General features: G+C 36.2%; 52 protein-coding genes and 1 pseudogene. 34 read left to right on the top strand and 19 right to left on the bottom strand.

Annotated features, from left to right (window positions below; all coding sequences use genetic code 11):
* The first annotated feature begins 250 nt into the window (after nt 1-250).
* The 3 genes and pseudogenes from ACKTSC_RS10955 (at nt 251) to ACKTSC_RS10945 (ending at nt 3332) form a co-directional block, all read left to right on the top strand.
* A complete protein-coding gene (locus ACKTSC_RS10955) occupies nt 251-499 on the top strand; it encodes a GlsB/YeaQ/YmgE family stress response membrane protein (protein WP_407857608.1) in 249 nt (82 codons plus the stop codon).
* Between the two features lie 13 nt (nt 500-512).
* A complete protein-coding gene (locus tag ACKTSC_RS10950; protein WP_281246546.1) occupies nt 513-641 on the top strand; it encodes a hypothetical protein in 129 nt (42 codons plus the stop codon).
* Between the two features lie 137 nt (nt 642-778).
* A pseudogene (locus ACKTSC_RS10945) lies at nt 779-3332 on the top strand (HAD-IC family P-type ATPase).
* Nucleotides 3333-3340: 8 nt separating this feature from the next.
* Here the strand turns inward: ACKTSC_RS10945 and mafR are convergent.
* The gene (gene mafR / locus ACKTSC_RS10940; RefSeq protein WP_407857607.1) at nt 3341-4789 is read right to left on the bottom strand and encodes a global transcriptional activator MafR; all 1449 of its coding nucleotides are present in this window, start codon (nt 4787-4789) and stop codon (nt 3341-3343) included.
* A gap of 160 nt (nt 4790-4949) precedes the next feature.
* Between mafR and ACKTSC_RS10935 the strand changes: the two genes are divergently transcribed.
* The 5 genes from ACKTSC_RS10935 (at nt 4950) to ACKTSC_RS10915 (ending at nt 11710) form a co-directional block, all read left to right on the top strand.
* On the top strand, nt 4950-5876 hold the full coding sequence (locus ACKTSC_RS10935; protein WP_407855034.1) for an aldo/keto reductase: 927 nt from the start codon (nt 4950-4952) through the stop codon (nt 5874-5876).
* A gap of 579 nt (nt 5877-6455) precedes the next feature.
* Nucleotides 6456-7649 carry a glycine C-acetyltransferase gene (locus tag ACKTSC_RS10930; RefSeq protein ID WP_332580996.1) on the top strand — a complete coding sequence of 398 codons (1194 nt, stop codon included), beginning with the start codon at nt 6456-6458 and terminating at the stop codon, nt 7647-7649.
* A gap of 40 nt (nt 7650-7689) precedes the next feature.
* The gene (locus tag ACKTSC_RS10925) at nt 7690-8691 is read left to right on the top strand and encodes an NAD-dependent epimerase/dehydratase family protein (RefSeq protein ID WP_407857606.1); all 1002 of its coding nucleotides are present in this window, start codon (nt 7690-7692) and stop codon (nt 8689-8691) included.
* A 246-nt stretch (nt 8692-8937) separates the two neighbouring features.
* Nucleotides 8938-10287, top strand: a complete 1350-nt coding sequence (locus ACKTSC_RS10920) for an APC family permease (protein ID WP_332580994.1) — start codon at nt 8938-8940, stop codon at nt 10285-10287.
* A gap of 214 nt (nt 10288-10501) precedes the next feature.
* Nucleotides 10502-11710, top strand: a complete 1209-nt coding sequence (locus ACKTSC_RS10915) for a GTP-binding protein (RefSeq protein ID WP_407857605.1) — start codon at nt 10502-10504, stop codon at nt 11708-11710.
* Nucleotides 11711-11852: 142 nt separating this feature from the next.
* On the opposite strand, the gene ACKTSC_RS10910 is transcribed toward ACKTSC_RS10915, so the two are convergent.
* Both ACKTSC_RS10910 and ACKTSC_RS10905 read right to left on the bottom strand, forming a co-directional pair.
* A complete protein-coding gene (locus ACKTSC_RS10910; RefSeq protein ID WP_332653626.1) occupies nt 11853-12287 on the bottom strand; it encodes an acyl-CoA thioesterase in 435 nt (144 codons plus the stop codon).
* Between the two features lie 2 nt (nt 12288-12289).
* Entirely contained in the window at nt 12290-13126 is an 837-nt protein-coding gene (locus ACKTSC_RS10905) for an NAD(P)H-hydrate dehydratase (protein ID WP_407857604.1), read from the bottom strand.
* A 182-nt stretch (nt 13127-13308) separates the two neighbouring features.
* On the opposite strand from ACKTSC_RS10905, the gene pepV reads away from it, so the two are divergent.
* Nucleotides 13309-14721, top strand: coding sequence for a dipeptidase PepV (gene pepV / locus ACKTSC_RS10900; RefSeq protein ID WP_332653625.1), 1413 nt, complete (start codon nt 13309-13311; stop codon nt 14719-14721).
* A 172-nt stretch (nt 14722-14893) separates the two neighbouring features.
* On the opposite strand, the gene ACKTSC_RS10895 is transcribed toward pepV, so the two are convergent.
* Nucleotides 14894-15229: a hypothetical protein gene (locus tag ACKTSC_RS10895; protein ID WP_332580989.1), complete on the bottom strand. Its 336-nt coding sequence runs from the start codon at nt 15227-15229 to the stop codon at nt 14894-14896.
* A gap of 143 nt (nt 15230-15372) precedes the next feature.
* Between ACKTSC_RS10895 and ACKTSC_RS10890 the strand changes: the two genes are divergently transcribed.
* From ACKTSC_RS10890 to ytpR, 3 genes are all read left to right on the top strand, one after another.
* On the top strand, nt 15373-15690 hold the full coding sequence (locus ACKTSC_RS10890) for a thioredoxin family protein (RefSeq protein ID WP_407855027.1): 318 nt from the start codon (nt 15373-15375) through the stop codon (nt 15688-15690).
* Nucleotides 15691-15699: 9 nt separating this feature from the next.
* The gene (locus ACKTSC_RS10885; protein ID WP_407857603.1) at nt 15700-16155 is read left to right on the top strand and encodes a universal stress protein; all 456 of its coding nucleotides are present in this window, start codon (nt 15700-15702) and stop codon (nt 16153-16155) included.
* A gap of 162 nt (nt 16156-16317) precedes the next feature.
* Nucleotides 16318-16929, top strand: coding sequence for a YtpR family tRNA-binding protein (ytpR, locus tag ACKTSC_RS10880; RefSeq protein ID WP_407855026.1), 612 nt, complete (start codon nt 16318-16320; stop codon nt 16927-16929).
* A gap of 44 nt (nt 16930-16973) precedes the next feature.
* On the opposite strand, the gene ACKTSC_RS10875 is transcribed toward ytpR, so the two are convergent.
* Entirely contained in the window at nt 16974-18290 is a 1317-nt protein-coding gene (locus ACKTSC_RS10875; protein WP_407857602.1) for a S1C family serine protease, read from the bottom strand.
* Nucleotides 18291-18712: 422 nt separating this feature from the next.
* On the opposite strand from ACKTSC_RS10875, the gene rlmH reads away from it, so the two are divergent.
* Nucleotides 18713-19192, top strand: coding sequence for a 23S rRNA (pseudouridine(1915)-N(3))-methyltransferase RlmH (gene rlmH / locus ACKTSC_RS10870; RefSeq protein ID WP_332580984.1), 480 nt, complete (start codon nt 18713-18715; stop codon nt 19190-19192).
* Nucleotides 19193-19324: 132 nt separating this feature from the next.
* Nucleotides 19325-20008: a TVP38/TMEM64 family protein gene (locus ACKTSC_RS10865; protein WP_407857601.1), complete on the top strand. Its 684-nt coding sequence runs from the start codon at nt 19325-19327 to the stop codon at nt 20006-20008.
* A gap of 25 nt (nt 20009-20033) precedes the next feature.
* Here the strand turns inward: ACKTSC_RS10865 and ACKTSC_RS10860 are convergent, their stop codons facing one another.
* Both ACKTSC_RS10860 and ACKTSC_RS10855 read right to left on the bottom strand, forming a co-directional pair.
* The gene (locus tag ACKTSC_RS10860) at nt 20034-20183 is read right to left on the bottom strand and encodes a hypothetical protein (RefSeq protein ID WP_332580982.1); all 150 of its coding nucleotides are present in this window, start codon (nt 20181-20183) and stop codon (nt 20034-20036) included.
* A 220-nt stretch (nt 20184-20403) separates the two neighbouring features.
* Nucleotides 20404-20943: a hypothetical protein gene (locus ACKTSC_RS10855; RefSeq protein ID WP_407855016.1), complete on the bottom strand. Its 540-nt coding sequence runs from the start codon at nt 20941-20943 to the stop codon at nt 20404-20406.
* 195 nt (nt 20944-21138) lie between these two features.
* On the opposite strand from ACKTSC_RS10855, the gene ACKTSC_RS10850 reads away from it, so the two are divergent.
* Nucleotides 21139-21930 carry a hypothetical protein gene (locus ACKTSC_RS10850; protein WP_407857600.1) on the top strand — a complete coding sequence of 264 codons (792 nt, stop codon included), beginning with the start codon at nt 21139-21141 and terminating at the stop codon, nt 21928-21930.
* Between the two features lie 45 nt (nt 21931-21975).
* Here the strand turns inward: ACKTSC_RS10850 and ACKTSC_RS10845 are convergent, their stop codons facing one another.
* Both ACKTSC_RS10845 and ACKTSC_RS10840 read right to left on the bottom strand, forming a co-directional pair.
* Entirely contained in the window at nt 21976-22860 is an 885-nt protein-coding gene (locus ACKTSC_RS10845; protein ID WP_407857599.1) for a phytoene/squalene synthase family protein, read from the bottom strand.
* The gene (locus ACKTSC_RS10840; RefSeq protein ID WP_407857598.1) at nt 22850-24334 is read right to left on the bottom strand and encodes a phytoene desaturase family protein; all 1485 of its coding nucleotides are present in this window, start codon (nt 24332-24334) and stop codon (nt 22850-22852) included. The genes ACKTSC_RS10845 and ACKTSC_RS10840 overlap by 11 nt, the downstream gene beginning before the upstream one ends.
* Nucleotides 24335-24575: 241 nt before the next feature.
* Between ACKTSC_RS10840 and ACKTSC_RS10835 the strand changes: the two genes are divergently transcribed.
* Together ACKTSC_RS10835 and ACKTSC_RS10830 are read left to right on the top strand one after the other, a co-directional pair.
* On the top strand, nt 24576-25085 hold the full coding sequence (locus tag ACKTSC_RS10835) for a YehS family protein (protein WP_407857597.1): 510 nt from the start codon (nt 24576-24578) through the stop codon (nt 25083-25085).
* A gap of 37 nt (nt 25086-25122) precedes the next feature.
* Nucleotides 25123-25845 carry a potassium channel family protein gene (locus ACKTSC_RS10830; protein ID WP_407857596.1) on the top strand — a complete coding sequence of 241 codons (723 nt, stop codon included), beginning with the start codon at nt 25123-25125 and terminating at the stop codon, nt 25843-25845.
* Nucleotides 25846-25885: 40 nt separating this feature from the next.
* On the opposite strand, the gene ACKTSC_RS10825 is transcribed toward ACKTSC_RS10830, so the two are convergent.
* Nucleotides 25886-26404: an HdeD family acid-resistance protein gene (locus ACKTSC_RS10825; protein ID WP_332580975.1), complete on the bottom strand. Its 519-nt coding sequence runs from the start codon at nt 26402-26404 to the stop codon at nt 25886-25888.
* 387 nt (nt 26405-26791) lie between these two features.
* On the opposite strand from ACKTSC_RS10825, the gene ACKTSC_RS10820 reads away from it, so the two are divergent.
* A complete protein-coding gene (locus ACKTSC_RS10820) occupies nt 26792-27940 on the top strand; it encodes a serine hydrolase (protein ID WP_407857595.1) in 1149 nt (382 codons plus the stop codon).
* Between the two features lie 123 nt (nt 27941-28063).
* Here ACKTSC_RS10820 and ndk read toward each other — a convergent pair whose 3' ends face one another.
* From ndk to ACKTSC_RS10800, 4 genes are all read right to left on the bottom strand, one after another.
* Nucleotides 28064-28468, bottom strand: a complete 405-nt coding sequence (gene ndk / locus ACKTSC_RS10815) for a nucleoside-diphosphate kinase (RefSeq protein WP_407857594.1) — start codon at nt 28466-28468, stop codon at nt 28064-28066.
* An 80-nt stretch (nt 28469-28548) separates the two neighbouring features.
* Nucleotides 28549-30915, bottom strand: coding sequence for a phosphoketolase family protein (locus ACKTSC_RS10810; RefSeq protein ID WP_407857593.1), 2367 nt, complete (start codon nt 30913-30915; stop codon nt 28549-28551).
* Nucleotides 30916-31167: 252 nt separating this feature from the next.
* Nucleotides 31168-31623, bottom strand: coding sequence for a DUF2188 domain-containing protein (locus tag ACKTSC_RS10805; RefSeq protein ID WP_407856325.1), 456 nt, complete (start codon nt 31621-31623; stop codon nt 31168-31170).
* 129 nt (nt 31624-31752) lie between these two features.
* Entirely contained in the window at nt 31753-31920 is a 168-nt protein-coding gene (locus ACKTSC_RS10800; protein ID WP_169818192.1) for a hypothetical protein, read from the bottom strand.
* 183 nt (nt 31921-32103) lie between these two features.
* Here ACKTSC_RS10800 and ACKTSC_RS10795 point away from each other — a divergent pair, with 183 nt between their 5' ends.
* The 3 genes from ACKTSC_RS10795 to ACKTSC_RS10785 all read left to right on the top strand — a co-directional run bounded on the left by ACKTSC_RS10795 (nt 32104) and on the right by ACKTSC_RS10785 (nt 35618).
* Nucleotides 32104-33396: a GntP family permease gene (locus ACKTSC_RS10795; protein WP_332580967.1), complete on the top strand. Its 1293-nt coding sequence runs from the start codon at nt 32104-32106 to the stop codon at nt 33394-33396.
* A gap of 12 nt (nt 33397-33408) precedes the next feature.
* Nucleotides 33409-34545 carry a glycerate kinase family protein gene (locus tag ACKTSC_RS10790; protein WP_332580966.1) on the top strand — a complete coding sequence of 379 codons (1137 nt, stop codon included), beginning with the start codon at nt 33409-33411 and terminating at the stop codon, nt 34543-34545.
* A gap of 65 nt (nt 34546-34610) precedes the next feature.
* The gene (locus ACKTSC_RS10785) at nt 34611-35618 is read left to right on the top strand and encodes a CdaR family transcriptional regulator (protein WP_332580965.1); all 1008 of its coding nucleotides are present in this window, start codon (nt 34611-34613) and stop codon (nt 35616-35618) included.
* A gap of 209 nt (nt 35619-35827) precedes the next feature.
* Here the strand turns inward: ACKTSC_RS10785 and ypfJ are convergent, their stop codons facing one another.
* Nucleotides 35828-36724, bottom strand: coding sequence for a KPN_02809 family neutral zinc metallopeptidase (gene ypfJ / locus ACKTSC_RS10780; protein ID WP_407857592.1), 897 nt, complete (start codon nt 36722-36724; stop codon nt 35828-35830).
* 325 nt (nt 36725-37049) lie between these two features.
* On the opposite strand from ypfJ, the gene ACKTSC_RS10775 reads away from it, so the two are divergent.
* The 6 genes from ACKTSC_RS10775 to truA all read left to right on the top strand — a co-directional run bounded on the left by ACKTSC_RS10775 (nt 37050) and on the right by truA (nt 43053).
* Complete coding sequence (locus ACKTSC_RS10775; RefSeq protein WP_407857591.1) at nt 37050-38432, top strand: CHAP domain-containing protein; 1383 nt, start codon at nt 37050-37052, stop codon at nt 38430-38432.
* Nucleotides 38433-38576: 144 nt separating this feature from the next.
* The gene (locus ACKTSC_RS10770) at nt 38577-40730 is read left to right on the top strand and encodes an ATP-dependent helicase (protein ID WP_407857590.1); all 2154 of its coding nucleotides are present in this window, start codon (nt 38577-38579) and stop codon (nt 40728-40730) included.
* A 5-nt stretch (nt 40731-40735) separates the two neighbouring features.
* Nucleotides 40736-41164 carry a GNAT family N-acetyltransferase gene (locus ACKTSC_RS10765; RefSeq protein WP_332581548.1) on the top strand — a complete coding sequence of 143 codons (429 nt, stop codon included), beginning with the start codon at nt 40736-40738 and terminating at the stop codon, nt 41162-41164.
* A 16-nt stretch (nt 41165-41180) separates the two neighbouring features.
* A complete protein-coding gene (locus tag ACKTSC_RS10760; RefSeq protein ID WP_407857609.1) occupies nt 41181-41585 on the top strand; it encodes a C-GCAxxG-C-C family protein in 405 nt (134 codons plus the stop codon).
* A 90-nt stretch (nt 41586-41675) separates the two neighbouring features.
* Complete coding sequence (locus tag ACKTSC_RS10755) at nt 41676-42185, top strand: DinB family protein (RefSeq protein ID WP_407857589.1); 510 nt, start codon at nt 41676-41678, stop codon at nt 42183-42185.
* A 130-nt stretch (nt 42186-42315) separates the two neighbouring features.
* Nucleotides 42316-43053 carry a tRNA pseudouridine(38-40) synthase TruA gene (truA, locus tag ACKTSC_RS10750; protein ID WP_407857588.1) on the top strand — a complete coding sequence of 246 codons (738 nt, stop codon included), beginning with the start codon at nt 42316-42318 and terminating at the stop codon, nt 43051-43053.
* A gap of 46 nt (nt 43054-43099) precedes the next feature.
* Here truA and ACKTSC_RS10745 read toward each other — a convergent pair whose 3' ends face one another.
* Nucleotides 43100-43870: an ABC transporter permease gene (locus ACKTSC_RS10745; protein WP_071857762.1), complete on the bottom strand. Its 771-nt coding sequence runs from the start codon at nt 43868-43870 to the stop codon at nt 43100-43102.
* Nucleotides 43863-44780 (bottom strand): ABC transporter ATP-binding protein, encoded by a 918-nt coding sequence (locus tag ACKTSC_RS10740; protein WP_332581543.1) that lies wholly within the window; start codon nt 44778-44780, stop codon nt 43863-43865. Before ACKTSC_RS10740 ends, ACKTSC_RS10745 begins: the two co-directional genes overlap by 8 nt.
* A gap of 194 nt (nt 44781-44974) precedes the next feature.
* On the opposite strand from ACKTSC_RS10740, the gene ACKTSC_RS10735 reads away from it, so the two are divergent.
* From ACKTSC_RS10735 to ACKTSC_RS10710, 6 genes are all read left to right on the top strand, one after another.
* Nucleotides 44975-45676: a DUF975 family protein gene (locus tag ACKTSC_RS10735; protein ID WP_407857587.1), complete on the top strand. Its 702-nt coding sequence runs from the start codon at nt 44975-44977 to the stop codon at nt 45674-45676.
* A gap of 96 nt (nt 45677-45772) precedes the next feature.
* Entirely contained in the window at nt 45773-46279 is a 507-nt protein-coding gene (locus tag ACKTSC_RS10730; RefSeq protein WP_332653613.1) for a DNA-3-methyladenine glycosylase I, read from the top strand.
* Nucleotides 46280-46306: 27 nt separating this feature from the next.
* Nucleotides 46307-46951: an endonuclease III domain-containing protein gene (locus tag ACKTSC_RS10725; RefSeq protein WP_332581540.1), complete on the top strand. Its 645-nt coding sequence runs from the start codon at nt 46307-46309 to the stop codon at nt 46949-46951.
* An 87-nt stretch (nt 46952-47038) separates the two neighbouring features.
* Nucleotides 47039-47791 (top strand): type I methionyl aminopeptidase, encoded by a 753-nt coding sequence (gene map / locus ACKTSC_RS10720; RefSeq protein WP_332581539.1) that lies wholly within the window; start codon nt 47039-47041, stop codon nt 47789-47791.
* A 197-nt stretch (nt 47792-47988) separates the two neighbouring features.
* Complete coding sequence (msrA, locus tag ACKTSC_RS10715) at nt 47989-48816, top strand: peptide-methionine (S)-S-oxide reductase MsrA (RefSeq protein ID WP_407857586.1); 828 nt, start codon at nt 47989-47991, stop codon at nt 48814-48816.
* A gap of 100 nt (nt 48817-48916) precedes the next feature.
* Complete coding sequence (locus tag ACKTSC_RS10710) at nt 48917-49102, top strand: hypothetical protein (RefSeq protein ID WP_332653607.1); 186 nt, start codon at nt 48917-48919, stop codon at nt 49100-49102.
* Between the two features lie 46 nt (nt 49103-49148).
* On the opposite strand, the gene ACKTSC_RS10705 is transcribed toward ACKTSC_RS10710, so the two are convergent.
* The gene (locus ACKTSC_RS10705; RefSeq protein WP_407857585.1) at nt 49149-49844 is read right to left on the bottom strand and encodes an SDR family NAD(P)-dependent oxidoreductase; all 696 of its coding nucleotides are present in this window, start codon (nt 49842-49844) and stop codon (nt 49149-49151) included.
* Nucleotides 49845-49961: 117 nt separating this feature from the next.
* On the opposite strand from ACKTSC_RS10705, the gene ACKTSC_RS10700 reads away from it, so the two are divergent.
* Complete coding sequence (locus tag ACKTSC_RS10700; RefSeq protein WP_407857584.1) at nt 49962-50396, top strand: MerR family transcriptional regulator; 435 nt, start codon at nt 49962-49964, stop codon at nt 50394-50396.
* Between the two features lie 57 nt (nt 50397-50453).
* Here ACKTSC_RS10700 and ACKTSC_RS10695 read toward each other — a convergent pair whose 3' ends face one another.
* Nucleotides 50454-51326, bottom strand: coding sequence for a hypothetical protein (locus tag ACKTSC_RS10695; RefSeq protein ID WP_407857583.1), 873 nt, complete (start codon nt 51324-51326; stop codon nt 50454-50456).
* Between the last annotated feature and the right edge of the window lie 139 nt (nt 51327-51465).

Raw genomic sequence — 51465 nt, 5'->3', positions numbered from 1 at the left:
CACGATTGAATTATTCGAGTCCCCCGGACATGGACGCCTGTTGGGAGAGGTTACGACGAAGCAGAAGGAATTATATGAGGCGTTAGGGGTTGCCCCTCCCTCGTTATAAATTCCGGGAATTCAGGTTGTAAAAAAGTAAAAGAAGAAAGTGTAGCTATACTTCTCAACTAACAAGCATATTAAAGGCTACATCCAAGCTTTTGTGCTAGGATAAATACATAAGCAAAGTAAAGAAGAAGGAGGGAAAACGATGCATTTATTATGGTCGATCATCATTGGCGCTGTGATTGGAGCAATTGCCGGAGCTATCATGAATAAAGGTGATTCAATGGGTTGGATCAGCAATATCATCGCTGGTTTAGTCGGTTCTTTTATTGGTCAAGCGTTACTTGGTTCTTGGGGACCTAGTTTGGCTGGGATGGCGTTGATCCCTTCGATTATTGGTGCAATTATCTTAGTAGCAGTTGTTTCTTATTTTATGAGTCGCAAAAAATCATAGGAGGTCTTTTAGTATGAAAACACTTTTTAAATTTATGGTTGCTAGTACTTTAGTGGTAGGTGGCGTTTTAGTAGCAGGAACAATTTTTACAACAAAAAAAATTGATAAATATGGTGATGATCTGCAAGATTTTCTTCATTAATAAAAAGGATGTATCTGAAAAGATACATCCTTTTTTGTTTTACTAGGCAATAATTTCAGATGCCGCTGAAATTATCGACCTCCTCTTTAAAGTTATCGCTGTTATTCTTAATACAACAAAAGAAATGGGGAATACATATGAAGTGGTATACTTTTTCGATAAATGATATCAAGCAAAAATTAAAAACAGACGAATCAGGTTTGGCAAAAGCAGAACGTCAAAACCGTTTGAAACAAAATGGTCCAAATGAAATGACTCAAAAAGAGCAAGCAAAATTATGGCAAAAAATCGCGAAACATTTTACTGATTTATTAATGCTTGTCTTGATCGGTGCAGCACTGTTAAAATTTGCGACCGGTGAAGTAGTCGAAGGAAGTATTATTCTCTTAGTCGTAATCGTAAATGGTTTAGTCGGATATTGGCAGGAAAGAAAAGCGGAAGAATCTTTGGATGGGTTGAAACAAATGATGGGTCAAGAGGCGACGGCCTTGATCGAGAGCCAGCCTGTAAATGTTGCCTCAGAAGAATTGGTCCAAGGGGATATCGTCTTATTAAAAGCAGGTGATGTTGTACCAGCTGATTTGCGTCTGATTGAGGTTCATGACCTAACTATTGAAGAGGCCATTTTGACAGGTGAATCGGAACCCGTTGAAAAAACAAATGCGAAGATTGAAGGAGATGCTTTAGCTGGAGATCAATTAAATATGGCCTTTTCTGGAACATTGGTTCAAACGGGAACAGCTAGGGGACTAGTTGTAGAAACCGGGGATGCAACAGAGATCGGTCAAATTAATCAAGCCTTGCAATCCGTTCAAGCGCAAACCACACCGTTAGTAAAAAAAATGCATCAATTAAATAAGCAAATTTTTCGCGGTATTCTTGCACTGATCGTATTTTTATTGTTCTTTACTAGTTTTAGATACGGAATGGATTGGAGTTTATTTATTCTCTGCAAGTATCGCCTTGATCGTTTCGATGATTCCAGAAGGCTTGCCAGCAGTCATGACAATGATCCTTTCAATGGGTGTAAAAGAAATGGCCGAAGAAAATGCTATCATCAAGGGGATGCCTACCGTTGAAACGTTGGGGTCAATGACGGTGATTTGTTCGGATAAGACGGGAACACTGACAAAAAATGAGATGACCGTTACAGATGTTATAACAGAAGATTCAGTCATGATAAAAGAAATTATGAATAATTGCCAAGAGTTGAAGACTAAAAATGAGCAATCGATTGAAGAAATTCAAGGGAATCCAACTGAGCGGGCTTTGTTAACCTATATTTCTGAAGAAAAGATGGAATTAAAACCTATTTTAGCAAAAATTCCATTCAGTTCTTCCTATAAATATATGGCCACACTTCATGAAACAGCGAAGCGCCACATTATTTTTGTTAAAGGTGCACCAGAAGTTTTATTAGCTAAAGCTCAGCTGACTAAAGAAGACAATCAAGCGTGGCAAGAACAAGGATTATCTCTTGCGCGAAAAGGCCAACGTGTTTTAGGTTTTGCGTATAAAGAAGTTTCATCAGCTGAATTGACCCATGAAGACTTAAATGACCTAACGTTTGTTGGAATGGCAGGGATTATTGATCCACCGAAAGAAAGTGCCATTAAAGCGGTTGCCCAAGCTCAACAAGCAGGAATATCAGTTAAAATGATTACTGGTGATCATAAGGCAACTGCTCAAGCGATAAGTGAACAAATCGGATTGAAGCATACTTCGAAAGTGTTAGAAGGAATCGATATTGATCTATTATCTGATGAAGAATTGTCTACTGTAGTCGATAAGGTCGATGTTTTTGCTAGAACTACACCAGAGCATAAATTAAGAATCGTCACAGCCTTGCAGAAAAAAGAAGAAATCGTGGGGATGACAGGCGACGGTGTAAATGATGCACCGGCTTTAAAACAAGCAGACGTCGGTATCGCGATGGGAATCAAAGGAAGTGAAGTAAGTAAACAAGCAGCGGACATGGTATTGGCAGATGATAATTTTTATACGATCGTCAACGCTGTCAAAGAAGGTCGTCGTATTTTTGATAATCTTCAAAAAACGATTAATTTCTTCTTGCCGACTGCATTAGCCCAAGGACTGATCGTTATCGTAGCTTTATTGATGAATCGTCCTTTGCCGTTAACACCGATTCAGATTCTTTGGGTCAATATGGTAACGACCATTACCTTATCCTACGCACTAGGTTTTGAAAAAGTTAGTGAAGATGTCATGAATCGACCACCAAGAGATACTAAAGCGGGAATTTTATCTGGATATAATTTCTTCCGGATCATTTATGTTTCTTTATTGATCATGGTACCAGCTTACTTGCTGGCAATGCGTTTTGACGGAAGTGCTTTACAGCAGACGATTCTTTTACAAAGTATTGTTTTAGGGCAAGCTGTTTATATGATCAATTGCCGTGAGTTAGTCGATCCCGCAATCAATCGCAGATTCTTTGAAAATAAATTATTGTTTATTTCTTTAGGAATCTTGTTAGTCTTACAACTAACAGTGATTTTTCTTCCGCTAGCACAACAATTGATCGGGACAACAGCTCTGACAGTCGGTCAGCAACTATTGATCATGGGCAATGCTACACTATTGTTCTTAGTTGTTGAAATCGAAAAGAGAATCAGTAAAACAATTATTCAAAGAAAAGCAAAATCAGCTTGTCAATGCATGAATGACTAACTGACAGATTACAAATAGCTGTTAGAAGTGAGTTCAGTCAATTGACTGAGCTCATTTTTTGTCGGCAATGTGGATAAATAAACTACAGGAAGTGGCGGAGTATCTAAAGGAATATTAGAAATAATAAATGCTCCTGACTCAGGAATTAACTTTTTTAATTGCGATAGTTCGATCGAAAGCAACTGGATACGATTTCCTAATAAGTCAGTAAGTTCCTGTTGTAAAAAATTTTTCCAAGCAGGTTCGCTTTGAAAAATAAAATAGCCTGTTTTCGTGTACGCACGAACAGAAATAATTGTTTGTTGAGTCAGTAGCGAGAATAAATTAATGAAATACGTCGTATCTTCACTACTGGAAAATTGAGGTAATTGTTCAAAAAGTTCTAATCCCTTTTGGTATAAAAAGCGATGCTCTTCTTTATGTTGATTGATCAATTCATGGTATTCCAGTTGGAATTGTTTGGAGAGAGCAGGTGACTCGGCATACTTTAATAATAATAACAATAGGTTTTCAGTTAATGAAGTAGCTGTTAATTGTGGCAAATGAAGTTCATCAGCGATATCTTGAACGGTTTGTTTTGCTTGGTTTAAGAGCTGAGAATAATTAGTAGCTAAGACATCAACGACTTGTTCACCAAATTGATTGTTGTAATTCCAACTTTCTAAAAAGCAGAAAAAGGCAAAGAATAGTTCTTCCGTCTGTAAATAAATCCCTTCTTTTTCATATAACTTTTTTAGGGACGATCGATACATCAAAAATAAAGCATCATTTTTCTCAAAAGAGAAGTGATCGATTCGACAGCCCGCTTTACTTCGGATGGTATTAATAAAAAACCAGCAAATACCAAAAATCTGTTCCGATTGAATACGCTGTTCATTCGATAATTCTTTTTCTAAAAAATGCAAATAATGTTCTTCATGAATCGAATAATCTTCAAAAAAATAATTGTTATGAGTGAAAGGTAATAAGAGTCGATGATAAAAAATCCGAATAGCACTTTCATCACCAATCAATCGAGCCCGTTTAGTAGTCAGCGAAATTTTTATATTGTAAGAACGCAATTGCTGATTGATCTTTGTTCGCTGGCGTTTGAGTGTCTCGTAAGAAATCCCGGTCTCTGTTAAAAAATGCGTAACATTCAGCTCTTTTGTAAAAAAAAGCTGTTTGATCAATTGCAGACTAACTGAATGAGGCAAAAAAGTTTCCCAAATATCATTCGTCAATGCTTTTTTATGCGGGGTCAATCGGATGCCATTACTATCGGTTTCTAATTCCCATTGTTCGGGCAGATAACTACGGATTAGTTGAAGGTCAGAAAAGATCGTTCGTTCAGTCGTAGCAATTTTCTGAGCCAGCTCTTTAGCTGTCAGTTGTGGATGGTTCAATAGTTGTTCTAAAAGGATGATTTGTCGATAAATATCTTTTTCAGTGATGACTTTTTTAAGTAATGAATACATAAAGAACCTCCTTTAAATTAAGCATACGGAGAAAATATCAGCAGGTCAAGAAACAGTTATTTAGAACGTTTCATTTTTTTAGTGATAATGATTCTTTTTACCAGCAAAATAGTCTATACTTCTATAAGTAGTAAGCGTTTTATCAGAAAGGATGAATGAAATGTTACAACGAAAAATTGGCGGTAGCTATTGGGAAACTTCAGCAGTTGCTTTAGGTATCATGAGAATGGCAGCCTTAACACCAACAAAAGCGGCAGAAGTATTAGAAACAGCAATCGAAAGTAAAATAAATTTTATTGATTCAGCAGATATGTATGGTGGCGGAAAATCAGAAGAAATTTTCGGTGCCGCGCTGAAAGAAGCAAATATCACACGTGATCAACTTTATATCCAATCAAAAGGTGGAATCGTCACTGGCGATGAAAAACGTTATGATTTTTCTAAGCAACATTTATTGGACTCTGTTGATGGAATTTTAGAAAGAATGGGAATCGATTATTTAGATAGCTATTTATTACATCGACCAGATCCATTGATGGAACCAGAAGAAATTGCTGAGGCATTTGATCTTTTACAAGCAAGTGGAAAGGTACGTCACTTTGGTGTATCAAACTTCAATCCAGAGCAATTCCAGCTTTTACAATCTCATGTAGATCAAAAATTATTGATTAACCAATTACAGTTTTCGATCATGCACACAGGAATGATCGATTATGGGATGCATACAAATATGACTGACACACGATCTTTTGATCACGATGGAGGGATATTAGAGTTTTCTCGTCGGAAAAAAGTAACGATTCAAGCTTGGTCTCCATTCCAATACGGTTTCTTTGAAGGGGTGTTTGTTGATAATGACAAATTCCCAGAGCTAAATGAGCTGCTAGCTAAGTTAGCTAAAAAATATAATACGAATAAGAATGCCATCGCAACGGCTTGGATTTTACGTCATCCTGCTAATATGCAAGTCATTTTAGGGACGATGAATCCGACACGCATCAAAGAAAGCGCCGCTGGAGCTGATGTTTCGCTAACAAAACAAGAATGGTACGATGTTTATTTTGCAGCTGGAAATGATTTACCATAATAAAAAGCCGCGAGCAACGCTAAGTTAGGATAAACTAACTTGGCGTTTTTTTTTATAATCAATAGGAGTAGATGACTTTAGTCAAACTAAATAAACGAATTTAGCAAAATACATGAAATCTCACTCTCAAAAAATTAATTTTTAATTAGAAAAGATATTTTTTAAGAAATGAATACTACGAATAAAATGAAGGGGATAAAAAATTGTTTGTGATAGAAATAGTTAAACATAAAGAATAAACCCACTTGTTTTGAAAGCGTTTTTCATTTTTTGAAAAAAATAATTACCTTTACTTAAAAAAAATTGTGAAAGTTAGAACTTTTGAAAAATTCATAAACTAAGAGGACTTTTTTTGTTAAACACGTTAAAATCACTATTAAAAAGTACTATTGAATAAAATTGATTAGAAAACATCTGAATTTTATTATAATTCAAAGAATTGTTTTCAAAGTAAGTTGTAACCGCTAACAAAAGTTTATACACTGAGTATGTAAAGTACGAAAGCGCAAACAAAGATGCTTATATAAGTTGAAAATAAGATGAATATCTGCGCAAAAATGACTACGGAGGAGAATAACTATGAGTTCAAAAGTTCTTGATCAATTTTTAGAAACGAATTTAGCGGATCTAAAAGAAAAAGGTTTATTCAACACCATCGATGTTTTAGAAGGAAGTAATGGTCCAATCATTACTGTGAATGATCAAAAAATGATCAACTTAGCTTCTAATAACTATTTAGGATTTGCGACACGCCCAGAATTGATCGAAGCCGATGTTGAAGCAACCCAGCATTACGGTGCTGGAGCAGGAGCAGTACGAACAATCAATGGAACGTTAGATATTCATGAAAAATTAGAAGCTAAAATTGCTGAATTTAAAGGAACAGAAGCGGCGATAGCTTTCCAATCTGGTTTTAACTGTAATATGGGTGCCATTTCAGCAGTAATGAAAAAAGGCGATGCGATTCTATCTGATGAATTAAACCATGCATCGATTATTGATGGCTGTCGTTTATCAGGGGCTAAAATCATTCGTGTCAACCATCAAGACATGGAAGATTTAGAAGCAAAAGCCAAAGCTGCAACTGAGAGTGGCGAATACAATAAAGTAATGTATATCACAGATGGTGTTTTCTCAATGGACGGCGATGTAGCGAAGATTCCTGAAATCGTTGAGATTTGTGAAAAATACAATGTCATTACTTATGTAGATGATGCTCATGGTACTGGTGTTATGGGACATGGTCACGGAACGGTTAAACATTTTGAAATGCAAGACCATATCGATTTTCAAATGGGGACTTTATCGAAGGGAATCGGAGTTGTCGGCGGTTACGTTGCGGGAACGAAACAATTAATTACTTGGTTAAAATCACAAGCGCGTCCATTCCTATTCTCGACTTCTTTAACACCGGGAGCCGCAGGAGCATGTATCAAAGCCATTGACCTAATCGAAGAACATCCAGAGTATGTTGAAACACTTTGGGAAAATGCTGATTACTTTAAATCAGAATTAAAACGGATTGGTTATGATATCGGTCATTCAGAAACACCGATCACACCGGTAATCGTCGGTGACGAAAAATTAGCGCAAGAATTCTCTAAGAAATTATTGGAAAATGGCGTGTATGCAAAACCAATCGTGTATCCAACAGTACCATTAGGAACTGGCCGTGTTCGTAATATGCCGAATGCTGGTCATACAAAAGAAATGTTGGATGACGCGATTAAAGTCTATGAACAAGTAGGAAAAGAATTAGGAATCATCAAATAAAGCATTAAACGAAAGTTAAAATAGAGAGGAAGATAGACAAATGAAAAAAGTATTGATTACAGGTGCTCTAGGACAAATCGGTTCAGAATTAACTGAAAGACTGCGTAAAGATTTAGGTGTCAACAACGTTATTTCAACAGATATTCGGACAGTTGAAGGCAGTCCAGTGGTTGAAGGCGGGCAATTTGAAGAATTAGATGTTACAAATTACGATAGCTTTTTAGACATGGCTAAACGCTATGAAGTAGACACAATCATTCATTTAGCAGCACTACTTTCAGCAACGGCTGAAAAACGTCCAGCTTTTGCATGGAACTTAAATATGACAGGGTTAATGAATGCATTAGAAGTGGCACGTGAGATTGGACCAGAAACTAAATTCTTTGCGCCATCTTCAATTGCTGCGTATGGACCAGATGCTGAACCAGACAATACACCGCAAGATACAGTGATGCATCCAACCACAATGTATGGTGTGACTAAAGTTGCAGGTGAATTATTAGAAAATTACTATCATACAAAATACGGTGTCGATACTCGTTCGGTTCGTTTCCCAGGCTTGATCTCATATAAAGTAGAGCCTGGCGGTGGAACCACTGATTATGCCGTTGATATTTATTATGAAGCATTAAAAAATAAAACATATACATCATTTATCGATAAAGGAACATACATGGATATGATGTATATGGATGATGCCATCGAAGGAATCGTAAAATTAATGAATGCAGATGCAGATCGCTTAGAACATCGTAACTCATTCAATATTACGGCCATGGCGTTTGAACCAGAACAAATCGCAGCATCGATTCGCCGTCGGATTCCTGATTTTGAAATGAATTATGACGTAGATCCAGTCCGTCAAGGAATTGCTAATTCTTGGCCAAACTCAATCGATGACAGTGATGCGCGTAAAGAATGGGATTTCAATCCTAACTTTGACTTAGATAAAATGACCGACGAAATGTTAGAAAAATTATCTGCTAAATTCAAAGCAGAAGGTGTTGAAACAAAAATCTCTTTTAATAAAGTTAATTCATAAAAATACAGCGGTTTCTTAATATAACATGAGGGTAAAATAAGAAAAAGGGGAATGTAAAAAAAATAACGTTCCCCTTTTTATAACCTCATGGTAAAATAATTTTCGAACAAACAATGTAAGTTATTAAATACTTAGTTCACAGCAATTTATCGTTTTATTTTTTAATAATGTAACTTATATTTTTTGTTTTCGAATTCAAGTTAAGAAGTGAACAAACATTCACTTCGCCATAGAGGAGGAAAAAAAATGGCAAGTAACGAACCAAATGTTGTGAGTTCTCACGAAGGTGAATTAAAACGCACAATGACATTCTTCCCGGCCCTTTCAACTGTAATGGGTACAGTAATCGGTGCGGGTGTATTCTTTAAAGCTGCAAGTGTGGCAGCGGTAACAGGCTCAACAAGTCTACATATGCTTTCTTGGTTCTTAGGTGGTTTAATCAGTGTATGTGCTGGTTTAACAGGTGCAGAATTAGCAGCAGCAATTCCAGAAACAGGTGGGATGTTACGTTACATCGAACGTGCCTACGGAGAATTTTGGAGTTTCTTGCTAGGTTGGGCACAAGTAGTTATTTACTTCCCAGCAAATGTTGCCGCTTTATCAATTATTTTTGGAACACAGTTCAAGAACTTATTCGGTTTGAGTAATGCGGCGATTATTCCGATCGCGATTATTGCGGCAGCATCGATCATGTTGATCAACTTCCTAGGCTCAAAAGCTAGTGGGATGTTCCAATCGATCACTTTAGTCTGTAAATTAGTGCCATTAGCATTAATCGTTATCTTTGGTTTATTACGTCAAGGGGATGTGTCAGTAAGTTTATTCCCAGTTCAAGCAGGCGCGCATGTCGGCGGCTTTGCCCCAGCATTAGGTGCTGGTCTTTTAGCAACAATGTTTGCTTATGATGGTTGGATCCACGTCGGAAATATCGCTGGTGAATTAAAAAATCCAGCCCGCGATTTACCTCGTGCCATCGCTGGTGGTATCTTAGGTATCATGGTTGTTTACTTATTAGTTCAATTCGCGTTCCTACGCACACTAGATATCTCTCAATTAGCCGGTAATGAAAATGCAGCAATGGATGTTGCTGGAAAAATCTTTGGCGGTATGGGCGGTAAATTAGTAACGATCGGTATCTTGATTTCAGTATACGGAACAATCAATGGTTATACGATGACTGGTATGCGTCTGCCGTATACAATGGGACTTGAAAAACAATTACCATTCTCTGATAAATTAGCTAAATTGAACAAAAATAAAGTTCCTTATATCGCTGGTATCTTAGAGTTAGTTATTGCTGTAGCTATGATGATGATCGGAGGATTCGATATGTTAACAGATATGTTGGTTTTCGTTATCTGGATCTTCTACACATTAGTATTTATCGCAGTTATTAAATTAAGAAAATCTGAACCAGATTTGGTTCGTCCTTACAAAGTGCCACTTTATCCAATCATTCCAATTATTGCGATCGTTGGTGGATTATTCATCTTAGTCATGACATTAATTAACCAATTCCAATTAGCAATGATCGGTATTTTGATCACAGCGATCGGTATTCCATTCTATCTATACTTGAAGAAAAAATATAAATAATTTTAAGCGTTAAATAAGCTACACAGAAACTCCCACGGAAGTTACTAGAAAAATTTTCTAGTCCTTCTCGTGGGAGTTTTTATTTTCAATAATGAAAGATAAAAAGAATTCTTGTGATTTGACTAGTTGCATGCTATTATACGAAACGTAATAATTACGTTTTATTAATGATAGAAGTCTATTTAAATAGGAAATCAAATTAAAGGAGAAACACATGGAATCAAAAATACCGGTAACTGTATTGACGGGCTATTTGGGTTCGGGAAAGACGACTTTATTAAATAATATTTTGCATGGAAATCATGGAAAGAAAATTGCTGTCATCGTGAACGATATGGGAGAAGTAAACGTTGATGAAGCATTGATTAATCAGAGTGGATTTAAACGGACAGACAAAAAACTAGTCTCTATGTCAAATGGCTGTATTTGCTGTACATTGAGAGAAGATCTTATCGTGGAATTAAATAAGATTGTATCTGATCATGAGATTGAACAAATCGTAATTGAGGCTTCAGGAATCAGTGAACCTATCCCAATCGCTCAATCGATTGCTTTAGAAGATAATCCTTTAGGAATTGATTTATCAGCTAAATTAGAGTTAGATGCTATTGTTTCAATTGTAGATGTCAACCGTTTCTGGGACAATTTCCAGTCTGGTCAAGCAATTGAAAAGCGAAAATCACAAGAAGTCGTGGAAGAAGAAGACCGTGACATCCGCGATTTATTGATTGATCAAATCGAATTTTGCAATGTGCTTTTATTAAATAAATGTGATCTTTTATCTGAAGAGAAAGTCACAAAAATTGAAAAATTAATTCGCAAACTTCAGCCCACTGCTAAAATCATTAAGACTGTTCAATCGAAAGTTGAATTATCAGAGATTTTAGATACGAAGTTATTTGATATGGAAGAGATATCCGCTTCGGCTGGTTGGATAAAAGAATTGGAATTAGGTTACCAAGATCATATTCCAGAAACAGAAGAATATGGTATTTCTAGTTTTGTCTATCGGAGACAGTTACCTTTTGATGCAAATAAATTTAATGTTTATGCGGATCAATATTTACCTGACTCTGTGACGCGCGCAAAAGGTTTTCTTTGGTTAGCTCAACATAATGATTTTTCAGTAATTTTTGAAACAGCTGGTAACCATAAAAGTATTGGGGTATTGACCTATTGGGTAGCGACGATGCCGGAAGAAGAGCAACAACAAACCATAGACTCGGATCCAGAATTAGAATCCTTGTGGCACCCAGTGTATGGCGATCGTTTAACAGAGATTGTTTTTATTGGCATGGGCATGGATCAAGCGGCGATCGAACAACAATTGGATGCATGTTTAGTCGATGAGACGAGCTTTGTAAACAATTCATTTAATCAATTATCGCCTTACCCATGGGAAAAGACGACTGACGAAAACTGATTCGAAAATGATTCATTTAGTGTCACAATAGAAACAGAGTAAAAAGATAATGTACTTTCTTTTTGAGCGAAATAAATAAAGAGACCTGCAAATTGAGTTCACAAAATTTGCAGGTCTCTTTGTATATTTCATATGAATCGGTTTATGCTTCTTCTTTAGTCGATTCGTAATAATCCAAAAATAGTTTATGCAGATGGGGGTGGGTCTTTTTCAACTGAATCAAGCGATTACTTTCATAAGACATGAAGCAATGCTGGCTAGTCCCCATTGTGACTAATTTTTCAGCTTTGTAGACGCGATATTCAAAATCTAAACGTGTACCAGTATATTTGGTTACAGAGGGTTTGATTATGACTTCGTCCCCAAAACGAACCATTTCTTTGTAATCGCAGCTCACACCTAATACAGGGATCATGATGCCTTCAGCTTCAATTTTTTCAAACGGGCAATCCATAAAAGTTAATGCATCGACACGGGCTTCTTCAAACCAGCGAATATAGTTTGAGTGATGAATAATGCCCATTTTATCTGTTTCATAATAGAATGGTTTGCGTATGTAACCAGGGTATTTTTCCATAATTAATTCCTTTCGGTATATCGTTTCATATAGGAAGGCAAAGCAGCACTGATCGAAGTAGGTAAGACAAGATAATTTTCTTGATATAATTCATCACCAATCAAGCTATGCAAATAAACAGCAGCTCCAATCGTATCGATTGTTTGCTCAAACTGAGCTAACAATCCAGTGATTATTCCAGCTAAAGTATCTCCAGTGCCGCCGGTCGCCATTCCAGGATTTCCTAGTGGATTGTGATAGTAAGCAATTGATTTATCATAAAGAGTAGTCCTATGACTTTTCAATACAATTTTTGCGCCTAATAGAGTTTGCTTTTTGCAATTATTCTCCTCAGTTTGGTCAGTCAATGCTAAGCCGCTTAAACGAGACCACTCCGCTTCATGCGGTGTGAAAACAGTTTGTTCGGGATAAGGAAGAAGCAATGCATGTTTACTGAATAGGGAAATCGCAGAGCCGTCGATGACGAGCCATTGTTTTGCGCTTTGTACAGCTAGAATATGTTTTAACAACGACAAAGCAGGTTCTTCTAAACCTAAGCCCGGACCAATCAAAATAACGTCAGCAGATTCCAATACTTTTTTGATGGCATCTATTTCAGAAAAATCCAATACCATCGCCTCTGGTAATCGAGTATGAAGGGCAGTATGATTTTTCTCTGCGGTAATGACCGTCGTAAGGCCAGCGCCACTCTTGATACAAGCTTCCGCACTCATGATGATTGCACCGCCATATTGGCGGTTTCCTCCAATCAAAACGGCTCGGCCAAAGGTACCTTTATGAGAAATTTCAGGACGCTGTGTAATCACTTTGGATAAAATTTCTATGTTCATTTGAACCATTTGGATACCTACTTTCATTAAGTCTGATTATTAGATAAATAATCGGCTAAATCCGGTTATTTGTTTTTATTATAAGATAAAAAGGAGAGCCTGTCGTCAGCTTTCTTAAAGAGTTTTCATTTTTATTCTGGTCCGGAGAATGCTATCATTATAGTGGGTTAAATTAAAGGAGGAATCTTTCAATGACAATCGATTTTAAAAAAGAAGTCGAAGCGCGCAAAGAGGATCTGTTAGCAGATCTATTCACTTTATTACGTATCAAGAGTGAACGTGAAGACGACAAAGCAACAAAAGAAGCACCATTCGGACCAGGACCGGTCGAAGCATTAGAAAAAATGTTAGAGATCGCTGAACGCGATGGCTTCACAACTAAAAATGTTGATAATTACGCAGGACATTTTGACTATGGTGACGGCGATGAAACTTTAGGTATTTTCGGTCACTTAGATGTAGTCCCTGCAGGTGATGGTTGGGATTCAGATCCTTATGAACCAGAAATCCGTGATGGAAAATTATATGCACGTGGTTCAAGCGATGACAAAGGCCCATCAGTTGCCGCTTACTACGCAGTTAAAATCATTAAAGAATTAGGATTGCCAATCTCTAAAAAAATCCGTTTTGTCTTCGGTACTGATGAAGAAAGCGGCTGGGGAGATATGGACTACTACTTCGAACATGAAGAAAAACCTGATTTTGGTTTCTCTCCAGATGCTTATTTCCCAATCATTAATGGTGAAAAAGGGAATGTTACAATGATCCCTCATTTTGATGGTACAAATGGAACATCTTATGTATTAGTAAACTTTGAAGCTGGATTACGTGAAAACATGGTTCCAGGCAATGCAGTTGCTGAAGTAAAAGTTGCTGACTCAGCTGCAGCAGAACAATTAGCAAAAGACTTTGCTGATTTTGTTGAAAAAAATCCAATTAAGGGTACTGCTGAAGCAACTGGTACGACCGTCAAATTTAATTTAGACGGAAAAGCTGCTCACGGAGCAAGCCCACAACTAGGTACGAATGCAGGTACATTCTTGGCTGTCTTCTTAGATAACTATGACTTCGAAAATGGTGCGAAAGCATTTATCGAAAATAGTGCGAAACATATCCATGAAGATGTCTATGGTAAAAAACTCGGCGTAGCCTTCAACAATGAAAAAATGGGCGAATTGACGATGAATGCCGGAATCTTTACGTTTAAAGATGGTCAAGATAACGACAACCATATCACGTTAAACTTCCGTTACCCTAAAGGTACAACTGCTGAAGAAATCCAAGCAAAATTAACGGAGTTATTCGGTTCAGATGTAAATGTAACAATGGGTGGACATCACATGTTGCCTCACTATGTACCAGCAGATGATCCATTGGTAGCTACTCTATTGGATACTTTTGAAGATCATACAGGTATCAAAGGTGAAGAAATGGTGATCGGCGGCGGAACATTTGGTCGTTTACTAGAACGTGGCGTAGCTTATGGTGCTCAATTCCCAGGATTTGAAGACACAATGCACCAAGCTAATGAATATATGTCTGTTGAAGATATTTTGAATTCTGCAGTGATTTATGCAGATGCGATCTATCGTTTAGTAAAATAAAACGAGTAAATCAAAAACGAGTACGCTTAGCGTACTCGTTTTTTTATGGTAACAATCATAAAGATTCAGAATGTTATTTTTGTAATTATTAAAAAGACCATTCAATAGGATATTTTTAAATAAAATAAAAAAGTTACAAAAATAGAACGTTTGCAACTTTTTATTTCTCTCATTATTCATTAATGATACGTTCGATCTGTAAAACAGCGCCAGTCTTAGCATCGGCTTTAAATTCATAAGCAACTAGCTGTTCGTCTTCAGTTCGAGTGATTCCACCAGAAAGAACGTCCATTGAAATAGCGAATTTTTGTAAATGTTCTGTATCAAAAGAAATCCAAGACCCTTCGATCGGTCCTTCTTTTAAAAATTCCGTTTTGATTTGATCTAAAATTTTATCAGGAGAGATATTTTGCTGTTTACGATAATAATGATGTGCAACGATCCCACCGGCTAAACCGAGTACCGAACCAAACATCAGACCTTGCATAAATTTTTTTGCTTGTTCCATAGTGCGATCCTCCTCTTGTATGTGTACGCTTTATTTTAACATAGAATAAGATCAATGAGGTTGATAAACAATGAGTGTCGCTTCTTTCTCAAAAACTGAGAAACGTGTATAATTAAGACAGTAAAAGAAAAGGTCGTGAAGAAATGATTATCCCAAAAAGTATTGAAGAGTTAGCTAACTATGCGCAAGTCGGAAAAAATGTGTTCTTTTTCACCGCAGACTGGTGTGGAGATTGCAACTTTATTAAACCACAAATGCCTGCGATTGAAGAAGAATTTCCCCAATTTCAATTCATCCAAGTAGATCGTGATGAATATATAGATGTAGCAGCAGAATGGAGTATTTTTGGGATCCCTAGTTTTGTGGTTGTAGACGATGGCAAAGAATTAGGTCGTTTGGTAAATAAAAATCGTAAAACGAAAGACGAAATCGCTGGCTTCTTACAACGAGTAGAAGGGTAGGCAATTCTTATGTTTACACAATCATATAAAAATATTTTAGTGGGTATCGATGGTAGTGATCAAGCAATCGAAGCATTCAAAAAAGCATTGGCGGTTGCCAAAAGAAATGATGGAACGGTATACGTAGCCAATGTGATCGATCATCAATTTTATACCTTTATGAGTTATTCACCATTGAATGAAAATATCATGGATCTATTAACAGAAGATGCAAAAGAATTGATCGCGGATTGTAAACAAATTGGTAAAGAGTTTGGTTATGAAAAAATCGAAGGTGTCATTGCTTATGGTTCAGCAAAAGAAGCAATGGCTAAGACATTGCCGGAAAAATATCAGGTTGATTTGGTGATGGTCGGTCAATCAGGACTGAATGCGGCTGAACGATTCATGACAGGTAGTGTCGCTAGTTATGTAATTAAAGAAGCCACATGTGATGTGTTAGTGGTACATCCGAGTGCGGAATAAAAAGCTGGCTTGTCCGGCTTTTTATTTGGAAAAAAATAACTATATACTAGATAAACTTCTAATGAAACTATCCGTATTTTTTAGTAGAAATGAAAAAAATCTCATGCAAATGACCCGTAGTATTTGTTAAGATACGAGAGGATTATAGATGGAGGTAAAGACGTGATTTTTGCATACAATAAACAAAATGTCGGCGATACTTTGATGGTGATCGTCAAAAACGATGAAAATAAAGAAAATAAAACAGAACGAAAAGGTGCGGTAGCGCGTATCCAAACAGTTGACGGTGAGACCGTTGCTTGGAACTTTTTCAATGTTTCTGATTATTTAACGATTCAAGGAAATGGTCAAGTAGAACTTAGTGAGAACGACATCGAAGTATTAAATGGACAACTAAAAACAGCTGGGTATGAAGAACGTTTAGTTGCGGATCTTTCGCCTAAATTTGTTGTTGGTTATGTGAAAACCTGTGTGGATCATCCTGATTCAGATCATTTACATATCACTGAGACAGAAGTAGATGGCGGTAATACATTACAAATCGTTTGTGGAGCTGTAAATATTGAAGCTGGCCAAAAAGTTGTTGTCGCAAAACCAGGTGCGATGATGCCGGATGGACAAATTATTTGGCCAGGTAGTCTCCGCGGTGTAGAAAGTTTTGGTATGATCTGTTCAGCCAAAGAATTACATTTGCCGAATGCACCTGAGAAAAAAGGAATCTTAGTTTTAGCAGCAGATGCGAAAACAGGAGAAAAATTTGAAGTAGGTAAATAAAAAAATCCGTTGAGAGCATTTCTCTCAACGGATTTTTTCATTTCTTAGTTGTTATTTCCTTGTTGGGTCGTTGTAGTTGATTTTAATGAACTAGAATCTAAAGTTAATTTAACAGAAACAGTTTCTTTCTTATCCTGACGATAATAAGTGATTTTTACAGTATCTCCAACTTTATGTTTGTACAACGCAGATTGTAATTCCACACCTGTTGTAATATCGGTATCATCAATTTTTGTGATTACATCATATTTTTTCAAACCTGCTTGAGCGGCGGGAGTTGAAGATTGAACACTTGCAACCACGACACCTTGAGTGACAGAGCTTGGTACTTTGATGATTTCACTTAATTGTTCTGTTGAAAGATCAGAAAGATTAGCCATTGAGATTCCTAAAGCTGGACGAATGACTTTACCCTCTTTTTCTAATTGATTGATGATATTGACTACATCATTACTTGGAATGGCAAAACCGATTCCTTCCACACTGACGTTGGATTCTGTTTGAACGATCTTACTAGAATTGATTCCGACTACTTGACCAGCCATATTTACTAATGGACCACCCGAGTTACCTGGATTGATCGCCGCATCTGTTTGGATTGCGTTAATATTGATTGTTTGACCGTCATCGTTTTGATTGACTACTTGACGATTCAACGAAGAAATAATTCCTGAAGTGACAGAGTTAGCATATTGAGAACCTAAAGGAGATCCTAATGCAATTGCAGGTTCCCCAACTTTTAGACTACTTGAATCACCAAAAGTAGCAGCAGTAATGCCAGAGACCTTTTCAGAATCAACTTTCAATACGGCTAAGTCAGTATAAGAATCTGTACCAACTAAAGAGGCTTTCACTTTTGTGCCATCTTCTAATAAAACTTCAAGCCCATCTTGATTTTCGACTACGTGATTATTCGTAACAATGTATGCAGTGTTGCCTTCAACTTTATAGATAACACCAGAACCTTCAGAAGATTCTTCTAAATCGCTGTTATCACTAGATGAAGAATTGCTATCACTGTCGCTGTCGTTACCAAAAATATCAGAAAATCCGCCTAAACCACTTTGTGTTTGTTGTTGTTTTTGTAAATTGATGACTGAAACAACCGCCCCTTGAACTTTTTTAGCGGCCTCAGTAACATCTGAATTCACATCAACTTTCATATTACTTACTTTGGTACTGCCGGCACTAGGAGAGCCACTAGCTGTCTGACTATTAGGAGATAGCAGTGAACCATTCGCAACATAAAAAATTCCAATCGTTAATACAGCCCCAAGGACACCGCCAAGTAAACTAATACCAAATCGTTTTAAAAATCCAGCGGATCTTTTTGGTCTGGGTGTAATATCTTTTCTTACCATAATTTCCTCCACCTCTACTATAAATTAAGTTATATTGAGTATAGTATTATCTTATAAATTAAGTCTACTATACTGATTTGATTTTTTTATGAAAAAGGATTGTAGGAAAAAATATATCACAGAATATTTTATTTTTTCCACAAGTTTGGTGGAAAACTTAGGAAAAACGTTGTTGATGGATAAATTATAGTTATTAACAACTTTGTGGAAAAAGTGGATAAACAAGTGGAAAACATGTGTTTGTCTGATGAAAACTTATAACATAAGAACTTTCCATTTATCTATCTGTGGATAAACCTGTGATTAGTGTGAATAAGTACGTGGAAAAGTAGCGGATAATCTTTTTAAGGAACACGAAAAAGTGGATAAGTGTGAATTATTAATAGGAAAAGAAAAAAATTTAACGATTATAGGAGTAGAAAATGAATATCAAAATTATTACAGTTGGAAAATTAAAAGAGAAATATTTGGTTCAAGGAATCAATGAATATACAAAGCGGTTAGCTAAATATTGCAAAATCAATTTGATTGAAGTAGCTGATGAAAAAGCGCCTGAAAAATTAAGCGAGGCTGAGATGATTCAAGTGAAAGAAAAAGAAGGAGAACGTATTTTAGCTAAAATAAAGGAACAAGAATATGTTTTTGCTTTAGCGATCAATGGTAAAAATCCAAGCAGTGAAGAATTCGCAGCTACATTAGATAGCCTTCAAACAAGTGGGAAAAGTCAATTTGTTTTCGTAATTGGCGGTTCATTAGGCCTCAGTGATCAAGTGTTAAAACGCAGCAATACTAAAATATCTTTTGGTAAAATGACCTATCCACATCAATTGATGCGTCTGATTTTAGTCGAACAAATCTATCGAACGTTTAGAATTAATAATAATGAACCCTACCACAAATAATGATAGTTTTTTTAGTCAACAAAGCTACTAAATGGCAATAGATGTGAATCTGAAATAGCTAATAACTTCTTGTTTTTGCTCGTCCTTCACTGTGAATATCTGTATACTTGATAAATAAAGTGGGTGAATGATTTGAACAAACAACGAGTGAAAGCACTCCTGATTGGTTTTGGTATTATTCTAATAATTATTTTAGGCTATCATTTGTATTTGCAGTATCAGCAAGACATTCATTTATTTATAGATCCACGAGCCAGTAAAGAAAAATTTGTGCACGAGATCCAATCACACGGAGCATTATCAGCATTCTTATTGATTGGCTTAACAACTATAATGTGTGCTGTGCCAGGAGTTCCTACCTCTGTAGTCGGTGTAATAGCAGGGCTTAGCTTTGGACCTTTAATCGGATCAATGATCAATATTTTTGGAAATACATTTGGAAATGCTATAGCAATTTATTGTATGAGCAAGTTTAAACTATTTGATAAAAAGCAACAAACAAATCACTGGATTCAATCTATAAAAGAGTTGAAACACCCCAGAATAGGGTTGATGTTAGGGTACATGATTCCAGTCATTCCAACTTCAGTGATTAATATTACAGCTGAAACATTGAAATTACCGATGAGAGAAATTATTCTATCTATCATTGTTGGGAGTATTCCGTCATCTATTCTTTATGCTTGCGGGGGAGATACTCTGATTCAAGGAATCAGTAAACCGACCATTATTTTATTGATATGTATTGTTGTGTTAATCAGCTTGTTAGTGTTTATCTATAAAAAAGAGAAGAAGAAAAAAGACCCACGAAAGTAATTATCGGGGGTCTTTTTTTAATCAGTTATTTCTCCGCCTTACGTGCGTTTCCTCGTGAATTGCTTTTTTTGACCAGTGAAGCGGCAGCTACAGTTGAAAGCATCCCTTTACCAAAAGCTTTATCAGTGACTGTTTTAGCAGCACTGTATTTGACTGCAGATTTTAAATAACTCATTGTTCATTCCTCCTCGATTTTTGTGGCTAAGTTCATGATAAACGAATACTAGAAGAGTATTGTAGCCAATCGTGTCTTAATTTCCGACAAAATTCATCAAAGTTAGGAATAGTATCCACTATAAAAAACAAGTCTAAAAAAATGAAAAAGACCCCAACTATCATTACTCTAGGTAATCATAGTTGGGACTTTTATATAAGATTTAATAGACCAATTATAATTAAAGATGAGTATTAAATACTTTTTTTGTAGGTAAAACGTATTGAGAGGAATCTATTCCATCTGCTTCTAATGCTTCTTTAAAATCTTCTACGCTAAGATCGATTTTTCTAGAAAGATCAAAAACACTATGGAGTACATCATGAAAATACATGCTATTACCTTGTTCAAAATAAGCTTTGTATTCAGGTGAAGAAGGAGGATTCCCCGTGTCAGCTTGATATTGTTTTGCTTCTCGTAAATAGTCATTGAAATGATCATTCGTATAATCAACAAAATGATTAAAAATATCAATTGCTAACGATAAATCATGAAACCATAATGCATAGGTCTTTTTAGCTAACCCACCTTGAACCTCAATTAGATTGAAATTATCATCTCTTAAATATTGAGGTACTAACATTTCAATATTCAGTGCTAACCCCGTAAAAGAAACCTCATCAAATTTAAATAATTTTAAATCCTCTAATTCTTTGAGCAAACTTTCTGCCGTGAAATTACGATTTTCCATGCTTTTATAAATTTTTTTTTGTTGAAACATCTTTTTCAGCTCCTCTAAAACTATTATTATAATCAGTATAAACTATGTGGTAATTATTATATATATATAAGATCAGCGCTTACAAATTAAACAAGTCCGTCTGATTTGAGAATGTCTCTATCAGTCAAATTATTAGTTTAATTAGTGCTATAATCTAACTGTATAAAGAGCAAACTATTCGGAGGGATAAAATCAATGAAAAAGATAACAGTCTTTTTGTTAGGGGTATGTTCGTTAGTACTTTTAGTGGGTTGTCATTCGACAAAAAAAGAGCAGCAAACAGATACTAAAGCAAAAGATAGTATTACTGTCAAAAGTACTTCATCAAGTTCTAAAGAAACTTCAGAAACAGCTTCAACTTCAACAAGTAACTCAAGTAACTCAAGCGTTTCAAGTGAATCAAGCACTTCTATTGAGTCTCAAAGTAGTACTCAGACAGAAGCTGCAAAAAATACATCGATTGTGTTAGATGATAATCAAAAAACGCAGATCACCAATGCGTTCTTAACATGGGCAGGACAACGCGCTGAAATAGGGAACATGGCAGTGAGTGATTGGTATTTTGATCATGGTGCAGCGGGTAAGGGTGATTGGTATGCAAATACTCCAGATGGACAAGTTCAAGTTCAAAACAACGGTTATCCAGGGTTTGGTTCGTTTGCGATCCATGCCATCGGTGGCTGTGTCTTCTACACCGCTAAAGATGGTAGTATTGGGAAACAAGAATTGTTTGCAGATTCTTTTGCAACAAATTATTCAGCCAAAATGGATTGGTCAAAGCCGGTAAGTAAATATTTATTAGGTGATAACGGTGTGGTTTACGAATTAAAGACTGGAAATGGGACACCTGTAAGTACGAATACTGGTTTTGGTGAATACAATGATCAAGGGACTCAAATGGAGTATCCTCCAACAATGGATTTTCAAGTTTCTGAGGATAGTGCTGCCCAAGTAAAATTGCAAGAATTAATCAATGTTTATCAATAATAACGAAAAGGCTCCTTCCTAGGAAGAGGCTTTTTCTATTTCTGATTATAATTCTGCTAATGTGAGTTCCTGTAAATATTTTTTTACTTCCTTAATCAATTGGATCTTTTTTAAATTACTGATGGTCGTTTTACCTTGAAAAACATCATAATTGTTTTTGCGAATCTCAGTTAATTGCGCTCGATAAATAAAAAGAGCGGATAAGAGTGCTTGACGGCAATCTTTGTCGATTTGTGGCATCATTTTTAATGACGCAAGATACAAATTTTCCGCTTTGACTGCTAAATCCTCCCAGAGCTGAATAAAATTAGTTGAGAGAGTATGGGTGGCTAAATCAGCAGTTGAAACATGATACTGGTTCATCATTTTTTTGGGGAGATAAATACGATCATCTGTAAAATCTTCGCCAATATCTCTTAAGATATTAGTTAATTGCATGGCCTCTCCTAATTGCTTTGCGGGAATTTGGATAGCTGCTGAATTTGTTGAAAGGATCGGCAGTAGCATCAAACCGACACTACCGGCCACATAGTAACAATAACGGGATAGTTGTTCGTAACTTTCGGGTTGAATAAATTGGATATCCATACTTTGACCACTTAGCATGTCATAAAAAGGGGTGATATCCATCTCAAATGTGTGAAAGACAACCGAAAGCGCACGCCATACAGGTTTGTTAGGAATGTGTCCCTGATCAAAATCAGTTAGTTCAGAACGCAATTCTTGCAATAATTCAGGATCTTTTTGAACATCGATCGCATCATCTGCTAAGCGGCAAAAAGCATAAATAGCATAAACACTTTTTGCTTTTTCTTCAGGTAATTGTGAAAAAGCAGCATAAAAAGATTTTGAATGTTTTTTGATAATACTTTCGCAAACGTCAAAATCCGTTTGATAGTCTACGAAGGCTTTTTTTACATCAGTGGCCATCTTTTATCAACTCCTCGACGGCTAGTTTGGCACTTTGCATCACGATCGGAACACCTGCGCCGGGATGCGTACTGCTGCCACAAAAATAAAGATTTTCTGCATAATCAAATTTATTATGCGGACGATAGTAATTGCTTTGTTTTAGCGTGGGCTTTAAACCAAAAGTTGCCCCATTGTAAGCGTTGAAACGTTGCTGGAAATCTTCTGGTGTAAACAATGTCTCTGAAACGATATATTCTTCAATATCGTCAAATCCAATTTTTTCTTTTAACAATGTCAAAATTTTCTTTCGATAGTCAGCCTTTGTTGGTTCGGTCCAATCAGAAAACTTTGATAATTCAGGTACAGGAACAAGTACGTATAAAATATGTTTTCCTGCTGGCGCTAAACTAGAGTCTTTTTTAGTCGGTTGATACAGATAAAAAGAAGGATCATCCGGCAATTGCCCAGCTTCAAATATGTCATCAATATTCTTTTTGAAATCTTCTGCAAAATAGATATCATGCAGGCTATCGCCTTCATAGGCTTTATCTAATCCTAAATACATCAAAAAACAAGAACAAGAATACTCCAGACTATCGATTTTTTTATCAGTATATTTTCCACGTTTCTTTTCTTCTATTAAATGTTTCATCGCGTAGGGAAAATCCGCATTACAAATAATAGCATCAGCAGGTATGATTTTTTGATCAATTTTTAGCCCAGTTGCAATTTTATTTTCAATCAAGATTTCTTCAACGGGCTGATTATAATGGATCGTACCACCTAATTCTTGAAATAGACGGGCCAATGATTTAGCGAGTGTATACATACCGCCTTTCATGAAATGAACACCGTAAAAAAGTTCGATCATGGGAATCATAGTATATAAAGAAGGCCCTTGGTAAGGTGAAACGCCAATGTACAATGTTTGAAATGCTAGAGACTTTCGTAAACGCTCATCTTTAACAAAACTAGCAATCGACGAATAAGCGTTATTAAAAGTTCGTAATCTCAATCCAGCCCATAATGATTTTGGATTATAAAAGTCCCAAAAACCACGAAATGATCGCGTTAAAAAATGGTCCTTAGCAATAAGGTAACGCTTATAAATATCCGCTAAAAATTTAAAATACCCTTGTGCATCAGATTCTGAGATAGATTCTAATGTTTTAGTAAGCTTGACAAAATCACTAGAAATAGGGAGGATATCCTCTTTAGAAAAATGGAGATTCAGCATTGGATCCAATACTTCCATTGGAATATATTCATCGGGATCACGTTGACAAAAGCTAAATACTTCTCGATAAACTTCAGGCATCATAACAATTGTTGGCCCCATATCAAAAGTAAAACCATCAACTTTTAGTTGATTCATTTTACCACCAGGTTGTCCGTCTTTTTCGTAGATTTCTACCTCATAACCGAGGTACTGTAATCTCACAGCGGCGGAAAGACCGGCTATACCTGCACCAACAATCAAAACTTTTTTCATTTAAAATACCTCGCGTTTATCTTATTTTCTTCTGTTATTACAAAAAAAATCTTAATTAAAGCTTTTTTTGCTACTAAATTTAGCATAGCATGTTTTTTTATAAATTAAAAATAGTAGAATCGGTGAGTAGAGCTATAAAACATTTCCTTATAGAAAAAGAAGTTGTATGATGGATAAGCAGGATGATTTTCTTAAAAAATAAAAATGAATGCTAATAAATTGGACTGATAGGAGAGACCATATGAACAATAATGATCGCTTGTTACGCTTGAGGTATGCAGTAGATATCAAGGATCAGGATCTGATCAAAGCTTTTGAACTCGGTGGGATGACAGTGACACGAGAAGAAGTTAAAGCGATGCTGACAAAAGAAAAAGAAACACCGCCGGATGAAAACAATGTATATCTGAAACCGATCAATAATCAAGTCTTAGACTCTTTTTTGAATGGTTTCATCACTTTAAAAAGAGGACCGCAAAAAAATAAACCTGAGATAGAGCTAGCACCTAAGAGTAAAGAAATCAAACACATCAATAATATTTTGTTGAAAAAATTGAAGATCGCTTTGTTTTTAACTAGCGATGATATGTTGACTATCTTTGCCGAAGCAGGTGTTTATCCATCAAAAGCTGAATTAGGAGCGATTTTAAGAAAAGAAGGACACCGTAATTTCAAACCATGTGGCGATAAATATATGCGTAACTTTTTAAAAGGTTTGGGTATCTGTTATCGAGAGGGCGATAATCGCTAGCTTGTTTAAAGTATTTCATAGTTAAGAATGCAAAGGAGTGAGGTATTTGAATCAGAGGTGGAGGCACCAGCTATATCTTGTTGGTGATTTTGTCTTAACATTCTTCTGGATTTTATTATTCATCCTTAGTTTGGCCGGAATAATTGATATCAATCAATTTCCGTATCGTCAAATGGATACGTGCATCTTGCTCTTCTTCTTTGTTAGTTACATGGTTCGTCTTTTTAAGGCCACAAATAAAAAGAAGTATTTTATAGATAATATTTTTGATTTATTGGCAATCATTCCGTTGAATTTTTTGAATGGTGGCTTTTTATTAAAAGCCAATCGGCTATTTCGTATTGTTAATTTGCTAGCAAAACTAGGTCATAACAAAAATAGTATTCTATACCGCAATGGATTTATTTACGCATTATATGCTAGCGGGTGCATCATTTTTGTCGGTAGCGGATTTTACAGTATTGCAGAAAGTATTGGCTATAAAGATAGCATTTGGTTTAGTTTAGTAACAATGACGACAGTAGGTTATGGTGATATCGTTCCAAAAACAGATCTGGGTAGATTTATTGCTGCGATAACAATGCTTTTTGGAATTGGTTTTATCGGTATGTTAACGTCAACGATTACAAATTACTTCAAGGATCGAAATACAAATAAAAAAAAGAAATCTTCTGAGATTGAAGAACTACATGCAAAAGTTTCTGAGCTCACACAAGCAGTGGAACATCTGACTAGGAATTTAGAAGATAAAGAAAAATAAATAAAAAACCTTCTCTCATTTGAGAGAAGGTTTTTTTGTCTTAAAAGGCATAAACAATAAATGAGATGCCGATCATCATAAAGTAAAATCCAACTAAAAAAGCTAATGTTAACGCAGATGTGATTGGATTGAATAGCAACATGAATCCTAAAATGATTCCAAGAATATTAATTACTAGATTAAACCAGTAAAATCCTGTTCCACGTTCTCGAAAAATACTAGATTCAGCTAGGGCCACGATTGAATCGACAATAAACCATATTGCAAACACATAAGGTAATGCAATCAACCCGGCAGTAACATTAAAGAATAGAAAAATACCTATTAGTAAATCAAAGATCCCAACGATAATCAACATTGTAGACTTTTGATTCGTAAATTCATGCAATTTACGTCTTACAAATAATTCAAAAATTCCTTTGAAAATAGCCAATAAAGCAAAAATATAAACAATAGCTAACAAACTACTTTCTGGATTTTTGAATGCTGCAAGAGATACTAAAATGAATAAAATTCCTAATAGGAAATACGGAAAACTAAATCCTGATCTTCTTTCCATTTTATTTCACCTCCATAAAATAAGTATAACTCTGGAAAGAAAAAAACAAAAATAAAAAACTTTTATATTAAAAATGATTTTTTGCGTTGTTTGCTTAGGTATTATTGTTGGAATTATCATCGATTATTATTAATAGATTTTTTATTTAGTAACGATTATTTAAGTGAACAATTATTAAAAATGCAAAAATTTAGAAGCAACTAAAATGTTCATGGAATCAAAGTTCAATGATCAATTTATAGTGAAAAATTGTGCTTAATGAGAGAGAAACAATTGTTAATTATTTTTGATAAAACGATGTATTCTGAAATATTCTTATAATTATTATATTTATTTTATAAAAAATATTGTATTATTTAAAAGATATTTTAAGAAGGGTCGTTACAAATGTTCATTAGTATAGGTTTAATAGTCGCTTTCTTAGTTTTAGTTGGACTGACTGCTCTAAATAAACAACGTCATTTAAAAAAAGGTCAGTTATTGAAGAAAGCTTTGTTATTTTGGTTGGTCCTCACGCTAACCTGGATTTTCTATTTAATTATTAGTAAGATTCCATTATTGAAAGTTAGCGCAAGCTTCATTTCAATCAATGGGTTTCTGCTATATTTATTTTATTATTTGAATATATCTTATAAACGGATAGATAAAGTACTTTTTAAACGTCTTTTTGCTCTTTGGGTAGTATTCATTTGTTTATTCGTCGGTATCAACAGTATTGCGAATCATCAAATAGGAACTAATTTTTGGTCAAAATCTCAAAAAGAAACCAGTGAATCCAAAGAGGATCAAAAAGAGACGAAAAAGGAAAAAATGATGAAACAGAAATCAACGGATTTAACAGAACGTTGGCAAGCAACATTGAAAAATTATCAGGACACAAATGTTGATATTGCATTGTATAGTAAAGCAGATGATCATACGTATAAATTAACCCATCAAACACAAGATAATCCGTTTTATACAGCTAGTATCATTAAAGTTTCCATTTTAGCCCAGATATTACATTTAGAACAAACAAAGCAATTAACGGTCTCAGATGAGGAACGGACTTTGATGCAGTCAATGATCGAACAAAGCGACAATGAGGCGACTACATATTTATTAACCAATAAATTAGAAGGCTACAATGGTACTGCGCCATTATTCAAAGCATTGAAGATGCGCCATAGTTCACCAGATTTGACTGCATGGGGAACCTCAACTACCACAGCAACGGATCAAATCAAGTTATTGAATGAAATTTTCTTTTCAAATGATTTTTTGAATCAAGAAAATATAGCGTATATAAAAAATTTAATGGGGAACGTTGAAAGTGATCAAAATTGGGGGATCTCTGCGGTAAGTGAAGATTCACAATTAAAAAATGGTTGGTTACAATATGATGAAGCAGGATGGATCGTAAATTCAATCGGACATGTAGTAATTGCTGGAAAAGATTATACAATGGCTGTTTTAACAAATAATAATACTACGCAAGCAGAAGGCCAACAATTGATTGAACAGCTGTCTAAAGATGTTCAAGAAGTAGTCAAGTAGAAAGAAATCAATCTAAGATGGGGATCAAAATCGTGAAAGAACAAGAATCTGTCTTTTGATGCTCATGGGAGAATAAAAGAGAATTTCAAGAATAACATTCTTGAAATTCTCTTTTATTTATACTTATTTTTGCGGAAAGAAACGATTGATTTCTATTTGAGCGGCTTCTTTGGAATCAGAAGCATGAACGATATTTTGGGTCGAGTCAATTGAAAAATCGCCTCGGATCGTTCCGGGAGCCGCCTCTAAGGCATTGGTCTTCCCAATCATCGTCCGAATCAAATGAATCACATTCTCTTGTTCAAGGATCATCAAAACAACAGGACCAGTCGTCATATAATCGACTAAGTTATCAAAAAAAGGTTCATTTTTCAAATGTGCGTAATGTTCTTTAACGATAGCTACAGATAAGGTTTCTAATGACATTTTTTTAATAATAAGTCCACGATCTTCAAAACGTTGAATAATTTTTCCCATCAACTTTCTTTTTACACCATCAGGTTTTATGATGACCAATGTTTGTTCCATGAAGAGTCCTCCTTTGTATATTACTAATAGTGAATAAAAAGCCTTGATGTTTTAACATCAAGGCTTTTTTAAGACTAGTATTACTTGTTTAAATTTTCCCATTTCCAATTTTCAACTTCTGGAATATCAATTCCTTCTGAACGAATATAATCATGATGGAATTGTAGCGTTTCATCCATTTTAGTTGAAAAGTCTTGCGCTTTCAAGCCATACACTGCATTGGCAGCATCTTGCGCTAGATGGAAGCGATCCATCTCACTGAAGACACGCATATCAAATGGAGTAGTAATATCACCGTTTTCACGATAACCATGAATATGCAGATTATGATTCGCGCGATCAAAGAAAATATCTTTGACCATTCCTTCATAACCATGGAAAGCAAAGACTATTGGTTTATCAGTAGTGAACAAATCATTGAATTGGGCATCACTTAATCCACGAGGGTCCACATTTGGATGACGCAATTTTAATAAATCAACGACATTGATAAAACGAATTTTAAGCTCTGGATATTGTTTATTTAACAATGAGATTGCAGCTAAAGCTTCTAAGTTCGGTTCAGTACCAGCTGCTGCGATGACTACGTCAGGTTCTTCGCCATTATCTGTACTTGCCCAATCGATTACTTTCAAACCTTCTGCGACTAATTCTTCTGCTTCTTTTGCAGAGTAGAATTGTGGACGAGGTTGTTTGCTGGAAACGATCAAGTTAATTACTTGTTCATCTTGCATTGCTTTATCCATGACTGCCATCAAGCTATTCGCATCTGCTGGCAAGTACTCACGAATAAATTCAGGTTTTTTCTCAGCTAAATGAGTCAATACACCTGGATCTTGGTGTGTATAACCGTTGTGGTCTTGCTGGAAAACCGTAGATGTAGCCATAATATTCAAGGCTGGATATTTTTTGCGCCAAGCATGTGCACTGGCTTTACGCATCCATTTGAAATGCTGTGTCAACATAGAATCAACAACGCGTAAAAATGATTCATAACTAGCGAAGAAACCATGACGGCCAGTTAAGACATAACCTTCTAAGAAACCTTCAGCTTGGTGTTCAGAAAGTTGTCCATCGATGACGCGACCAGCTGAAGATTGCCATTCATCATTACTATTTTTAGGTTCTAACCATTGACGATTTGTAACATCAAAGATTTTATTCAAACGATTTGATTTTGTTTCATCAGGACCAAAAATACGGAAATTGTCTGGATTTTCAGAAATCATATCTCGTGCTTGTTGGCCAAATATGATCATGTCTTGAGCAATCACTGCACCTGGTGTAGTGGTATCGATCGCATATTGTTTCCAGTCAGGCATCTTCATCGATTTAGGATTAATTCCGCCATTGGTGATAGGGTTAGTAGACATCCGTTTACTTCCCTTAGGTGATAATGCTCTTACTTCATCAGTAATTTTTCCAGCTGCGTCAAACAATTCATCAGGTCGATATGATTTTAACCAATTAACTAATTGATCGATATGTTCCATATGTTCAGAATCTACTGGAATCGGAACTTGGTGTGCTCTGAAAGTACCAGAAATTTGTTCGCCATCCCAAGTATCTGGACCAGTCCAGCCTTTTGGCGTACGGAAAATAATCACTGGCCAATGTGGCATAACTGCTTCATCAGCACTTGCTTTTCTAGCCTCTGTTTGAATTTTTTTGATTTCAGTGATAACCTCATCTAACGTTTTTGCCATCATTGGATGGACTGCTTTTGGATCTGTTCCTTCAACAAAATAAGGTTTCCAGCCAAGGCCTTCAAAGTATTTTGTTAATTCTTCGTCTGATTTACGAGATAAAATCGTTGGGTTAGAAATTTTGCCACCATTTAAGTAAAGAATGGGTAAAACAGCTCCGTCATTGACTGGATTGATAAATACATTAGAAAACCAACCAGCTGATAAAGGACCAGTTTCCGCTTCACCATCACCGACAACAGTTGCTGCAATCACATCTGGATTATCTAAAATAGCACCAGTTGCATGTGATAAGGCATAACCTAATTCTCCACCTTCGTGAATAGAACCGGGAGTTTCAGGAGCTGCATGGGAGGCAATACCACCTGGGAAAGAAAAAATTTTACATAGTTTTTTTAAGCCTTCTTCACTTTCTGGATATTCGGGATAAATTTCTGAGTAGCTACCATCGATATAAGAATTAGAGACCATCACTTGACCGCCATGACCAGGACCTTCAATATAAAACATATTTAAATCATATTTATTGATTGCGCGATTTAAATGAGCATAGACAAAGTTCTGACCAGCAATAGTTCCCCAATGACCAATTGGATGCGTTTTAACATCTTCTTTTTTGATTGGTCGTCTTAATAAGGGATTGTCTTTCAAATACATTTGAGCGACAGAAATATAGTTTGCAGCACGCCACCAAGCATCAACGGTATCTAAGTATTCTTTGGAATCATAATTGATTTTCATGGTAAAACTCCTTTGTAGTAAATTTTACTTTTATTATTCTAGTACAATATACCTTTATCTTGTGAGTTTGTAAACTATTAAATAGAAAATAATTTAAAAGAATAGAAAATAGTAGTTTTACATTAGTGTTTTCCCTAATAAAAATGTGTTATTCAGCATGTTTAACTACTTTTAAAAAATTAGTTTTTGCAAGCTAAATAGCACGATAAACAAATTATGTTGGTCTGTTTATCGCGCTAAAATCCTATGCATTTAGGAGTCTATATAATTGTATGTTTGTTGAATTGTTCCGTCTTGCTTGTAAATCTTTACGGAAGATTGTTTATTTTTGGCGATTTCTTTGGCCCTTTCGATAGCAGGTTCTTTATTATCGAAAATATCGCTCGCTTGATCTGCGCCATCAGAAATTACACTCCAATGGTCGTCTTCGTATTTTACCAATATATCTGCATTCATTAGTTTTTGAGCATTTTTATTTTTTTCATGGGAGTCATTTTTTTGTGGATTTGCTGTTTGTTGAAAGGCTTTTTTTTCATCCCTCGAAGCATCTTTGCACCATTTTTCTGCTTGACTGATTGCAATAGGGATAGCTCGTTCGTCTGGGTAACCATCAATTAACAAGGCATTGGCGATATCGATTGCTTTTTTACGAATCAAAGGGTCTAAATTTTTCATTGAAACGGGGTAGTCATGCATATTCCAAGGCATTGAAAATTCCTCCTTAAGTATTCTAAGATAATTAAACCTTACTATGGAAGTCTTCGTTTTAAAATCGATCTGCTCAAAAAGTACCTTCATCGTTTATGAAGGTACAGCGTTAAATCACTATGATAAAGGCTAGTCTTTTCTGATTTTAGAGACATGTCGACTGTGACCACCAATTTTTTCAGCGAATTGATCGGATTCTTGTTTACTTTGGAATACCCAAAGTTTTTCAGGGTCTTTTTCACGAGTTCTTTGACCTTCTTTACCAATGTAACCATGTAGGACTTTGACAACATACATAAGATCACCTGCTTTTTTAGTTTGGCTTATAGTATACGAAATCCTAAAATGAAAGCAATTTATTTGCTTTAAGATTGTTTTTAATTGTGCATTTGCACAATTAATACTGTGAATCTAACAATTTTATTTATAAATGAAATCGGTAGAATGAAAACGTAAACAAAATTAAAGGAGATGATTCACATGCCGGACATTACAGTACCGTGGTATGCAGCAATTATTGGATTACTTTTCGCTATTTTTTTGATTTTAAAGAAAATGAATCCGGTTTATTCATTATTTTTAGGAGCGATTGTTGGGTGTTTATTGGGTGGTGCTTCATTAAGTGATACGGTCAATATTTTAGTTGCAGGAACCCAAAGTATCATGGGGACTGCTATTCGGGTGTTAGCAGCTGGAATGCTAGCTGGTGTTATGATGGAATCTGGAGCAGCAGAATCGATTGCTCATGCCATCGTAAAAAAATTAGGGGCCAACAAAGCAATTTTATCTTTGGCGTTGTCGACGATGATTATTACTGCAGTAGGTGTATTTATTCCAGTGGCTGTTTTGATCGTGGCACCAATTGCGCTGTCTGTAGGAAGACAAACAGGTATTAGTAAACTAGCATTATTGACCGCGCTATCGGGTGGGGGAAAAGCAGGCAATATCATTTCACCAAATCCGAATACGATTGCTGCAGCTAATGGTTTCAAATTAGATTTGAGCAGTGTCATGATCGCTGGTTTTATTCCAGCTGTTTGTGGATTGATTACAGCAGTTGTGATCGCTAGTTTGATCAAGAAGAAAGGAATCATGGTTCAAGATAGTGATATCGAAGAAGGTAAAGAAAAACAATTGATGCCATTGAATAAAGCATTGATTGCACCTGTTTTATCAATTGTTTTGTTATTGATCAATCCGATTGGTACGATGCTGCATATCGAAGTTTTAGCTAAGCTAAAAATAGATGCTATGTATATTTTACCGTTTGCTTCAATCGTTGGCACTATCGCAATGGGACATGTCCATCAAATTAGAGAGTATTCTAAAGCCGGAATTTACCGAGTAACAGATACTGTGTTGATTTTAATCGGAGCAGGAGCAATTGCCGGTTTGATTTCTGTATCAGATCTTTCGAAACAAGTAGTTCATTTGATTTCAGTCGCTGGAATTTCAGGTACTTTCTTAGCGCCGATTTCTGGTATATTAATGGGCTTAGCTGTCGGTTCTACGTCAACTGCGGTCATATTAGCAACTGGATCTTTCGGCAATGCTATTTTAGCTACCGGAACAGCGCCATTAGCGGCAGCTGTAATGGTTCATACGGGTGCGACAGTGATCGATAGCGTACCACAGGGGAATTATTTTCATATTACAGCCAATAGCATGCACATGTCGATTAAGGAACGAATGAAAGTTATTCCATATGAATTTTGTGTGGGTGGCGTTATGACGATTGTAGCTACTATTTTATATGGTTTTATTTTGAAATAAGGAGAATTCATGATGGAAAAAACATTTGTATTAGCACCTGATTCTTTTAAAGAGAGTATGAGTGCAAAAAAAGCCTGTGAAGCAATGGAACGAGGCATTCATAAAGTAATGCCAGCAGCTAAAATCATTCATGTTCCAATGGCGGATGGTGGTGAAGGAACTGTTGACGCATTGGTTGATGGAAGTGGCGGTGAACGAGTTGCTATTGAAGTATCTGGTCCGATACCAACAGAAAAAGTAGCAACTTACTATGGCTTGCTAGCGGATAAAAAGACTGCAGTCATGGAAATGGCTAAAGCGAATGGCATCGAGTTGTTATCAGAAAATAAAAGAAATCCTTTAATCACATCAACTTACGGGACAGGCGAAATGATCAAAGCTGCCTTAGACCAAGGTGTGGAGAGAATTATTATCGGTATTGGGGGCAGTGTGACCAATGATGGTGGTGCGGGAATGGCTCAGGCTTTGGGCGTTCATCTGCTAGACGAGCATGGGGATGAACTGTCTGTCGGCGGTGGTGCGCTTTCTAGATTAACATCGATTGATGTGGCTGATATTGATCCCCGTATCAAACAAACAGAAATCATTATTGCCAGTGATGTGACCAATCCATTAGTGGGAGAAACTGGGGCATCAGTTGTATTCGGTCCGCAAAAAGGGGCAACACCAGAAATGGTCCAATTATTGGATGAAAATCTAACTCATTATGCGGAAGTTATTCAAAAGGAATTAAAAATTAGCATCAAGGATCGACCAGGAGCTGGAGCAGCGGGTGGTTTAGGCGCAGGGTTGTTAGTTTTTACCCATGCTAGTATGCGTTCGGGAATTGATTTGGTCATTGAACTAACGAAGTTGACTGAGAAAATCGCACAAGCAGATTATGTTTTCACTGGTGAAGGTGGCATGGACTTTCAAACCAAATTTGGTAAAGCCCCTTACGGAGTTGCAAAGGTAGCTAAGACATTTGAAAAACCAGTCTTTGCATGTGCCGGTTATATCGGCGAACAAGTCGAAGTCCTTTATGACGAAGGAATGACTGCGATTTTTGGTATTTTAGCTAAGGCAAGTTCACTGGAAGAAGCATTGAAAGATGGTGAGAGCAATTTGGAACGGACGGTTGAAAATATTGTCCGTGTACTGAATGCTTGAGCAAGTCAAAGGACTATGAAATGGGTTACAATGAAAGTAAATCATTTTCATAGGACGGGTAAACGATGAGTAATTTATTGACAACAGAGCAGGCCAACTTAATTGTCAAAAAGTTGATGGCAGATATCCCTTATAATATTAATATTATGAATGAGCATGGATATATTATTGCTAGCGGTAAAAACCACCGAATCGGGGAGCGTCACCGTGGAGCGGAGCGTGCAATCAAACAGAAAGCTATGGTCGAGATTTTTAAAGATACGTCTTTGGAAAAACGTGGGACGAATGAACCCATCATTTTGAATGGCGAATTATTGGGAGTAGTGGGAATTTCGGGCGATCCAGCAGAGGTACGACCTTTTACGAAATTAGTCAAATCGATTGTTTTACTATTAATAGAAGAATTGAACGAATTCAGCAAGAAAGAAAAAAAGAAACAACAGCGGACAGATTTTATAAAAGATCTTTTTTTAGCGGAAGGTACTTACGGTGAAGAACTAGAAAGACGATCTTTAGAAAATTATGGTATCAATTTATTACGACCCAATCGCTGTGTTTTGGCAACAGAACAACAAATTTTAAGAACGCTTTTTCCTTTAAATGAACTTTTTGAATGGCGAAAAAAGTTTTTGATTTTTATTGATGCAGAAGTTGAAGTAAAGACTCAATCTACTAAAATTATTGTCAGTTCCGATAGCTTAAATTTAAGTCGTTCTATGAGAGACGTCGAAAATACTTTTTTATATTTACAATTTTCTCAGATACCTTTTGATCATACTTTTTTTACTGAGGATGTTTACTTTGCCCATTTGTTTGATTTTCCAATTGAACTTGATCAAGTACTGTTAAAAAAGGTCAATGCTATCTATGATGAATATTATGAAACGATTGTTTCTTTTGCTAATAACAGTACGAATGTCAAAGCCGGGGCTGATCAGTTACAAATCCATCGTAATACATTGAACTATCGAATCGAGCGTATTCATAAATTAACTCAAAAAGATCCTCGAAGCTGGTCTGCTTTATGGACACTGATGTATCACTTTGCCTATTGTTTCAAACAAAGAAATTAAAAAATAAGGCTACCTCATTAAGAGGATAGCCTTATTTTTGTCTTTTATTTTTCTAAAAGTGCTTGTGTATTTTTGTAAAAAAGTAATTCTTTTTTTTCAGATGAAAATAAGGAAGTCTCTTCGATTTTTTGCGCCATATTTTGAATCGTTTTCGCTGGAGTATAAGGGAAATCAGCGCCGTAAAGCAATTGTTCGGGTGATACGGTTGGTTAAGCTGCAGTAGCTAAATCAAGATTCTTTTCATTAAAGGTATTTCCGTGTTCTAAATCACCATATTTATATCCACGTTTGAACCAATCGACACGTTGCTGACTCGTACCGTGAGTAAAACTGTCAGGTACAACATAGCCTTGATATTCTTTTTGCAAGGTGTCATCCCCAATAGCGTTAGCAGCGGTAATTGCTTCTTCAATATCACCTTCTTCTAAAATTGGCTGACCTTGATAGGTTTGACCCGCTAAATATTTAGAAAAACAACCAGCTAAATAATCTGCTTGTAACTCTAAACGAACACTATATTGATTGTACTCGGTTTCTGATACTCTTTTCCGAATTTTGTCTAGCTGTTCGGTAATCCCTAATTGGTTTTGAACGTGATGGCCTACCTCATGAGCGATGACATAAGCCATGGCGTAATCACCAGTCGCACCATATTTCGTTGATAATTCCTCAGCAAAACTCAAATCTAAATATACGTTTTGATCCGCAGGACAATAAAAGGGTCCTACTTGGGAAGTTGCCTGTCCACAAGCTGAATTGACACTGTCAGTAAATAAAACAAGTTTAGGATTTTGATAGGTTTCATTTCGTGACTCAAATTCCTGGTTCCAATAATCCTCTAGGTGTGCAAAAACAACCGCTGCAAACTCTTTTTGTTCGGTATATTCTTTTGAAGTAACGTTTTTAGTTTCGTACGATGCAGGAGTGATTCCCCCACCTAAAGTATCAGTTACAGTGCTCAGATCACCACCTGAGATAAAAAAGAAAATAACTGCAATCAAAATGACACCCAATCCGCCGCCAGTTGCAATTTTCCCCACCGGTCGACTGTTACCTCCTGAACGGTCTTCTACATTTGTACTTTGTCGATCTCCTCGCCAACGCATCCCGTTTCCTCCTTTTTCTTTTAATCTAATTTTACGTGATAATAGAAGTAGAACCCAAGAATATGCTCTTTTTGAGACTGATATTTATAATGAGAAGCGATGCAAACTAGTATAGTTGTAAAAAAAAATCTGATTTTTTAGTCAAATGGGAATAAAAATAAAGGCATCCTTAAGTTCGTATAAGACTCAAAATGAATAAAAAACGATATTGAAATATAACTGTAACATTTCTTTTATCTGCATGATATATGCTTATGATAGAATTACTTCTGACATTATGAGAGAAATTATTTTAAATTTATATATTAGCCGGAGGAAATAATTAGTGAAAAAGAGTTTACTATCAGCGTTGTTGGTATGCACAATCGCTGTATCAGCAGTCCCGAATATTGTATTAGCAGATACTTATGATCAACAGATTCAAGAAAAAGATCAAAAAATCAGCGAATTACAAGGAAAACAATCCGACGTTCAAACACAAATCAATGAATTGACAAATGAAATTGCTACTGTTAGTGATCAAGTTAAAACTTTAGAAGCGAAACAAGATCAATTAAATCAAGACACAATGAAATTGCAAGATAAAATTGCTGTTTTAAAAGTTCGTATCGCCAAACGTAATGAAGTAATCAAAAGCCAAGCTCGTGATACACAAGTTAAAGGACAAGCCTCTAACTATGTTTCAGCAGTTTTAGAAGCAGATTCATTATCCGACGTTGTCGGCCGTGTGCAAGCAATGTCTACAATGGTAAAAGCTAACCATTCATTGATGGAACAGCAAAAAGCAGATGAAAAATCGGTAGAACAAAAAGTGAAAGATAATGAAGCAAAAGTGGCTGAAGTAAAAACCAACCAAGCTAAATTAGAAACACAAAAAAATGAAATTGCTAATAAACAAGCTGAATTGAATGTTGTCAAAGCTAATTATGCTGCAGAACAAGCAACAGCAGAACAAGATAAGTCTAAGTTGAAGAAACAACAAGAAGCAGCAAAAGCCGAACAAGCTCGTATCTTGAAACAACAGCAAGAAGCTGAAAAAGCACGCAAAGCAGAAGAAGCACGCCAAGCAAAAGAAGCAGCAAAAGCTCAAAAAGCCTTTGAAGCAGCTCAAGCAAAAGCCGCAGCAGAAGCAGCTACTGAAGCATCTTCAACATCAAGCAAAACAGAAGAAAGCTCAAGTACTACACCATCATCATCATCTACTGAAGTATCTTCATCATCAAGTAAGGCAGAAGAAACGTCATCTTCAGCAGCCGAAAAAACTGAAGTATCAACAGTAGATACTTCATCTTCTAAAGAAGATGTTGCAGTAACACCAACTCCTGCACCAACTACTGGCGGAAAAGTGGATCATACAAGCGAAGGTAATATGTACGCTGTTGGTCAATGTACATGGTATGTAAAAAATGTTGCACCATGGGCTGGAACTTATTGGGGAAATGGTTGTCAATGGGGCGCATCAGCAGCAGCTGATGGTTTCCAAGTAGATGGTACGCCAGCTGCTGGCGCAATCGTTAGTTTTGCACAAGGTCAATCAGTTGGCACTTGGAATGCAGATTCTACTTATGGCCACGTAGCTTACGTACAATCATATAACGCATCAAATAATACGATCACGATCACACAAGGCGGTATGGGTTTCTCATCTCCGACTGGACCTAATACTGCAACATTGAGTGCAGCAGGCTTAACATATATTCACCCATAATCAAATAAAGTTAAAGCTTCCGATTTTATCGGAAGCTTTTTTATTTACGAATCAATTACAGTTAATAGCAAAACTATCAAAACGAATTGTTTTAGGTATAATGGGTGAGTATGGATTTTTACATAGAAAGGAAATACACGATTCATGTCAAAACTTTCTGATTACATAAAAGACGAATTAATTGAAACTAATAACAATAAAAATACAACACTAGACTATTTAGTCGCACAAAATGGTGGAATGTTATTTAGCCAAGAGCAATTAAGAGCGATTCAATTTCCAATGCAAACTCATTTACGGATTATTGCTGGAGCGGGTAGCGGAAAAACGCAAACGATTTGTGCTAAAGCAGCCTATCTTATTTTAGAAGAAAAAATTGATCCTAAAAAAATTATGATGTGTACGTTTTCTCGTAAAGCTAAATTAGAGATGGAAGTACGAGTGAATCGTTATCTTGGCGGTAATGCCCGATTGAGAGTTCAAACATTTCATGGTTGGTTCAATCTCGAATACAATGAGTTGATTCGAAAAAATCCAGCATTGCGACAATGGGGGATTTCGGGTTCGATTGACGAAGATCAATATTATCAAACGGTCAATCAATTGATAAAAAAATATCGATTGTATAATTTTGATAAATTTGAAGAACGCACGATCAGTTCGCGAATCAGTTATTGGCGTAATATGGGGTATTCTGATTTAGAAATGGTCCAATTTGTTGCTAAATATTTTGATAAAGAGGATTTACTACCTAATCAAAAGTTGAGTGAAGTGTTTCAACAATTTTTAACAGAGTTATCAGTGATCAAACAACAACAGCAATTTATAAATTTTGATGATATGTTGTTCAATTTGAAAATCATTTTAGAAAATGATGCTGCGGCACGAAAAGTACTGCAAGCAAAATATCAGTATATTTTTATTGATGAATTTCAAGATATCAATCCATTACAAAAACAAATTGTGGCTTTGATTTGTCCACCAGATAAAAATCATTCCTCAAAAAATAGCAGTAAATTGATCATCGTAGGGGATGACGATCAGAGTATTTATTATTTTCGTGGGGCAGAACCTAAATATATCCAACTATTTGAAGAAGAATACCAACAAACCTCGTTGAAATTAATGACTAATTACCGCTCGGAAGCTCCGATCGTTAATGCGGGCAATCAGTTGATCAAACACAATGAACACGATCGCTTAGAAAAAACGATGACAGCTGCAAAAACAGCTGCAAATCATGATTGTTATAGTATCTGTTTTCCAGATGATGATGAGGAGGCGGAGTGGATTGGAAGAAAAATTCAAGCATTAGCAAAGGCTGATTCATTAAAAGATGGCAAACCAGATTATCGAGACACGATGGTTCTTTATCCTACACGAGTTCAGTTGCGATCATTGCTAAAACAATTGGAAAAGCAAAAAATTCCTTTCGTAACGCCTTCAAATGATGATTTGCTGGGGATATTCGGGTTGCCGTTGTTCAAAAATTTATTTCAGCAGCTACAGCAAATGGCTGAGGCAACGACGGCTGTACAAAAAAATACGGCTTTAAAAAAGATTATTCAACAATATGCTTTTTTTCATTTTATTAAGTTTGGAACGAGTACAAAATTCAGCGAAGAACTATTCAGTCAAAATAAATTTAAAATCAATGATTTAGTGGCTTTTTTAGTCAAAGAAAAGAATATTTCGTTACCTGCACAAGCATCAGCTAAAGCATTTTTCAAACAAGTTTACCTGTTCTACCAACGAAAAGAATTAGATTTAGCCCCAGTAGCACAAGCATTACTTTCTACACCGAAATTCAAAAAAGACTTGAGTGAAGAAGAAGCCGATTGGCTATCAAAAGAATTACTAGCTGCGGCCAATTGGGCTGGCTTAATGGAGGCCTTCAAACAAGCGAGTCAGCAAAATCAAGGAATGAAGCGTCGACTAAAAGAGTATGATCAGGACAAATTGAATGCAGTGTATTTATTATCGATTCATTCCAGTAAAGGACTAGGAAAGAAAAATATTTTTCTTAAAGGCGTGTATCAAGATGCTTTGCCTAATCACCACACTGTAAAAAAGGCAAGTTGCCAACTTCAACAAGCAAAAGAACAAGCCGCACCGCCAACAACAATGGAAGAACAGCGGCGTTTAATGTATGTGGCTATCACGCGTGCCAAAGAAAATCTATATGTCACCTTTCCACAAACGATCAATAACAAAGCAGTTGATCCCTCACCATTTATTAAAGAAGCCGGTCTGATAACTAAAAAATATCAAAAACCCGTTGAGAAAAAGGAGGTATGATACAAATGAAAACAGAAATTGGCAATGAAATTTATTTGAGAGCTGCTAGTTGTTACGTTCGAATGAATGTCTTTGTGATCGAACGTCATTTGGCAATCGCTGATGAGTTTGATGATCAAGATACTGCCGAAACAATCTATAGCGTTGTTTTTGATGAGCTAACACCTGTAGCAACTGCTCGTTTACTGATTGAAAATGAACAAACGGTTCGAATCGGCCGAGTCGCAACATTAAACGAGTATCGAGGGAAAAATCTTGGGCGCGAAGTAGTCTCAGGCTTAGAGGCTTTTGCTATTGAACAAGGCTATCAAAGAAGTCTTGTTCATGCGGAATTAACGGCTGAACTATTTTATCAAAAAATGGGCTATAGTCGGGTCGGAGAGCCTTACGATGAAGACGGAGTCGACTGTGTCACATTGACTAAAGCTTTTTAAAAAGGAGCATATATTGATGAAATCATCAGAACAGGCAGTTATTCATTTTCAAAAAGGGCTCAATTGTTGCCAGGCGATCAACTGCAGCTATCGAGAATCTATGGGTATTGATGAACAACAAGCGATTGTTCTTGGAGAAAATTATGGTGGTGGTCTTTATAAAGGTATCTGCGGAGCCTTGGCAGGAAACTTTATCGTGATCAATCATCTTGTTCAGCAAGTCGATCAAATGGATCCAGCTATAAGTCAAAGTACTAAAACAGAACAACTATTCAAAAAAATGAGACAAGATTTTGAAAGGACTCATGGTTCTATTTATTGTGAGCAACTTTTAGGTAAAAAGAATTGTGAATGTTATATTCAAACGGCGGTCCGCATACTGGAACAGTCTTTTGAAGAGTTGGACGAGGCCCTCTTTTGAGCGCTTCGTTTTTTGATATTTAGAGTAGATAGTTGCCCAAAATTGACTGACGTAGTAAGGTAAAAGAAGAAAAACGTGGGAGGAAATACAATGAAAAACACTGAGTTTGCGATAGAAATGTTGGATCGTGCGCAAGAACGTTTTGAAGAAACCTTGACACAATTGACCATAGAAGAAGCCAATAAAATGCCAGAACTACTGATCAAATCAGTTGCTTGGTTGATGTGGCATACAGCGCGGGAAATTGATTTACAAATTTCAGATCTTAACCAAAGTGAACCGCTTTGGACAAGTGAAGGTTGGACGAAAAAATTTGCTTTAGACTTGCCTGATGATACTCAGGATTGGCAGCATACGCCGGAGGAAGCAGCAAAAGTTGTAGTCGAAGATTATCAATTGCTTAAAGATTATTTGGCCGATAGTATTACATTTACTAAAAATTATTTGAAAGAATTACCTGAAGAAAAATTAAGCGACATTATTGACACGAATTGGACACCGCCTGTTACTCGTCAAGACAGAATCATTTCGGTCATAGATGATGCTACGATGCATTCTGGTCAAGCTGTCTATACTAGAAGATTAGTGATTGGAAAATAAAGACAAATAGACTTAGTCTTTTTACTAAGTCTATTTTTTCTTTTTAATTATTTACTAGAGCCTGTCAGGGATATGTGGTACATTGAGTCAGTAGAAAAATAGAACTTTTGAATAGGAGATTTTGTAAATAATGAGAAATATCAAATTGACCATTGAGTATGATGGTAAACGTTATTTAGGCTGGCAACGATTAGGCGATTCAGAAAAAACGATCCAAGGTAAAATTGAAAGTGTCATTACTCAAATGACGACAGAAAAAATCGAAATCATTGGATCAGGTAGAACTGATGCCGGCACCCATGCTCTTGGTCAAGTGGCTAACTTTAAGACAAACTCAGAAATGTCGTTAAATGATATGTTGAGTTTTTTCAATCGTTATCTACCAAGTGATATCGTAGTAAAAAAAGTCGAAGAAATGCCAGAACGTTTCCACGCTCGTTACAATGTCAAAGGAAAACAATATAGCTATTACGTTTGGAACAATCCGATTCCAACTGCCTTTGAACGTTATCATAGCTTTTATTTCCCGCAAAAATTAGATATTGCTAAAATGAATGAAGCCTGCGAGAAATTAGAAGGTACGCACGATTTTATTGGTTTTTCGGCCTTGAAAAAAAGTAAAAAATCAACCACTCGAACCATCGATTCAATTACCATTGAACAAGAAGGGAATATGCTGCATTTTACTTTTGTCGGAAATGGATTCTTACATAAGATGGTCCGGATCTTAATGGGCACGATTTTAGAAATTGGTGCTGGAAAATTACCAGTGACAATCATCGATGAAGTATTGGAACAAAAGGTTCGTGAAGCTGCGGGAGAAACTGCACCTGCACAAGGTTTATTCTTGGATGAAGTCTATTATTAAAAAAAACTGTAGCAAAAGTAGAAAACACTTTTGCTACAGTTTTTTTTTAACTTCTTAGACCGCGTCCACGATCAATCAAATACCAGCAAACACTGTAAAGTACCGCAATGAATAAAACTAAAATACTCATTGAAACTACGATCGAGACATCCATTACACCAAGAAAACCATAACGGAAACCAGAGATCATATAAACGATCGGATTGATTTTTGAGACAGCTTGCCAAAACGGTGGTAGCATCGAAATCGCATAGAAGACGCCGCCAAGATAGGTCAACGGTTGTAAAACAAATGTTGGAACAATCGAGACATCATCAAAAGATTGGGCAAAAATTCCATTTAATAGTCCAGCCAATGAAAATAAAATCGCCGTCATCAACAAGGTTATCACGACGATCCCCCAAGAAAAGACGTGTAAGGGCACAAAAAGTAATGAAATGATTGTGACCAAAGCGCTGACTAAAATACTGCGACCGACACCGCCAGCAACGAAGCCCCAAATAATGATATGAGTTGGAACTGGTGCCACTAATAGTTCTTCGATATTTTTTTGGAATTTTTGTGAGAAAAACGAAGAAGAAACATTCGCATAAGAACTAGTGATCGAAGACATCATGATCAAACCAGGGACGATAAATTGCATATAAGAAAAACCAGCCATGTCTCCGATCCGGCCGCCAATTAAATTACCAAAGATGACAAAGTATAAAGAGGTCGTAATGACTGGGGGCACCAAAGTTTGAACCCAGATTCTTAAATAACGATTTGTTTCCTTTGCTGCTAAACTTTTTAACGCAGTGAAATATAAATTAAACATGGTTTTCCTCCGTGATTTTTAGGAATAGTTCTTCTAAGCGATTTGATTTGTTGCGCATCGATAGTACTTTGATTCCTTGTTTTGTCAGTTGTTCAAACAAATCATTGATTCCTTGATCACGTACTACTTCAACTTCTAGAGTTTGGACGTCAGTAAACGTATGTTTGAACCCAGTGATAGTCGGTTGAGTTTGATATGGTTCTAGATCAAAAATAAATGTTTCAAATTGAAGCTTGGCTAAGAGTGATTTCATACTTGTATTTTCAATCAATTCACCAGATTGGATGATCCCAATGTTTCGGCATAACATCTCGGCTTCTTCCAAATAATGTGTCGTCAAAATGATCGTGGTTCCTTGCTCGTTCAGTTCGCGCAAAAACGTCCACATCTCACGACGTAATTCAATATCGACACCGGCTGTGGGTTCATCTAAAATCAATAATTTTGGTTCGTGCATCAATGCTCGCGCAATCATTAAGCGGCGCTTCATTCCGCCAGAAAGCATGCGGGCACGAACGTTGCGTTTTTCCCATAAATTAGATTGCTTCAAATATTTTTCACTGCGAATCAAGGCTTCCTTTTTGGAAACCCCATAGTAGCCGGCTTGATTGACGACGATCTGTTGGACAGTTTCGAAAGGATTGAAATTGAATTCCTGAGGGACCAAACCAATCTGTTGTTTAGCACTGACTAAATCAGTATCAAGATCGTAATCAAAAACGTTTACTTTTCCTGAAGTTTTATTGACCAATGAAGTAATGATCCCAATCGTTGTTGATTTTCCAGCACCATTTGGTCCAAGCAATGCATAGAAGTCGCCTTCTTCAACGATTAGGTCAATACCTTTAAGTGCTTCGACACCAGTGGCATACTTTTTTCTTAAATCTTTTATTTCTAGAGCGTGTGTCATGAACAGTGATCTCCTTATTTCATATGATTTCTTATTTTAGCATTCATTTGACTTGAACGAATAGGAAAGCTCAGAAAATATGGAAATAAATTACTGAGTGGCAGATAAACAAGCAACAGTGAAGTCAAAGGGTACAAAATGACTTTTAATAGTAACTACTTTATAATTATTAAATAAGAAAGAAGGTGGAGAAAATGAAAACAACAGGCGAATTAAAAATGGAAGCAAAACAGGTGTTAAAAGGAAGATGGGGAAAAGCAGTCCTTTTGAATATTATCCCAACGTTATTAGGAATTGCGGTTCTATTTTTTGTATTTTTAGCTGGGGCTGTTTGGTTTTTCTTTCATGGTTCCGGTGATAGCATGGTTTCTTCAGTCTCTGAATATCAGCAAAGTAATGCTAGTGGAGGCGGGACAAGTTTAGTTTCAGCTATTATCAGTGCTTTATTTATGAGTGGAATCTCTTGGACATATTTGGATTTATTGCGGGGAGAAAGAACTGAAATCGATCCATTCAAAGATGCCTTCCGTGGATTTCAAGGAGTCTTTTTAGGCGGAGTGATTTTATTAGCTATTATTACGAATATCTTTATCTCATTATGGACGTTACTGTTTATTATTCCGGGGATCGTTAAAGCCTATGCCTATACGCAAAGCTACTTTATCTATTATGATCAAATTCAAACAACAGGTGAAAAACCTAAAGTATTGGATACGATCACTGCAAGCCGTCGTTTGATGAAAGGACAGAAAGGTCGTTTGTTCTGGCTGGATTTATCATTTATTGGCTGGCATATCTTAGCAATACTAACCATAGGAATTGGTTATTTATGGCTAAATCCGTATATCTCAGCAACTAAAGCAGCTTTTTATGAAGACTTACAAAACAATTTATAGAAATCAAGTGTCTGGATCAATAAAAGTTGATTCAGACGCTTTTTTTAGTTATTGATGTTAGGATAATCATAGTAGATGTTAAGAGGAATAAATCAGATGAAAAATTATCAATGGTACAGTGATCAATGGGGGAAACCAACTAAAGATGATTCTTTACTCTTTTTATTATTGATTGTAGGGATATTTCAAGCAGGTTTGAGTTGGAAAGTAGCAGCTAGTAAGCGAGCTGTTTTTGAACAAAATTTTTGTCAGTTAAACATTGCTAAAGTGGCGGCTTTATTTCCAGAAGAGATTGAAAAGATCAGTCAGGATCCCGCCATGATCCGCAACCCAAGAAAAATCAACGCAGTTGTTCAAAATGCGCAAGCTATCATACGATTACAAGCTGATTATGATAGTTTTGCTGATTACTTATGGGATTTTGTAGGCGGTGTGCCGCTGATTTATGAGTATGAATCGAGCGATACGATCACAAATGTTGTTCCTGCTGCGACGATGATCGCTAAAGATATGAAAAAAAGAGGTTTCACATTTGTGGGACCGATTGTGACAACGATGTTCTTAAAGGCTGCCGGAATCATTCAAGATCGAGTTTGGGAATGAAATTAATACATACGTTAGGAAAATGAGATGATCACAAATATTGAAGAACTTTATACAGCTTTTGAAAAATTTATGGATCAAGGGCGTTGGTGGGATACCGATAATAAATGGGAAATTTTATTAGGTGCTATTTTGGTACAAAATACGAATTGGCGGAATGTTGATTATGCCTTACTTAATTTGGAAGAAGCAACGGGCTTCTCACCAATAAAAATTAGTCAATTGAGTGAAAAACAGCTACAAGAAATGGTTCGCCCTAGTGGATTTTATAAAGCCAAATCAGCCACGATTTTGCGAGTGTTCCAATGGTTAACTAAGTCTGAGTTTGATTTAAAAAAAGTAAGGACAAAGGATTTTGATACTTTACGCCAAGAATTACTAGCTATCAAAGGTATCGGTGAAGAAACAGCCGATGTACTATTGGTTTATGTATTTGAAAAATCGACGTTTATAGCGGATAAATATGCTCAACGACTATTCAGTAGAATGGGGATCGAATCGAAAGGCTATCGACAATTAAAAGATAACATCCAGTGGCCAGCAGAAATGGATACTATAAAAGCCCAAAATTTACATGGTTGGATCGTCGCATACGGACAAAGTTATCTAAAAAATGATCTTCAGTGGCAACAAGGACCCTTAAAAAATTTTAAACTGAAATTAAATTCATAGCATTCGATGGCAATAAAGAAGGGCAATGCTTTTCTAAATAATTGATTCGTGGTATAACTAGCAAAGTATTAATGAAGGAGTATGAAGATGGTCACATTAAAATCAGCAAGAGAAATCGAACAAATGAAAGAGTCAGGGGCTATTTTAGCAGGGATCCACAAACAATTACGGACATTTATCGTCCCTGGAATTACGACGAAAGAAATTGATCAATTTGTTCAAGCAAAAATCGAAGCTGCTGGAGCAACTGCAGCTCAAATTGGTTTTGAAGGTTATGAATTTGCGACTTGTACCAGTGTAAATGATGAAATTTGTCATGGTTTTCCATCTAATTATCGTTTAAAAGAAGGTGATGTGTTAAAAGTCGATTTTTGTGTCGACTACCATGGAGCAATTTCAGATAGTTGTTGGACATATGCGATCGGTAAGATCACTCCAGAACATCAAGCATTGATGGATGTAACAAAAGAAGCATTGATGATCGGGATCGAAGAAGCTCAAGTGGGGAATCGCGTAGGTGATATTGGACATGCGATCCAATCATATGCTGAAGCCAAAGGTTATGGTGTGGTTCAAGATTTTCTCGCTCACGGCATTGGACCAACAATTCATGAAGAACCATTTTTCCCCCATTTTGGTGAAGCTGGAAAAGGCACGCGTTTAAAAGAAGGAATGACGATCACGATTGAACCGATGATCACTACAGGAACTTGGGAAGCCGGAATCGATGGTAATGGTTGGACTGCGCGGACATTAGATGGCAGTATTTGTGCGCAGTATGAACATTCAATTGCGATTACCAAAGATGGTCCCGTGATTATGACCAAACAAGATGCTTAAAATAAAAAGACATTCAGATATTTCTGAGTGTTTTTTTTAGGTCAAATCAAAAAAATGATCGGCTGATTTCGGTATTGGAGAACAAAGTAGGCGTACATGTAAGTTAGGAATACTTTTTTGAAACCTAAAATTCGCATGTTTTATCATTGTATGATAAATTTCAAGGGAAATTGAAGGTGTTGAAGGAGACGATCATCATGCGGACGACAGAAGAATTATTGAGAGATATCTATAACTTAATATTGAATCCTAGCACCAGAGAATGGGAACGCTATCTATTAATGAATACAAAAGATGCTTTAGAAAATCGAGGCAATCAAAAGGAACAATTAGCCAAATTAGAGATGGAATTACGGCCACTAGCGACACGAAACAATCTAACTCCAGATGTCTCCGACTTTTATCAACGATTGATCGGAAATGACGTCAAAGTAACTACATTGACTGAGCATCAAATCCAAGACCCTCATTTTCAAGAACGAGCTATTTTTGCAGGTGGTTGTTTTTGGTGTATGGTAGAACCATTTGAAACGCAAGCAGGCATCATTTCAGTATTATCCGGTTACACTGGCGGAGAGCTGTCTCATCCTAGCTATGACCAAGTGAGTAGTGGTACGAGCGGGCATGTGGAAGCCGTCGAAATTATTTTTGATACACGGATCATTAGTTATCAAGGATTGCTAGAACTTTATTGGCAAATCATCGATCCGACCGATGCTTTAGGCCAATTTCAAGACCGTGGGATTCAATACCGGCCGATTATATTTGCGACGACCGCTGAGCAAGTAAAGCTGGCAGAAAGTAAAAAGCAGCAAGTCATTGATGCGAATACTTACCAAAAGCCGATTATCGTCGAAATCAGAGAAGCTGCTATTTTTTGGCCTGCTGAAAATTATCATCAAGAATTTTATAAGAAACAACCTAAACGGTATAAAGCAATCAAAAGAGCCCGTCAACAATTTTTGACGTATCAACATATTAAAGGGAAATTACGTAATAAAATGAGTGTAAAGAGTTCTAATTGAATAAATAGAGATGGACAAAATTGTAAAAGATGTTTCTTTTTTCGTTCCTACTATTAGCTTCAAGGTATGATTAATAGTAAGAGAAGAGAGGGGAAGTTCAATGTTGAAAGTGTTGTTGGTGTTGACGTTACTTACAATTTTTACTTCTTTTAGTCTGTTAGAAAAAGTCCAAAAAAAGCAGATCGATAGGCGGTATATGTTGTTGACCGTTCTTCAAACTGCTTGCTTAGGCGCAATGTTGATGATTTTGATTGTTATATTGCTTAAAGGTAGAATGCTAATTTAAGCAAAAAAGGAAGCCTTAAATATATAGGCTTCCTTTTTTGTAGTGATTATTTTAATTCACCATAGATTTCTAAAAGCTCTCCTTGATGAGACTGCTCGTCTAAAAGAATCTCAGCAATTTTTTCAGCAACATCTTCAGGAGTATGAAAACCTTCAGCGGTCATATTCCCATTGAGATCTGTCGTAGTTGGTCCAGGATGAATACTAAACGTCTCAAGATTTTTATTTTCTTTTTCAAAATCGATCGCTAGTGCTTGCATCATGACATTTTGAGCAGCTTTAGTTGATTTATAAGCAAATGGATTCCAGAAAGGATTTGCTCCAGTCGGAATCGTGATATTGACGATCCGACCATGATTTGATTCTAAGATCGGTAATAAACCTTGAGTCAATTGGAAGGTACCAAAGAAGTTTACTTGCATCGTTGCCTCTAAATCGTTAAGTTCTTCTTCCCAACTTAAACCATGACCACCAGGGATCCCGGCATTGTTGATCAACAAATCGATTGTAGAAAATTCTTTGTTGATGATTTGGATTGCTGAGTTGATTTTAACAGGATTACTAAGATCAATTAGTACAAAATCAGCGTTTTCGACACCAGCCTCATGCAATTGATTGACCGCCGCTTCGGCCCTTGTCTGATTTCGGGCACCAATCAGGACATGCCAACCTTTCAATCCAAGATTTTGAGCGATCGCGTAGCCGATTCCTTTGTTTGCACCAGTAATTAAAGCAGTTTTCATAATAAAACCTCCGTTTTGACTAATTTTTATTTTAGCTTTATGGTAAGCATAATCCCTAAACCTAGGTTTAGGGCAACTAAATTGTTTATAAAGTTCGCATGTAAAGGAGAGAGTACCATGCTTGAAACATATACGATCAAAGACGTGGCAGAAAAATTCAATTTAACGATTTCGACGATTCGCTATTATGATAAGAAAGGCCTTTTGCCTTTTGTTGAAAAAAATACTTCAGGTTATCGTGAATTTACTAATTCCGATCTTAGTATGATCCACACGATTTGTTGTTTAAAAAATACAGGGATGCCGATCAATGAAATCAAACAATATATTGATTATTGTATGGTAGGATCAAAAACAATTCCTCAAAGAAAGGCTTTGCTTCAAGCACATAAAGAAGCAGTTCTAGCGCAGCAAGCGCAATTGTTGGAAAGTCTTGAAGAGATTGATACCAAATTGAATCGTTATAATTCACCAACAGCAAAACAGATTATCGATAAGCAGATAGAATATGTAAAAGCAGAAAAAACCCAATTACAAAATAAGACCAACTAAAAAAAGTCCCGTTACTATCAGATTTGATAGCAGCGGGACTTTTTTAATTAAAATCGATCATACGATACGATGTGCGATTTTTTGTAAAACAGCTCTATCTTGATAGGTAAAAGGTAGTCTGACCAATAAAGATTGTTGCGCAGGAGTCAGAATAATTTTTTGCGGGGTGGTGATAATAACGAGCTGAGCTTGTTCTTTTGAATCAACAAATTGAACTTGGTGTGTCTGTTTGAGACTAATCACAATTTGTTCTTTAAGATGATGTGTTAATAGAAAATTTAAATCAGACTGTAAATTGATTTTTAGTTCAGGCAAAATACTTTCTATTGGACATAAATAAAGACAAATCAATAAATGATTTTGAAATAGTAAATGCTCTTGGGTAATCTCTAGTTCATGATGTTGCATGAATTGGTCCCAAAAAGTAGCAAAACGATTGAAATAGCTGGGATAGTTTTCTTTAAAACCAATAGTAAAATCTTGGATATGAAAAAAATTCTCGTTCATTTTGAAAAAGTTACGACTAACCAATTCTCGGCGCTGTAATTCTTGAGCAAGTAATTTTTTTTCAGGCGATAATGGGAGAAAAAATTGTTCGAATGACGTAATCCAACTAGTGGAAATGCGCATAAATCGATGTTCGTATTCTTCCGGGAAAGGTTTCAAGTTTTTAGTAAAACCAAAAGGCTCATAGCTTTGAATAAAAGTCATTAGAAGCTGCCAATCTTTTTCTGTCCAATCAGGTAAGAAGGGTGGTTTTTCAGGTATAGCTAAAGATGTAAGAATCATGTTTTGGGTTCGCTGAAAGCTAACCGGCTTGCCTAAGCGAATACCTACACTTTGAACATAAAGCGAAATCGCCAAGAGTTCTATTTTTTGTTCAGTCACTTCTAAATGTAGATAACCTAATATTTTAGCAGCGAGGGTCAAGATTTCAGGCTTATTATTGGATTTGAGTCAATATCTTGGACATATTTTAGTAGAGACTGCTAAGACATTTTCTCTGTTTCTAAATCTTCAAACTCCTGTGGAGTTAAGTAATGAATCGAACTATGGATTCGATTACGAT

Source organism: Enterococcus hailinensis, from assembly GCF_045862035.1.
GTDB classification, from domain to species: domain Bacteria; phylum Bacillota; class Bacilli; order Lactobacillales; family Enterococcaceae; genus Enterococcus_A; species Enterococcus_A hailinensis.
The sequence above is the reverse complement of the archived record's forward strand: the minus strand, read 5'-3'. Positions and strand labels throughout refer to the sequence as shown.

Bases quoted from the DNA above. Each gene is read 5' to 3' on its own strand.
- ACKTSC_RS10795 (WP_332580967.1), top strand. From the start codon at position 32,104: ATGCCGGACATTACAGTACCGTGGTATGCAGCAATTATTGGATTACTT.
- ACKTSC_RS10805 (WP_407856325.1), bottom strand. From the start codon at position 31,623: ATGCCTTGGAATATGCATGACTACCCCGTTTCAATGAAAAATTTAGAC.
- ACKTSC_RS10820 (WP_407857595.1), top strand. From the start codon at position 26,792: ATGTTCATTAGTATAGGTTTAATAGTCGCTTTCTTAGTTTTAGTTGGA.
- ACKTSC_RS10925 (WP_407857606.1), top strand. From the start codon at position 7,690: ATGAAAAAAGTATTGATTACAGGTGCTCTAGGACAAATCGGTTCAGAA.
- ACKTSC_RS10910 (WP_332653626.1), bottom strand. From the start codon at position 12,287: ATGGAAAAATACCCTGGTTACATACGCAAACCATTCTATTATGAAACA.
- ACKTSC_RS10725 (WP_332581540.1), top strand. From the start codon at position 46,307: ATGATCACAAATATTGAAGAACTTTATACAGCTTTTGAAAAATTTATG.
- ACKTSC_RS10825 (WP_332580975.1), bottom strand. From the start codon at position 26,404: ATGGAAAGAAGATCAGGATTTAGTTTTCCGTATTTCCTATTAGGAATT.
- truA (WP_407857588.1), top strand. From the start codon at position 42,316: ATGAGAAATATCAAATTGACCATTGAGTATGATGGTAAACGTTATTTA.
- ACKTSC_RS10920 (WP_332580994.1), top strand. From the start codon at position 8,938: ATGGCAAGTAACGAACCAAATGTTGTGAGTTCTCACGAAGGTGAATTA.
- ACKTSC_RS10950 (WP_281246546.1), top strand. From the start codon at position 513: ATGAAAACACTTTTTAAATTTATGGTTGCTAGTACTTTAGTGGTAGGT.
- ACKTSC_RS10710 (WP_332653607.1), top strand. From the start codon at position 48,917: ATGTTGAAAGTGTTGTTGGTGTTGACGTTACTTACAATTTTTACTTCT.
- ACKTSC_RS10895 (WP_332580989.1), bottom strand. From the start codon at position 15,229: ATGGAACAAGCAAAAAAATTTATGCAAGGTCTGATGTTTGGTTCGGTA.
- msrA (WP_407857586.1), top strand. From the start codon at position 47,989: ATGCGGACGACAGAAGAATTATTGAGAGATATCTATAACTTAATATTG.
- ACKTSC_RS10885 (WP_407857603.1), top strand. From the start codon at position 15,700: ATGTTTACACAATCATATAAAAATATTTTAGTGGGTATCGATGGTAGT.
- ACKTSC_RS10755 (WP_407857589.1), top strand. From the start codon at position 41,676: ATGAAAAACACTGAGTTTGCGATAGAAATGTTGGATCGTGCGCAAGAA.
- ACKTSC_RS10705 (WP_407857585.1), bottom strand. From the start codon at position 49,844: ATGAAAACTGCTTTAATTACTGGTGCAAACAAAGGAATCGGCTACGCG.
- ACKTSC_RS10770 (WP_407857590.1), top strand. From the start codon at position 38,577: ATGTCAAAACTTTCTGATTACATAAAAGACGAATTAATTGAAACTAAT.
- ACKTSC_RS10915 (WP_407857605.1), top strand. From the start codon at position 10,502: ATGGAATCAAAAATACCGGTAACTGTATTGACGGGCTATTTGGGTTCG.
- ndk (WP_407857594.1), bottom strand. From the start codon at position 28,468: ATGGAACAAACATTGGTCATCATAAAACCTGATGGTGTAAAAAGAAAG.
- ACKTSC_RS10800 (WP_169818192.1), bottom strand. From the start codon at position 31,920: ATGTATGTTGTCAAAGTCCTACATGGTTACATTGGTAAAGAAGGTCAA.
- pepV (WP_332653625.1), top strand. From the start codon at position 13,309: ATGACAATCGATTTTAAAAAAGAAGTCGAAGCGCGCAAAGAGGATCTG.
- ACKTSC_RS10730 (WP_332653613.1), top strand. From the start codon at position 45,773: ATGAAAAATTATCAATGGTACAGTGATCAATGGGGGAAACCAACTAAA.
- ACKTSC_RS10850 (WP_407857600.1), top strand. From the start codon at position 21,139: ATGAAAAAGATAACAGTCTTTTTGTTAGGGGTATGTTCGTTAGTACTT.
- ACKTSC_RS10760 (WP_407857609.1), top strand. From the start codon at position 41,181: ATGAAATCATCAGAACAGGCAGTTATTCATTTTCAAAAAGGGCTCAAT.
- ACKTSC_RS10700 (WP_407857584.1), top strand. From the start codon at position 49,962: ATGCTTGAAACATATACGATCAAAGACGTGGCAGAAAAATTCAATTTA.
- ACKTSC_RS10840 (WP_407857598.1), bottom strand. From the start codon at position 24,334: ATGAAAAAAGTTTTGATTGTTGGTGCAGGTATAGCCGGTCTTTCCGCC.
- ACKTSC_RS10735 (WP_407857587.1), top strand. From the start codon at position 44,975: ATGAAAACAACAGGCGAATTAAAAATGGAAGCAAAACAGGTGTTAAAA.
- ACKTSC_RS10855 (WP_407855016.1), bottom strand. From the start codon at position 20,943: ATGTTTCAACAAAAAAAAATTTATAAAAGCATGGAAAATCGTAATTTC.
- ACKTSC_RS10930 (WP_332580996.1), top strand. From the start codon at position 6,456: ATGAGTTCAAAAGTTCTTGATCAATTTTTAGAAACGAATTTAGCGGAT.
- ACKTSC_RS10810 (WP_407857593.1), bottom strand. From the start codon at position 30,915: ATGAAAATCAATTATGATTCCAAAGAATACTTAGATACCGTTGATGCT.
- mafR (WP_407857607.1), bottom strand. From the start codon at position 4,789: ATGTATTCATTACTTAAAAAAGTCATCACTGAAAAAGATATTTATCGA.
- ACKTSC_RS10905 (WP_407857604.1), bottom strand. From the start codon at position 13,126: ATGGTTCAAATGAACATAGAAATTTTATCCAAAGTGATTACACAGCGT.
- ACKTSC_RS10785 (WP_332580965.1), top strand. From the start codon at position 34,611: ATGAGTAATTTATTGACAACAGAGCAGGCCAACTTAATTGTCAAAAAG.
- ACKTSC_RS10890 (WP_407855027.1), top strand. From the start codon at position 15,373: ATGATTATCCCAAAAAGTATTGAAGAGTTAGCTAACTATGCGCAAGTC.
- ypfJ (WP_407857592.1), bottom strand. From the start codon at position 36,724: ATGCGTTGGCGAGGAGATCGACAAAGTACAAATGTAGAAGACCGTTCA.
- map (WP_332581539.1), top strand. From the start codon at position 47,039: ATGGTCACATTAAAATCAGCAAGAGAAATCGAACAAATGAAAGAGTCA.
- ACKTSC_RS10745 (WP_071857762.1), bottom strand. From the start codon at position 43,870: ATGTTTAATTTATATTTCACTGCGTTAAAAAGTTTAGCAGCAAAGGAA.
- ACKTSC_RS10875 (WP_407857602.1), bottom strand. From the start codon at position 18,290: ATGGTAAGAAAAGATATTACACCCAGACCAAAAAGATCCGCTGGATTT.
- ACKTSC_RS10740 (WP_332581543.1), bottom strand. From the start codon at position 44,780: ATGACACACGCTCTAGAAATAAAAGATTTAAGAAAAAAGTATGCCACT.
- ACKTSC_RS10935 (WP_407855034.1), top strand. From the start codon at position 4,950: ATGTTACAACGAAAAATTGGCGGTAGCTATTGGGAAACTTCAGCAGTT.
- ACKTSC_RS10835 (WP_407857597.1), top strand. From the start codon at position 24,576: ATGAACAATAATGATCGCTTGTTACGCTTGAGGTATGCAGTAGATATC.
- ACKTSC_RS10845 (WP_407857599.1), bottom strand. From the start codon at position 22,860: ATGGCCACTGATGTAAAAAAAGCCTTCGTAGACTATCAAACGGATTTT.
- ACKTSC_RS10955 (WP_407857608.1), top strand. From the start codon at position 251: ATGCATTTATTATGGTCGATCATCATTGGCGCTGTGATTGGAGCAATT.
- ACKTSC_RS10765 (WP_332581548.1), top strand. From the start codon at position 40,736: ATGAAAACAGAAATTGGCAATGAAATTTATTTGAGAGCTGCTAGTTGT.
- rlmH (WP_332580984.1), top strand. From the start codon at position 18,713: ATGAATATCAAAATTATTACAGTTGGAAAATTAAAAGAGAAATATTTG.
- ACKTSC_RS10790 (WP_332580966.1), top strand. From the start codon at position 33,409: ATGGAAAAAACATTTGTATTAGCACCTGATTCTTTTAAAGAGAGTATG.
- ACKTSC_RS10860 (WP_332580982.1), bottom strand. From the start codon at position 20,183: ATGAGTTATTTAAAATCTGCAGTCAAATACAGTGCTGCTAAAACAGTC.